At 31.8% G+C, this 57,671-nt stretch carries 60 protein-coding genes (2 of these 60 cut by a window edge); 15 read left to right on the plus strand and 45 right to left on the minus strand.

The window, feature by feature from the left end:
- The 7 genes from KQI68_RS08055 to KQI68_RS08085 all read right to left on the minus strand — a co-directional run.
- Positions 1-1,021, minus strand: the 5' portion of a protein-coding gene (locus tag KQI68_RS08055) for an aldehyde dehydrogenase family protein (protein WP_216549625.1). Its footprint begins 464 nt before the window's first position; the window shows 1,021 of its 1,485 coding nt (coding positions 1-1,021); the start codon lies at positions 1,019-1,021; its stop codon lies off the left edge, out of view.
- Between the two features lie 98 nt (positions 1,022-1,119).
- Positions 1,120-1,587, minus strand: a complete 468-nt coding sequence (locus KQI68_RS08060; protein ID WP_216549626.1) for a hypothetical protein — start codon at positions 1,585-1,587, stop codon at positions 1,120-1,122.
- The gene (locus KQI68_RS08065; RefSeq protein WP_216549627.1) at positions 1,580-1,795 is read right to left on the minus strand and encodes a helix-turn-helix domain-containing protein; all 216 of its coding nucleotides are present in this window, start codon (positions 1,793-1,795) and stop codon (positions 1,580-1,582) included. Before KQI68_RS08065 ends, KQI68_RS08060 begins: the two co-directional genes overlap by 8 nt.
- 7 nt (positions 1,796-1,802) lie before the next feature.
- Positions 1,803-2,273 carry a DUF2975 domain-containing protein gene (locus tag KQI68_RS08070; protein ID WP_216549628.1) on the minus strand — a complete coding sequence of 157 codons (471 nt, stop codon included), beginning with the start codon at positions 2,271-2,273 and terminating at the stop codon, positions 1,803-1,805.
- A gap of 109 nt (positions 2,274-2,382) precedes the next feature.
- Entirely contained in the window at positions 2,383-3,636 is a 1,254-nt protein-coding gene (locus KQI68_RS08075) for an ABC transporter permease (RefSeq protein WP_216549629.1), read from the minus strand.
- Positions 3,636-4,319, minus strand: a complete 684-nt coding sequence (locus KQI68_RS08080) for an ABC transporter ATP-binding protein (RefSeq protein WP_216549630.1) — start codon at positions 4,317-4,319, stop codon at positions 3,636-3,638. The genes KQI68_RS08075 and KQI68_RS08080 overlap by 1 nt, the downstream gene beginning before the upstream one ends.
- Entirely contained in the window at positions 4,309-6,486 is a 2,178-nt protein-coding gene (locus tag KQI68_RS08085) for an HlyD family efflux transporter periplasmic adaptor subunit (protein ID WP_216549631.1), read from the minus strand. The genes KQI68_RS08080 and KQI68_RS08085 overlap by 11 nt, the downstream gene beginning before the upstream one ends.
- A 158-nt stretch (positions 6,487-6,644) precedes the next feature.
- Between KQI68_RS08085 and KQI68_RS08090 the strand changes: the two genes are divergently transcribed.
- Both KQI68_RS08090 and KQI68_RS08095 read left to right on the plus strand, forming a co-directional pair.
- Entirely contained in the window at positions 6,645-7,958 is a 1,314-nt protein-coding gene (locus KQI68_RS08090; protein ID WP_216549632.1) for a Na+/H+ antiporter NhaC family protein, read from the plus strand.
- 135 nt (positions 7,959-8,093) lie between these two features.
- A complete protein-coding gene (locus tag KQI68_RS08095) occupies positions 8,094-8,234 on the plus strand; it encodes a hypothetical protein (protein ID WP_216549633.1) in 141 nt (46 codons plus the stop codon).
- A gap of 98 nt (positions 8,235-8,332) precedes the next feature.
- Here KQI68_RS08095 and KQI68_RS08100 read toward each other — a convergent pair whose 3' ends face one another.
- From KQI68_RS08100 to KQI68_RS08115, 4 genes are read right to left on the minus strand one after another with little or no spacing between them, the layout of a single operon-like run.
- Positions 8,333-8,977, minus strand: coding sequence for an ABC transporter permease (locus KQI68_RS08100; protein WP_216549634.1), 645 nt, complete (start codon positions 8,975-8,977; stop codon positions 8,333-8,335).
- The gene (locus tag KQI68_RS08105) at positions 8,977-9,948 is read right to left on the minus strand and encodes an osmoprotectant ABC transporter substrate-binding protein (protein ID WP_216549635.1); all 972 of its coding nucleotides are present in this window, start codon (positions 9,946-9,948) and stop codon (positions 8,977-8,979) included. The genes KQI68_RS08100 and KQI68_RS08105 overlap by 1 nt, the downstream gene beginning before the upstream one ends.
- On the minus strand, positions 9,945-10,583 hold the full coding sequence (locus KQI68_RS08110) for an ABC transporter permease (RefSeq protein WP_246541278.1): 639 nt from the start codon (positions 10,581-10,583) through the stop codon (positions 9,945-9,947). The genes KQI68_RS08105 and KQI68_RS08110 overlap by 4 nt, the downstream gene beginning before the upstream one ends.
- Positions 10,576-11,799: an ABC transporter ATP-binding protein gene (locus KQI68_RS08115; RefSeq protein ID WP_216549637.1), complete on the minus strand. Its 1,224-nt coding sequence runs from the start codon at positions 11,797-11,799 to the stop codon at positions 10,576-10,578. The genes KQI68_RS08110 and KQI68_RS08115 overlap by 8 nt, the downstream gene beginning before the upstream one ends.
- A gap of 206 nt (positions 11,800-12,005) precedes the next feature.
- On the opposite strand from KQI68_RS08115, the gene KQI68_RS08120 reads away from it, so the two are divergent.
- Positions 12,006-12,305 (plus strand): encapsulin-associated ferritin-like protein, encoded by a 300-nt coding sequence (locus KQI68_RS08120; protein ID WP_216549638.1) that lies wholly within the window; start codon positions 12,006-12,008, stop codon positions 12,303-12,305.
- 567 nt (positions 12,306-12,872) lie between these two features.
- Here KQI68_RS08120 and hslO read toward each other — a convergent pair.
- On the minus strand, positions 12,873-13,790 hold the full coding sequence (gene hslO, locus KQI68_RS08125; RefSeq protein ID WP_216549639.1) for an Hsp33 family molecular chaperone HslO: 918 nt from the start codon (positions 13,788-13,790) through the stop codon (positions 12,873-12,875).
- A gap of 158 nt (positions 13,791-13,948) precedes the next feature.
- Between hslO and KQI68_RS10505 the strand changes: the two genes are divergently transcribed.
- Both KQI68_RS10505 and KQI68_RS08135 read left to right on the plus strand, forming a co-directional pair.
- On the plus strand, positions 13,949-14,695 hold the full coding sequence (locus tag KQI68_RS10505; protein WP_343221704.1) for a hypothetical protein: 747 nt from the start codon (positions 13,949-13,951) through the stop codon (positions 14,693-14,695).
- On the plus strand, positions 14,685-15,494 hold the full coding sequence (locus tag KQI68_RS08135; RefSeq protein WP_216549640.1) for a stalk domain-containing protein: 810 nt from the start codon (positions 14,685-14,687) through the stop codon (positions 15,492-15,494). The genes KQI68_RS10505 and KQI68_RS08135 overlap by 11 nt, the downstream gene beginning before the upstream one ends.
- An 83-nt stretch (positions 15,495-15,577) precedes the next feature.
- On the opposite strand, the gene KQI68_RS08140 is transcribed toward KQI68_RS08135, so the two are convergent.
- Genes KQI68_RS08140 through hpt form a run of 4 tightly spaced genes read right to left on the minus strand, consistent with a single transcriptional unit; the run spans position 15,578 to position 18,478 of the window.
- Positions 15,578-16,303, minus strand: coding sequence for a class I SAM-dependent DNA methyltransferase (locus KQI68_RS08140; RefSeq protein ID WP_216549641.1), 726 nt, complete (start codon positions 16,301-16,303; stop codon positions 15,578-15,580).
- The gene (locus KQI68_RS08145; protein WP_216549642.1) at positions 16,300-17,037 is read right to left on the minus strand and encodes an SIR2 family NAD-dependent protein deacylase; all 738 of its coding nucleotides are present in this window, start codon (positions 17,035-17,037) and stop codon (positions 16,300-16,302) included. Before KQI68_RS08145 ends, KQI68_RS08140 begins: the two co-directional genes overlap by 4 nt.
- A 12-nt stretch (positions 17,038-17,049) precedes the next feature.
- Positions 17,050-17,958: a CPBP family intramembrane glutamic endopeptidase gene (locus tag KQI68_RS08150; RefSeq protein WP_216549643.1), complete on the minus strand. Its 909-nt coding sequence runs from the start codon at positions 17,956-17,958 to the stop codon at positions 17,050-17,052.
- A gap of 1 nt (position 17,959) precedes the next feature.
- The gene (hpt, locus tag KQI68_RS08155; RefSeq protein WP_216549644.1) at positions 17,960-18,478 is read right to left on the minus strand and encodes a hypoxanthine phosphoribosyltransferase; all 519 of its coding nucleotides are present in this window, start codon (positions 18,476-18,478) and stop codon (positions 17,960-17,962) included.
- Positions 18,479-18,586: 108 nt separating this feature from the next.
- On the opposite strand from hpt, the gene KQI68_RS08160 reads away from it, so the two are divergent.
- From KQI68_RS08160 to KQI68_RS08170, 3 genes are all read left to right on the plus strand, one after another.
- Positions 18,587-19,099 (plus strand): DUF4364 family protein, encoded by a 513-nt coding sequence (locus tag KQI68_RS08160; protein WP_216549645.1) that lies wholly within the window; start codon positions 18,587-18,589, stop codon positions 19,097-19,099.
- Positions 19,100-19,366: 267 nt separating this feature from the next.
- The gene (locus KQI68_RS08165) at positions 19,367-19,606 is read left to right on the plus strand and encodes a hypothetical protein (protein ID WP_216549646.1); all 240 of its coding nucleotides are present in this window, start codon (positions 19,367-19,369) and stop codon (positions 19,604-19,606) included.
- A gap of 10 nt (positions 19,607-19,616) precedes the next feature.
- Positions 19,617-20,111: a hypothetical protein gene (locus KQI68_RS08170; protein WP_216549647.1), complete on the plus strand. Its 495-nt coding sequence runs from the start codon at positions 19,617-19,619 to the stop codon at positions 20,109-20,111.
- An 11-nt stretch (positions 20,112-20,122) separates the two neighbouring features.
- On the opposite strand, the gene KQI68_RS08175 is transcribed toward KQI68_RS08170, so the two are convergent.
- The 6 genes from KQI68_RS08175 to KQI68_RS08200 form a co-directional block, all read right to left on the minus strand.
- The gene (locus tag KQI68_RS08175; RefSeq protein ID WP_216549648.1) at positions 20,123-20,608 is read right to left on the minus strand and encodes a staygreen family protein; all 486 of its coding nucleotides are present in this window, start codon (positions 20,606-20,608) and stop codon (positions 20,123-20,125) included.
- Positions 20,605-21,132 (minus strand): hypothetical protein, encoded by a 528-nt coding sequence (locus KQI68_RS08180; RefSeq protein WP_216549649.1) that lies wholly within the window; start codon positions 21,130-21,132, stop codon positions 20,605-20,607. The genes KQI68_RS08175 and KQI68_RS08180 overlap by 4 nt, the downstream gene beginning before the upstream one ends.
- Entirely contained in the window at positions 21,133-22,116 is a 984-nt protein-coding gene (locus KQI68_RS08185; protein ID WP_216549650.1) for a radical SAM/SPASM domain-containing protein, read from the minus strand. It abuts the gene before it with no gap.
- Between the two features lie 64 nt (positions 22,117-22,180).
- Positions 22,181-23,905 (minus strand): catalase, encoded by a 1,725-nt coding sequence (locus tag KQI68_RS08190; RefSeq protein WP_216549651.1) that lies wholly within the window; start codon positions 23,903-23,905, stop codon positions 22,181-22,183.
- Positions 23,906-24,370: 465 nt separating this feature from the next.
- Positions 24,371-24,997: a cytidylate kinase-like family protein gene (locus KQI68_RS08195; RefSeq protein ID WP_216549652.1), complete on the minus strand. Its 627-nt coding sequence runs from the start codon at positions 24,995-24,997 to the stop codon at positions 24,371-24,373.
- Positions 24,998-25,053: 56 nt separating this feature from the next.
- Positions 25,054-25,950 carry a DMT family transporter gene (locus KQI68_RS08200; RefSeq protein WP_216549653.1) on the minus strand — a complete coding sequence of 299 codons (897 nt, stop codon included), beginning with the start codon at positions 25,948-25,950 and terminating at the stop codon, positions 25,054-25,056.
- Positions 25,951-26,063: 113 nt separating this feature from the next.
- Between KQI68_RS08200 and KQI68_RS08205 the strand changes: the two genes are divergently transcribed.
- Positions 26,064-27,482, plus strand: a complete 1,419-nt coding sequence (locus tag KQI68_RS08205) for a leucyl aminopeptidase (RefSeq protein ID WP_216549654.1) — start codon at positions 26,064-26,066, stop codon at positions 27,480-27,482.
- A 1,198-nt stretch (positions 27,483-28,680) separates the two neighbouring features.
- Here the strand turns inward: KQI68_RS08205 and KQI68_RS08210 are convergent.
- From KQI68_RS08210 to KQI68_RS08220, 3 genes are all read right to left on the minus strand, one after another.
- The gene (locus KQI68_RS08210) at positions 28,681-30,684 is read right to left on the minus strand and encodes a sodium-translocating pyrophosphatase (RefSeq protein WP_216549655.1); all 2,004 of its coding nucleotides are present in this window, start codon (positions 30,682-30,684) and stop codon (positions 28,681-28,683) included.
- 31 nt (positions 30,685-30,715) lie between these two features.
- Positions 30,716-30,940, minus strand: coding sequence for a preprotein translocase subunit SecG (secG, locus tag KQI68_RS08215; protein WP_216549656.1), 225 nt, complete (start codon positions 30,938-30,940; stop codon positions 30,716-30,718).
- A 91-nt stretch (positions 30,941-31,031) separates the two neighbouring features.
- Complete coding sequence (locus KQI68_RS08220) at positions 31,032-31,619, minus strand: hydrolase (RefSeq protein WP_216549657.1); 588 nt, start codon at positions 31,617-31,619, stop codon at positions 31,032-31,034.
- Positions 31,620-31,758: 139 nt separating this feature from the next.
- Between KQI68_RS08220 and gap the strand changes: the two genes are divergently transcribed.
- Positions 31,759-32,778: a type I glyceraldehyde-3-phosphate dehydrogenase gene (gene gap / locus KQI68_RS08225; protein WP_216549658.1), complete on the plus strand. Its 1,020-nt coding sequence runs from the start codon at positions 31,759-31,761 to the stop codon at positions 32,776-32,778.
- A gap of 98 nt (positions 32,779-32,876) precedes the next feature.
- A complete protein-coding gene (locus KQI68_RS08230) occupies positions 32,877-33,737 on the plus strand; it encodes a PPK2 family polyphosphate kinase (protein ID WP_216549659.1) in 861 nt (286 codons plus the stop codon).
- 442 nt (positions 33,738-34,179) lie between these two features.
- Here KQI68_RS08230 and KQI68_RS08235 read toward each other — a convergent pair whose 3' ends face one another.
- The 9 genes from KQI68_RS08235 to KQI68_RS08275 form a co-directional block, all read right to left on the minus strand.
- Positions 34,180-34,932, minus strand: coding sequence for an iron ABC transporter ATP-binding protein (locus KQI68_RS08235; RefSeq protein ID WP_216549660.1), 753 nt, complete (start codon positions 34,930-34,932; stop codon positions 34,180-34,182).
- Positions 34,929-35,930, minus strand: coding sequence for an iron chelate uptake ABC transporter family permease subunit (locus KQI68_RS08240; protein ID WP_216549661.1), 1,002 nt, complete (start codon positions 35,928-35,930; stop codon positions 34,929-34,931). Before KQI68_RS08240 ends, KQI68_RS08235 begins: the two co-directional genes overlap by 4 nt.
- Positions 35,927-36,934, minus strand: coding sequence for an ABC transporter permease (locus KQI68_RS08245; protein ID WP_216549662.1), 1,008 nt, complete (start codon positions 36,932-36,934; stop codon positions 35,927-35,929). Before KQI68_RS08245 ends, KQI68_RS08240 begins: the two co-directional genes overlap by 4 nt.
- A 14-nt stretch (positions 36,935-36,948) precedes the next feature.
- A complete protein-coding gene (locus tag KQI68_RS08250; RefSeq protein WP_216549663.1) occupies positions 36,949-37,977 on the minus strand; it encodes a siderophore ABC transporter substrate-binding protein in 1,029 nt (342 codons plus the stop codon).
- Between the two features lie 287 nt (positions 37,978-38,264).
- Positions 38,265-39,809: a citrate lyase subunit alpha gene (gene citF / locus KQI68_RS08255; RefSeq protein WP_216549664.1), complete on the minus strand. Its 1,545-nt coding sequence runs from the start codon at positions 39,807-39,809 to the stop codon at positions 38,265-38,267.
- Complete coding sequence (gene citE / locus KQI68_RS08260; RefSeq protein ID WP_216549665.1) at positions 39,799-40,698, minus strand: citrate (pro-3S)-lyase subunit beta; 900 nt, start codon at positions 40,696-40,698, stop codon at positions 39,799-39,801. The genes citF and citE overlap by 11 nt, the downstream gene beginning before the upstream one ends.
- 4 nt (positions 40,699-40,702) lie before the next feature.
- Positions 40,703-40,984, minus strand: coding sequence for a citrate lyase acyl carrier protein (citD, locus tag KQI68_RS08265; protein ID WP_216549666.1), 282 nt, complete (start codon positions 40,982-40,984; stop codon positions 40,703-40,705).
- Between the two features lie 18 nt (positions 40,985-41,002).
- Positions 41,003-42,292, minus strand: coding sequence for a 2-hydroxycarboxylate transporter family protein (locus tag KQI68_RS08270; protein WP_216549667.1), 1,290 nt, complete (start codon positions 42,290-42,292; stop codon positions 41,003-41,005).
- A gap of 256 nt (positions 42,293-42,548) precedes the next feature.
- On the minus strand, positions 42,549-43,475 hold the full coding sequence (locus tag KQI68_RS08275; protein ID WP_216549668.1) for a LysR family transcriptional regulator: 927 nt from the start codon (positions 43,473-43,475) through the stop codon (positions 42,549-42,551).
- A 135-nt stretch (positions 43,476-43,610) separates the two neighbouring features.
- On the opposite strand from KQI68_RS08275, the gene KQI68_RS08280 reads away from it, so the two are divergent.
- Entirely contained in the window at positions 43,611-44,909 is a 1,299-nt protein-coding gene (locus KQI68_RS08280) for a CitMHS family transporter (protein WP_216549669.1), read from the plus strand.
- Between the two features lie 62 nt (positions 44,910-44,971).
- Here KQI68_RS08280 and KQI68_RS08285 read toward each other — a convergent pair whose 3' ends face one another.
- From KQI68_RS08285 to KQI68_RS08305, 5 genes are all read right to left on the minus strand, one after another.
- Entirely contained in the window at positions 44,972-46,162 is a 1,191-nt protein-coding gene (locus KQI68_RS08285; RefSeq protein ID WP_216549670.1) for an NADP-dependent isocitrate dehydrogenase, read from the minus strand.
- Between the two features lie 71 nt (positions 46,163-46,233).
- Positions 46,234-46,764, minus strand: a complete 531-nt coding sequence (citX, locus tag KQI68_RS08290) for a citrate lyase holo-[acyl-carrier protein] synthase (RefSeq protein WP_246541279.1) — start codon at positions 46,762-46,764, stop codon at positions 46,234-46,236.
- Positions 46,751-47,743: a [citrate (pro-3S)-lyase] ligase gene (gene citC, locus KQI68_RS08295; RefSeq protein WP_216549671.1), complete on the minus strand. Its 993-nt coding sequence runs from the start codon at positions 47,741-47,743 to the stop codon at positions 46,751-46,753. Before citC ends, citX begins: the two co-directional genes overlap by 14 nt.
- A complete protein-coding gene (locus KQI68_RS08300) occupies positions 47,730-48,560 on the minus strand; it encodes a triphosphoribosyl-dephospho-CoA synthase (RefSeq protein WP_216549672.1) in 831 nt (276 codons plus the stop codon). The genes citC and KQI68_RS08300 overlap by 14 nt, the downstream gene beginning before the upstream one ends.
- Before the next feature lie 121 nt (positions 48,561-48,681).
- Complete coding sequence (locus KQI68_RS08305) at positions 48,682-49,125, minus strand: Hsp20/alpha crystallin family protein (protein ID WP_216549673.1); 444 nt, start codon at positions 49,123-49,125, stop codon at positions 48,682-48,684.
- Between the two features lie 318 nt (positions 49,126-49,443).
- On the opposite strand from KQI68_RS08305, the gene KQI68_RS08310 reads away from it, so the two are divergent.
- Entirely contained in the window at positions 49,444-50,625 is a 1,182-nt protein-coding gene (locus KQI68_RS08310) for a sodium/glutamate symporter (protein ID WP_216549674.1), read from the plus strand.
- Between the two features lie 269 nt (positions 50,626-50,894).
- Here KQI68_RS08310 and KQI68_RS08315 read toward each other — a convergent pair whose 3' ends face one another.
- The 5 genes from KQI68_RS08315 to murB are packed head-to-tail and all read right to left on the minus strand — an operon-like array spanning position 50,895 to position 55,203.
- Positions 50,895-51,416: a HutD family protein gene (locus tag KQI68_RS08315; protein ID WP_216549675.1), complete on the minus strand. Its 522-nt coding sequence runs from the start codon at positions 51,414-51,416 to the stop codon at positions 50,895-50,897.
- Position 51,417: 1 nt separating this feature from the next.
- Positions 51,418-52,434, minus strand: a complete 1,017-nt coding sequence (gene fni, locus KQI68_RS08320; protein ID WP_216549676.1) for a type 2 isopentenyl-diphosphate Delta-isomerase — start codon at positions 52,432-52,434, stop codon at positions 51,418-51,420.
- 43 nt (positions 52,435-52,477) lie between these two features.
- Positions 52,478-53,458, minus strand: a complete 981-nt coding sequence (locus tag KQI68_RS08325) for a gluconeogenesis factor YvcK family protein (protein WP_216549677.1) — start codon at positions 53,456-53,458, stop codon at positions 52,478-52,480.
- Entirely contained in the window at positions 53,443-54,309 is an 867-nt protein-coding gene (rapZ, locus tag KQI68_RS08330) for an RNase adapter RapZ (protein WP_216549678.1), read from the minus strand. The genes KQI68_RS08325 and rapZ overlap by 16 nt, the downstream gene beginning before the upstream one ends.
- Entirely contained in the window at positions 54,310-55,203 is an 894-nt protein-coding gene (gene murB, locus KQI68_RS08335) for a UDP-N-acetylmuramate dehydrogenase (protein WP_216549679.1), read from the minus strand. It abuts the gene before it with no gap.
- A 145-nt stretch (positions 55,204-55,348) separates the two neighbouring features.
- Between murB and KQI68_RS08340 the strand changes: the two genes are divergently transcribed.
- Together KQI68_RS08340 and KQI68_RS08345 are read left to right on the plus strand one after the other, a co-directional pair.
- Positions 55,349-55,852 (plus strand): type 1 glutamine amidotransferase domain-containing protein, encoded by a 504-nt coding sequence (locus KQI68_RS08340; protein ID WP_216549680.1) that lies wholly within the window; start codon positions 55,349-55,351, stop codon positions 55,850-55,852.
- A 46-nt stretch (positions 55,853-55,898) separates the two neighbouring features.
- Complete coding sequence (locus KQI68_RS08345) at positions 55,899-57,296, plus strand: aldehyde dehydrogenase family protein (RefSeq protein WP_216549681.1); 1,398 nt, start codon at positions 55,899-55,901, stop codon at positions 57,294-57,296.
- Positions 57,297-57,647: 351 nt separating this feature from the next.
- Here the strand turns inward: KQI68_RS08345 and KQI68_RS08350 are convergent, their stop codons facing one another.
- Positions 57,648-57,671 carry the final stretch of a glutathione peroxidase gene (locus tag KQI68_RS08350; RefSeq protein WP_216549682.1) on the minus strand. 447 nt of this gene lie beyond the right edge of the window, so only the last 24 of its 471 coding nucleotides appear in the window; the start codon falls outside the window, past its right edge; the stop codon is at positions 57,648-57,650.

Raw genomic sequence — 57,671 nt, forward strand, 5'->3', positions numbered from 1 at the left:
AAACTTTTTCAGTTTGAGATTTATTTACCTGTGCACCAACTTGAGTATCTTCCTCCCAAGGTAATCCTACTTTAATTTCTTGGAATTTCTTTACAGCTTTTTCTACGAATTCATCATAAATATCTTCGTGAACAAATACTCTTGAACCTGCTGAACATACTTGTCCTTGATTAAATAAAATACCCATAGCAAGTCCATCTATTGCCAAATCCATATCGCAATCATCAAAGAAGATATTTGCTGACTTACCACCAAGTTCAAGTGTAGCTGGTATTAAACTTTGAGCTGCTGCTTCTGCAATTTTATATCCAACTTCAGTTGATCCTGTAAATGCAAGTTTTGATAATTTCTTGTGATGTTGTAAATATTCCCCGGCTTTTGAGCCTGATCCTGTAATTACATTTACAACTCCCTTAGGAATTACATCTTTAACTAACTTCATAAATTCAAGAAGTGAAAGTGAAGTTGAAGAAGATGGTTTAATGACAACTGCATCTCCTGCAGCAATAGCTGGAGATAATTTCCAAGCAGCCATTAAGAATGGAAAGTTCCAAGGAATAATTTGTCCAACAACTCCAAGAGGTTCACGTAACACAATGGAAAGTGTGTTTTCATCAATTGCATTTGCACTTCCCTCTTCTGCTAAAATCGCTCCTGCAAAATATCTGAAATGTTCTGATGCAAGTGGGATATCGACATTTAAAGTTTCTCTAATTGGTTTACCATTGTCAATTGTTTCAACCATTGCAAGATGCTTTGCATTTTCATCTATAATATCTGCAATTTTGTTTAAAATTTCAGCTCTTTCATATTTTGTAGTCTTTTTAAATTCTTTAAAGCCTTCCCATGCAGCCTCAACAGCTTTGTCTACGTCCTTTTCGCTGGCTTGAGCAATTTTTGCAATAAATTCACCATCTGCTGGGCAATATGTCTCTAAAGTTTCTCCATTTTCAGCTTCGACGAATTCTCCGCCTATAAATAATTTATATTCTTTATCTAGATTAATATCTGGTCTACTCATAGTTCTCCCCTTTCTAAAATTAGTACAATACTTTACCGTGCAATAGCACTCACTAATATATTACCCTAGGAGAATATTTTGAAACTTTCATGTTTAAATTATGAGTCCCGTTTAACAAATAAAATCTTCTCGTTTTTCTCATCAATTAAAAGACCAATGAAGTTTGCAAATCTATAATCAGTTGTTTGTTTAAAATAAACCGCATCATAATTTTCAATTTCTGTATCAAAACCTCTGTCTTTTAAAACATTTATGCAGGAATCAATAGCTTCGTATTCTTTAGATCCTTCTAATACTTCATAATCTTTTAAATCATTTTCAATTCTTTTTATCTCTTCTGCATCTGCTCCGAGTAAAATCGCAGCCTCGCCATCTCCATGAAAGCTTGGCTCTTTTTTAATTTCTTTTATTCTATAAACTTCTTTTGATAGAGTTACTCCAAATTCATTTTCCACTTCTTTGACAGCCTGCTCTCTATTATCAGACAGTAAAAATAAAATAGGAATTGAAATTACTGCTGCAAATATCATTATTAAAATAATTTTCTTATATTTTTTATCACTCATCTTCTGCCTCGTATCTTAAAATATCTCCAACATCACAATTTAAAACTCTGCAAATTTCTGAAAGAGTAGAAAACCTAATGGCTTTTGCTTTATTTGTCTTTAAAATAGAAAGATTAGAAATTGTGATACCTACTTTTTCCGAAAGCTCTGTAAGACTCATCTTATTCTTTGCAAGTTCAACATCTAAATCAACAATTATTTTTCCCATAGCGACCTCATATAGTTAGTTCGTTTTCTTCTTTTAGCACAATTCCTTCTTTGATTAAATCAGAGAGAAGTAAAAAAACTTGTGCAAAAAGCATTGCAATAATACAAACACCAAAGAAAAGAATATTTGTAATAGATCCATCGAGATTAAAACTTGTGTAAATTATTGCTAAAATTGAAAGAATAAAAATACCAATAAAAGCAAGAGAAATCAATTGAAGTTTCAAAAGCATTTTATTTACAAAAATCTCGCCTTTGCCATAATCAAATAGTGCAAAAATACCTATGACAATTGCTATGATTAAACTTAAAACCATTAACTCGCATAGCACAAGCATTGGATAGTACATATTTTCAAACATTGGATACATCTCTCTTGTCAAATTTGCAAACTTAAAAACACCAAAACCTGATGCAGCTAAAACAAAAACAGCAAGAATTAAAAGAGTACCAATAAACTTAACTCTAAAACTTTTCATAATAACCTCCAAGATTATTATATAATTATTTTATTAAAAATCAATATATTTTTATTGTTTTTCGATAAAAATATAAATTAAAAAAAGCAGGCCTTAACCTGCTAAATTATTATTCATATCTTAATGCTTCTATTGGATCCATCTTCGCTGCTTTATTTGCTGGATAGTATCCAAAGAAAATTCCAATTAACATAGAAAATCCTACTGCTATTACAATTGATACAATGGATGGAAATGTTGGTGTTTTTAAAAGTTTTGAACCAATATATCCTATTGTTGTTCCCAAAACTATTCCAAAAAATCCACCGATGATACATATTATAATGGATTCAATTATAAATTGCTTTCGTATATCTCCCTTTGTCGCTCCAAGTGCCTTTCTAATTCCTATTTCTCTAGTTCTTTCTGTTACTGAAACTAAAAGTATATTCATTACTCCAATTCCACCTACTAATAGTGAGATTGCAGCTATAGCAGCTATGGCTACTTGTATTGAACTCATTGCTGAATTCATTTGTGAGATTTGACTCTTTGCAGATTGAAATTTTACATCTGCTCTAGGATTATCTTTGTAATATTTTTCCTTTATATTGTCTACGATTTTTTTTGATTCTTCTTCTATTGTTTCTGAGTTTATAAGTGTCGCCATAATTCCTTGATAAGAAACTCTAGGTTCATTTAAAAATTCTCTATCACCAGTTGTTCTAGGTATATAAATTTGATACATTCCTCCTGTAAGTGATTGTCCACCTATTTGAACATCTTCATATTTATAAACTCCAACTATTGTAAAGACAACGAGTTTCCCATTTACCTCAAGTTTTGCTTCTTTTCCCAAAACTTCAGAAGCATTTGTCTTGTAAACTTTTTCTACAACTTTATCTGGAATAACTGCAACGGGTTTTGCTCTTTGAATATCTTCTTCTTTAAGAAATCTTCCCGCAAGCATTTTTACTTTATTTATATTTTTCAAGCCTTCTGATGTGGCAGTTACAGTTATGTTTTCTTTGTTTCTGCCTTCTTTAATTGTCCCTGCTCCTCCAGCACCTTCATAAACTAAATCATCTATTACAATTCCCTTTAAACTTTCGAAATAATTTACTATATTTTCTGTAAATAAATCGGAATCTCTGAGGTTTCCATCATCAAATTCACTGTCTTTATTTGTGACATAAAAGTAAACTGAAGTGTTCCCTATTGATTCAAAAGCAGAGTTTACAGATTTTGTTAGAGACCTACCTATTGTTGTAATTCCAATTACTGATCCAATACCTATAATTATTCCAAGCATAGTGAGAAAGGATCTTAATTTATTTGATTTAAGGCCTTCAAGAGAAAGCTTTATAGTTTCCATTAAATCCATTAAACTTCCTCCAATTTTCCATCAGCCATTTTATAAATTCTAGATGCTTCCTCTGCAAGCTCTAAGTTGTGAGTAATTATAATTATTGTCCTCTTTTCAACTTCATTTAATTTGTGAAATAAATCCATTACATTTCGACCAGTTCTTGAATCTAAGGCTCCCGTTGGCTCATCTGCAAGGATAATGTCTGGATTGTTTGCCATAGAACGAGCTATTGCAACTCTCTGCTTTTGTCCACCTGAAAGTTCATTTGGAAGATGGTCCATTCTCTCTTCCATCTCCACAATTTTTAAAAGTTCTTTAGCTCTTTCAGTTCTCTCTTTTTTTGGAACTCCAGCATATGTCATAGGAAGTTCAACATTCTTAATAGAGTTTGATCTTGCAATTAAGTTAAAGTTTTGAAAAACAAAACCAATCTTTTTAGATCTATAGTTAGAAAGTTCTGCATCTGAAAGTGTTGAGATGTCAGTCCCATTTAATTCGTAATACCCTTCAGTTTGTCTGTCAAGAAGTCCAATAATATTCATAAGAGTGGATTTTCCGGAACCAGACTGTCCAACAACTGCCACAAATTCTCCATCATTTACACTAAAATCAATTCCGTGCAATATTTCAAGTTCATTGGGCTTTCCTATATTGTAAGACTTTTTGATTCCCGTCATCTTTATTAAACTATTTTTCATTTGTAGCCTCTTGTGACTCTACAATTTTTAAAACAGTGCCTTCGCCGTATCCACCTGCTGATGTTAAGACTTTTAAGTCATCCTTTAAGCCTTTGCCTGAAATTGCTGTTTCAACATCATTGGAAATGCCTGAAGTTACTTCAATTTTTTTAGTTTCATATTTATTTTTTCCAATATCATCAAGAGCTAGGACATATTTTTTGCCATCTCTTTCAAAGATTGCATCTGTTGGCACTTTAAATGTGTCCTTAACTTGTGAAAGGATATATTTTACTCTCAAAGTCATTCCCGGAGAAAGTTTATCTAAATTTGTAGAATTGTCATCTAGTTCGACAACTGTCTTGTAATAAACTTCGCCGCTCTTATTGTCTGCACTTGCCTTTACAGGAACTGGGTCAATTGAAATTACTTTTCCCTTAAAAGTTTCTCCTAATACTGAATCTGAAGTGATTTCAACTTCTGTTCCAACTTTAATACTATTTCTATCGTATTCTTTGACTTGTGATTCAATTCTAAGAGTGTTTACTGTTTCAATTTTTGCAACAGGTCCTGTTGGAACTTCTCCTTCTTTTGCATTTAGTTCTGTAATTGTTCCATCAGCAGTTGCTCTAATTAATGTTTTGTCTAATTCTTCTGTTAGGTTTGCAATTTCAACATTGTCAACATTATTTGCATTTGCTCTAGTTGTATTTAAATTGTCAGATAAACTTGAAATTTCATTATCAACTTGCTTTTTAGTTGCTTCTAATGTAACAAGTGCCGCATCGTAATTATTCTTTGCAACTTCAACATTTTTTTCCAATGTTTTTAGTTGATCTTCTCTAGATTTTTGAGATTTTAAACTCTTGTCAGCATCAGCTTGCAAATCTTCTCTAGCTTTTTCAAGTTCTAACTTTGCTGTTTCTATATTTTTTGATTGATTTTCAAGTTCTTTTTCAAGAGATTCTGCTTCTTGTTCATATTTAGCTTGATCTGATTTTGCATTTCCAAGTTCTTCTGAAACCTTATTCATTCTGATTTCTATTTCGTTTTGCTCCATAGTAATTCTGTTAATATTCGCATTGGCAGAATTTTTAATTTTATCTAAATTTAGATTATTAATTTTATTTTGATTTTCAATTATTTTTACTGGAATTTCATTACTGCGATTTTCTATTTGAGTTTTAGTAATTTTCTTATTACTAATATCATCTTCTAATAATTTTCTTCTAATAGAATCTGATTCAGAATTTAATAGGACTTTTAATTTATCTATTTCCTTTTCTAACTGGAGCTTATCAGAGTCTATTTTTTCTTTTTCTGCAGTCAAGCTGTTTATATTAGTTTGTAACTCGCTAAGCTTTGATTGAGCATCGGCTAATCTTTCTTGTTCTTCTTTTAATTGAATTCCTTTCTCTGTTGAAAGTCTCTTTAAATTATCAACTTCATTTTGTAAGCTATTTTTTTGTCTACTCTTATCAATTGCCATCGCTCTTTTTTCTGCTGCTTCATTTACATTTTTGTCAATGTCTTCTTTTTGTTGTTTATATCTCAAGTTTTGAGCTTCTTCTTGATAAGCTGCGGCTTCTCTGGAGCTTCTTTCTGCAACAACCCCTTCATTGTATCTTTCATCTAAGCTTCTCTTATAGTCATCATAATTTTTTTGTGCAAGAAGATATTGATCAAGTGCACTAGTAACAGCATTTTGTGCAGAAACTAAGGCTTGATTATTACCTGAATCTCTTCCACTAATTGCTTCTGAAAGTCTTTTCTTAGCAGCAGAAATTTGTGAAGAAATGTTTTTGTCAGTTGCTGCTTTTTGAGCCTTTCTAGAATCAAGTTGTTGTCTAATACTTGATGAATCTAGTTCTCCAATTATATCTCCACGCTTTACCTCATCTCCGACTTTTACAGATAAATTCACAACTGGAAGAGATTTCTCTGCAAAAACATCAACAGAACTTGATGGCACTGCCTTTCCCTTTTCGCTTATTGCATTAGTTACATCTCCTTTTTTAAGAGATACAACTTGATTTGACGAAATTGTCGAAGCATCTCCTCTACCAAAGGCTGATGAAATTACATTAAAAATTCCAAACAAAAATATTATTGCAAGAATGGCAGCAATAACCATACTTATTTTATTTTTAAATATTAAATTTTTCGCATTCAAAAAAAATTTTTTCATTAAAACCCTCCAAACTACAATTATTATATAATATAAACTTAAAATTTTTATTACAAATAAATTACATTTAATCATATTTATGTCAAATTTCATTTATTGCACTTCCAAATTAATTGAATATATAAACTTTTCAATCTATAATTATAGAGAGGTGCCTTATGCTTGAATACATAATTTTAATTTTATTTATTTTGATTTTATTTGCCAGTGTAATCTTTAATCAGTCAATGATAATTGCACTTTTAATAAATTTAATTCTCTTAATCATTTATGCCTTAATTAAAAAGTACAAGCCAAGAGAAATTTTAAATATGATTTACATTGGACTTAAAGATACAAAAACCATTTTAATAGTATTTTCTCTTATTGGAATGATTACAGGAATTTGGAGACTTTCTGGAACAATTTCTTATATGATTTATTATGGAACTAGTTTTATTTCTCCAAAGTTTTTCTACGCAGGAGTTTTTATATTTAACTCAATTATTTCCTTTTTAACTGGCACGAGTTTTGGAACAGCTTCCACTGCAGGTATAATTTGTATGTCAATTTCAAATGCAATGAATTTTAATCCCTTTGTCACTGGTGGAGCAATTTTATCAGGCGCATTCTTTGGCGACAGATCATCCCCCATGTCTACATCAGCTCTTCTCGTTGCTACAATTACTGAAACTAATATTTATATCAATTTAAAAAACATGTTTAAAACTTGTGTGATTCCGCTAATTCTAACAATAATTACTTTTCAAATTTTTAATTTTGGAATTGATGTAAATCTAAATATCAAAAGCATTAGTGCTATTGCTGATATTTTTAATTTTAATATCATGCTAATTATTCCAACAGTTTCTATAATTATACTTTCGATTTTAAAGCTAGATTTAAAAATAAATATGATTATTTCAATTTTGATTTCAATAATATTTGCAAAAGTATTTCAAAGCTCAAGTTATGGCGAAATTTTTAAAGCACTTATCTTTGGATATCATATAGATTCTGCAGCTGGTGAGCTCATTAATGGTGGTGGACTAATTTCAATGATTAATATGCACTTAATCGTTGGAATTTCTTCAGGTTATTTTGGATTTTTTAAATACACAGATTTATTAAAAGATATTAAAAATAAGATTTCTAAAATCTTTGCAAAATCTCCTAATTTACTTGTAATGAGTATAATTTCTGTGATAATTTCAGTTTTTAGTTCCAATCAAACTCTTACAATTATGCTTAGCTATGAAATGGCTAGAGAAAGTTATAAGAGTCGAGAAGAACTGGCACTAGATATGGAAAACTCTGCTGTTATGACTCCGATTTATATTCCTTGGAATATTGCAGGCAGAACTCCTATTGAAATGGTGGGAGCACCAGTTGGAGCACTTTACTTTTCCTTCTATCATCACTATATAATTTTAGTAAACACGATTTTTTCAATAGTTGAATTTATGAAAAACAAAAGTCTTTCAGAAAAATAATCTGAAAGGCTTTTTTATTGACATAAAAATTAAATTTATTTATAATGAAATCAAATTCGACAGGCTGTCGAAAGGGAGATGTTATGGAAAATTTTAACAAGAGAAGAGAAATTTTAAAAGCTGCAGCTGAAATAATTGAAGAAAATTCTGAAAAGAACATTAAAGTCAGTTTTATTTATAAAAGATGGAAGAATTGAATCAAGTTTAAATTTAGAAAAAGAAGATTCAAATAAATTAAAAAAAGTCCTTCTAAGAATGGAAGAACTTGGAATTTAATATTAATCAAGCAAACGGACAGTCCTAAAGGACAGTCCGAGTAAAAATAATACATCAAAAAAGCCTTCAATCTTCTGAAGGCTTTTATTTTTACTCTTTTATACTTTTGTAAAAGTTCTAGGTGTAAGTTTGTTTTCAATTATTCCAAGGACAAAGTCAGCAACTACTGCCATAAGTGCCGTAGGAATTGCTCCTGCAATTATAATCGCTGAACCATCAGCCACAGTGATTCCTCTTGTGATTATATCACCAAGTCCACCTGCTCCGATGAAAGTTCCAACTGCTGTTACTCCAATGGCTAGGACAAGAGCATTTCTCACTCCACCCATAATTATGGAAATGGCAAGTGGAAGCTCAACCTTTGTCATAAGTTGAAATCTCGTCATTCCCATTCCTTTTGCCGCATCTACAAGTGCTGGCGTTACTGAATTAATTCCTGATACTGTATTTTTTAGTATTGGAAGTATTGCGTATAAGAATACTGCAAATACAACTGTGTTTGGACCAGTTCCTATTGCAAACATAAGAATTGCGAGCATTGCAAGCGAAGGAATTGTCTGCATTACATTTGCTATTCCTATTAAAATCTTTGAAAGGTTTCCCTTTCTAGCAATGAAAAATCCAAGTGGTATTGCAACAATTGCTGCAAAAATTACTCCATAGAGGGAAATTAAGAAATGTCTTACAAATTGTGCAAAGACATAACTTGCGTTTTCTGAATAATATAAAAATACGTCATTCATTATTTACCCTCCTTTACAAATTCTTTGTATTCTTTAACTTTTTCTTTATCTACCTTTACATCTTCAAAATAATTATTTTCTTCTAAGAAATTTTCTGCAACTTTTGAAGGTTCTTCTAAATCTTCATCAGCTTGTCTATTTAATTCTTGCATTGTTTCTGAAGAAATTTGTCCCACTAATTGGAAAATTGAAGTTTCAACTTCAGGATACTTTTCAATTATTTCCATTGATGCAACTGGCGAGCAGTCGTATGGTGGGAACAATCTCTTGTCGTCTTCAAGTACAACTAAATCATATGAAGAAATCTTACCATCAGTTGAATATCCAAGGACAACATCCATCTCATTACTAGCAAGTGCTGTATAGACAAGACCTATATCCATTGGATATATTGTATTGAAATCAAATCCGTAGATTTGTTTAAAGGCTTCGTAGCCATCTCCCTCTCTTGAAATCCAAGCAGTATCAACACCAACAGTTACATTGTCTTTTAATTTTTCTAAATCTGAAACTTTTGTAACTCCATTTTCTTTAGAAAATTCTTCTGTAACCATAAAAGCATAAGTATTGTCAAATCCAAAGGATGGATACCAATATCTATTCCATCTGTCGTAGTATTCTTTCATTACAACATCTTGAGCCTTGTCGGGATCTTTAATTGGATCTAGTCCAAGCTCTCCAGTAAGTGCAGTCCCCGTATACATTGCTCCAACTACATTGACATCGCCTTTAAGCATTGCAATGTGATTTAAAATTGAAGATGAAAGATTAGGAATAAGTGAAACGCTAAGCTCTGTGTCATGCTCAATTTTTTGTTTTACAATTTCTCCAAGTATTGCCCTCTCTGTGTTTTGACCAGTGGCAACAACTACTTCTTTTTTTGTATTTCCGCCTAATCCAGGAAGCGTACAACTTGTTAAGATAAGGGGTAAGATTAAAATCACAAAAATTATATTTTTTATTTTTCTCATGATTCCACCTCGCTTGTCTTATTAGGTGAAAGTTTGTCTTCTAATATTCCAAATAAAAAGTCCACGATAATTGCAAGGATTGTAACAGGAAGGGTTCCCCATACAACCATTGGCATAATAGCATTAGTAAGTCCATTGAAGATTAAATCTCCAAGACCACCTGCACCAACATAGGCAGCAAGAGTAGTCCATGCAAGCACATAAACTGCAGAAAGTCTAATGCCTCCCATGATAACTGGCATAGCCATAGGAATTTGAACTCTTAAAAGAGTCTGAGCCCTTGTCATTCCCATTCCCTTTGCAGCATCGATTAAACTATTGTCAACTCCAGCAATTCCAAGGTATGTGTTTCTTAAAATTGGAAGAAGCGAATATATAAAAAGTGAAACTATTGCAGGCTTCTTACCAACTCCAAAAAGTGGAATCATAAGTGCTAGAAGTGCAAATGATGGGACAGTTTGTAAAATTGAAGCAATTGCCATTACAATTTTTGCCGCAGGTTTTGATCTAGTTAGAGCAATACCTATTGGCACTGCTACAATTATTCCAAAAAATAGAGATATTGAAGAAATGTAAAGATGTTCTAAGGCTTTGGTGAGAATTTCACCGCCATTTTCCATTAGATAATCAATCATTTTCTTCACCTATCTTATTAGAAGTATCTCCAGATGCATCTTTCATAAGTTGTGATAAATTATCTGCTTCTTCTTCATCAGTTTCAAAAGTATCATCTTCAGTATTTTCCCAAAGATTTGTGTAAATTGTATCTACAACAGACGCCCTAGTTACAAGTCCAACAAGTTTATTTTCATCATCTACAACTGGAAGATTTTTAATATCGAGATTATAAATATCTCTTATAGCACTCATAATAACAGTGTCTTTATTAATGGCATAAACCTTGTCCATAACTTCCTGAAGTGATTTGATATTTTTACCAAATCTTCCTATGTCAAACATGCCAACTGCTCCAAGAAGATGAGACTCTTCATCAGTTACAAAAATTGTATCAACTCTTCTGTTTCTCATAAGAGCAAGGGCATCATATGTTGATCTCTCACTTGTAAGAGACACTGGATCTTTAAGCATAATTGTCTCAACAGTTCTGTAAGAAGTTTTTGCTTCATTTAGCTTTTCTTCTCCTAGAAGACCCTCTACGTATTTGCTTGCTGGATTTTTTAAAATATTTTCAGGAGAATCAAATTGAACAACATGACCTTTTTCCATAATTACAATTCTATCTGCAAGTGAAAGAGCTTCGTCCATATCATGGGATACAAAGACAATAGTTTTACCCATTTCCTTTTGAAGTCTTTTAACAAGCTTTTGAAGAGCATCTCTTGTGATTGGGTCAAGTGCCCCAAAAGGCTCGTCCATAAGTATTATATCTTGGTCTGCTGCAAGAGCTCTAATTACTCCAATTCTTTGTTGTTGCCCACCAGATAATTCTGATGGATATTTATCTAAATAAGAAAGTGGAAGATCTACCTTTTCAATTAAATTCTCTGCAATAGGTCTAAGTTTATCTTCTTCCCATTTTAAAAGTCTAGGAACAAGCACAATATTGTCATAGACTGACATATGTGGAAGAAGTCCAATTTGTTGAATTACATAACCTATTTTTCTTCTGAGATCAACAGCATCCATGTCGTTAATATTCTTGCCATTTATTAAAATCTCACCACTAGTTATTTCATTCATCCTATTAATCATTCTCATACAGGTAGTCTTACCTGATCCACTGGCTCCAATAAAACATATAAACTCGCCATCTTTAAACTTTAAGTTTACATCCTTAGCTGCAACCTGATTACCGGGATAGACTTTGCTGACATTTTTAAACTCAATCAATTTTATCTCTCCTTTTTTCAGTGTTAATTTTGCTAGATCGTTAAATCATACTAATATAATTATAACATACTTATATTTCCATTTAAAAAAATTTAATACTTTAATCTATAAAACTCAAATAATTTCTTCATATTTCTTTATTATGTTATAAAGATTAATTTTGGGATATATAATATATAGAATAAAATTTTAGGAGGTAATTAAAAATGGCTAACGATTATCATGAACCAGCAAAAGAAATGGACGAAAAGTGTAGAGATATTATAAGAGCGATTAATTCACTAAAAGAAGAAGTTGAAGCAGTGGATTGGTATACACAAAGATGTGCAGTAGCAACTGACAAAGAACTTAAAGACATTATGTGGCACAATGCAAAAGAAGAAATGGAACACGCAATGATGACACTAGAATGGCTAAGAAGAAATCAAGACGGTTGGGATGAACACATGAGAACATTCCTATTCGCTGAAGGCGATATAATGGAAGCTGAAGAAGAAGAACACTAAGAAAAAAAAGTGCTGGTTAATACCAACACTTTTTTTATGCGTAAAATTATTATATTTTTTTGGGACTGTCCCTGACAAAAGTTATCAAAGGGACAGTCCCTATATTTTTCTATGAAATTTTAAAAAATCATTTTTCTAATCTTACATTAATTATTTCTTGGGAAGGGGCGGCTAGGCCTTCAGAATTGGCCTCGCCCCTTCCCAAACTCATCCCCACGCACCTCAACTGCCTGGCAGGGGCCCGACCCGTTAATACGCAAAAAGGTCTGAGACTAAATTTTCAAAACTCGCTTTGCTCAAACAAGTTGAAAATTTTTAACGTCTCCGACCTTTTTGCTTACTAATAGAGAAGTCGGTTAATTATTGGCAAAATCTTTTTTGGATTTTAAAACTTCAAGAAATATAATGTGCTAAACAAGTTTATTATTTAAATAACTCAAATTATTTTGCATCATTAATATATTTAAAAATTAAAACTATAACTTTAATAATTATACATAAATCAGTTAATTTGAAAAATTTATAATTAAAAAGTGCTGGCTTTCACCAACACTTTTTCAAAATTTTTTAAAAATTATCTTCCACATTATATTTCTTAAGATTAATCTCTTTTGCTTCTTTTAATATTTCTTGAAGATCCTCTTCATCAAAATGATACTTCTCATCACAGAAATAACATTCTACATCTGCCTTCTTATCTTCTTCAAGCATTTCCTTGATTTCCTTAGGTCCAATTGAAACTATTGCATCTTTAACTTTTTCTCTTGAGCAGTCGCATTTATAAGTTATGTCTCTCTTTTCAAGTATTTTATAATTCATACCTTCCATTAGGATTTCAACTAATTTTTCTGCACTGTGATATTCATCAATTACATGAGTTACTGATTTTATTTTGGCAAGGTTTTTCTCAAGCTTTTCAATTTCTTCTTCAGTTGCATCTGGCATAAGTTGAATTATAAATCCACCTGCTGCCTTGATGCTTAAATCAGTATCAACTAATACTCCAAGACCAACTGCTGATGGAACTTGATCTGATTGTAAAAAGTACGCCGCTAGGTCATCTCCAATCTCTCCACTTACAAGTCCAACTGTACCAGTGTATGGCTTTTTCATTCCAATATCCATTACAAGAGTAAGGTTACCTTGTCCAACAACTCCTGACACATCAATCTTCCCATCGCTTTCTCGTATTGGAAGATCGGCTGAAGGGTTAGTCACATATCCCTTTACATAGCCATCATTTTTACAAGTTGCCACAATTTTTCCAGCAGGGCCATTCCCATCAAGTGAAACTGTTATTGAATCCCTTTCATTTTTTTGCCAGGACCCCATAATTGCAGTTGCAGTTAAAAGTCTTCCAAGTGCTGCAGAAGTTGTCTTAGATAAATTGTGCAGCCTTCTAGCTTCTTCAACAACATCTGTTGTAATTGCTGCAGAAATTTTTATAGTTTCTGTCTCATCTATTCCTCTTAAAATATATCCCATATCATCACCATTTTTCTTTAAATATATTTATTCTTTAATGATAACTTTAGTTTATCCTCTTTATGATATATTTATTTAGTATTCTTGTCAATTAAGCTTTATTGTGCTAATGTTAAAGTAATAGATTGTGTTTTAGTAAATTAAAGGGGTTTAATGTTATGAAGTTTGGAATAAGAAAACCTAGTTTAAAAAAATCTTTTAAAGCTAGAACAACAGGAAAAATGAAAAGAGCATTTAGAAGATCTTTTGATCCAACTTACGGAAAAAAAGGCGTGGGATTTATAAAAAATCCTAAAAAATCAATTTATAACAAAGTTTATCACAAAACTACTTTTGGAATTAATGATTTATTTAAAAACTCTTCAAATCAAAAAAATTCATCTTATAGGAAGACCAAATATGCTTCAAATAAGTCAAGTACTTCTAAATTTAAAAATGATAATTTTATTTATAACTCCGATGGAAGTTATTTGATTTTTGATAAAACTCATATAAAAAATGGTTATGATTTAAATAAGGTTATTAGTTTAGAAAATATTAACAAAATTATTATCGAAGATTTTATAATCTACATATATATAAATGGAGACCTATATTTTTATGGAAATTTAACAAAACTAAATCGTGATAAAGTTTATAAACTTTATAAGAGCGTTAATAAAGCCAATAAAGTTCCGTATAAATCTTATTTTGAAGTTATAAAAAATCTTCCAAAAGGAAGCTCTTTAAAGAATTTAAAACTTTATAAGTTTGTTCTTTTACCTATTTCATTATTTTTATTTCTTATTTCAATACTATTAGATGATACTTTTTTTGGGTTCATTGGAATCTTATTTATATTTATTTCTATAGCGGGAATTAATATGAACACTTCAAGCAAACAAGGAGGTAATTATGAAAAATAATTTTAAAAAAGTTTTTGTAAGTTTAATTTTTCTAGCAATTTTAATACCAATTCATGCCTTTGCAAATGGTGAAATTAAAATTTGGATCAATGGAGATTATGTAAAATCAGATGTTGCACCGTTTATTGAAAATGACAGGACTCTTGTACCTGTAAGAGTTATTTCAGAAAATTTAGGATACCAAGTTGATTGGAATGGTGAAACAAAAGAGGTAAATATTATTAGACCTGATAGTGAAAATCCTGAAGTTCTACATTTTTTGGGGATGACTATTGGTGATTCTAATATTTATACTTTTGATATGAAAGTTCTTGCAGAAAATGATATAGACACATATTTTCAAGTTTTGACTAATTCAGTTAAAACTCCAATTGATGCTGCTCCAAAAATTGTTAATGAAAGGACTTTCGTACCAATTAGAGTTATAGCTGAAAACTTTGGTCAAAAAGTTGATTGGGATGCTGAAAATAAAACTGTAATTATTGGCGATGGATATAATTTTAATGCATCCAAAACAGCTATTAACACTAATTTAAATAATGCTGGAGATTATCAGGTTACAAATAATGTCACACCTGTTACAACTAATCTTGTTTCAAATCCAAAGGGAACTAATAATTTAAACACATACGACATTCCTGCTACTGGTAGTTATGTTGGAAATGCAAATAGCAAAAAGTTTCACAGATCAAATTGTAAATCTGCTTCAAAGACATCTCCTAAAAATAGAGTAAACTTTGGCAGTCGAAATGAAGCCGTAAATGCAGGTTATGTACCATGTAAAATTTGTAATCCTTAAATATTGGTATTCTGTAATCCTTAAATATTGGTATTCTGCTATCAATAAAATTTACACTATAAAATAAGACCTGATTACAGGTCTTATTTTCTTGCAATAATAGTATATCTATTAGTTTCTTCACTTATTTCATTTTTTTCATAATCATCGTAAACTTCTATATCCTTATACCCAATTTCTTCTAAAAATGAAAGTACATAATCGATACTGTAGGCTCTTTCTACATGTTCTTCGTAAAATCTTTCGTATAAATCTCTTTCTGTGTTTACAAAGAAATTAATTCCATAGGTGTTTAGCTTTTTTTCTTCATCGTATATATTTTCCCAAACATAAAATACTTCATCTACTTCATCAACTGTTACTGGCGAGATATTTTTAAATTTATATTCTGTGTTTAGGTCAAATATTAATATTCCATCTTCATTTAGATGTTCATAGGCTGATTTTAAAGCTGACTCAAATCCTACTTTTTCAATCACATAGTTGAGGCTATCTCCCACAGAAAATATTGCATCATAATTTGTTGGTGCTTTAAAATTTGTCATATCTTGTCGGAAAAGTTTTAATCTCTTATTTTTTATTTTATTTTCACAAACACTTAGCATGTCATAAGACAAATCAAAAGCATGCACTTCAAATTTATCCACTAAATGTTCTGTGAGCTCACCCGTACCACAAGCCATCTCTAAAATTATTTTAGGTTCTAAATTTTTATCATTTAGAACCTCTAGTATAAATTTATAAATTTTTTTGTAGTCGAGATCATACATTAATTTGTCATAAATATATGCAAAATCTCCATACATCATATTCTTTTTTCTACCTCTTCAAGTATTTCTGTTAAAACTTTAGATGAATTTTCGTGGAATACTACATCTGCCCTGTTGTCAAATGGAGTCGGGTCATTATTTATTATTATTAAATGATCAACATAATTTGGTAGAAAGTTTACTGGTGAAACTGAAAGTGATGAGCCAACAACTATTAATGTATCTGTGTTATCGAGCTCTCTTGCTCCCCTTTCGAAATCATCTGGCATCATATCGCCAAACATTACTACATTTGGTCTAAGTGTGCCGCCACAATCGTCGCATTTAGGTGGAATTTCTCCAGCTTCTACCTTTTTCTTCATCACATCAAATTTAAATTCATGTCCACAGCTCATACAGTGGATTCCTCTAGTTTCTCCGTGAACTTCGTAGATATTTTTAGAGCCAGCCTTTGCGTGTAAGTTATCAATGTTTTGAGTGATAATGCCCTGAAGTTTTCCAAGTTCTTCAAGTTTAGCAAGGGCAATATGACCTTTATTTGGTTTTTGGTCGTTTAAATCTTCTAAGATTACATATCCCTCTTTGTAAAATATTTCAGGATGGTTTAAAAGTCTATCCTTTGAAAGTGCAAGAGTTGGATCCATCTTTGTGTAATATCCAGTGTTACTTCTAAAGTCTGGAATTCCCGAATCAGTTGATATCCCTGCTCCTGTAAGTGCAAACACCTTCTTAGAATTAACAATTAAATCTACGGCCTTTTGTAAATTGTCCATAAAATCCTCCTCTTAAAAAACAATATAGTGATAAATAAAATATAGAATTACAAGTGCTATAATTGGCACAAAATTAAATAAATCAATGCCTTCCACATCTCTATATCTTATTTTTACTTCCTCTGTTATATTATTTTTCATACTGTTAAAAATCATTCTTATTAGAATAATTGAAACAATAGAAATTACAAATAAAATAATTATTATAAAAAGTTGTAGCGATCCAATCTCACGAGAAAGTCTTGTCTGCCACAAAAAGTCAAATACTCTTTGGTTTACATATCTTGCCGATAATACTGCAATCACATTGTTTATGAAATGTGCAATAATTGCGGGATAAATTGATCCTGTAAGTTCTATTAATGTAGAAAACAAAAGTCCCAAGAAAAATGGTGCCACAAAATTTTGAATGTCAAAGTGAAAAAGTGCAAAGACAACTGCTGAACAAACTATGGAAAACTTAACTCCATAAACATTGTATGCATTTGTAAGAGTTGCTCTAAAGAAAACTTCTTCGCAAATTGCAGGCACAAAACACATAAATATCAAATAATTTACAAGGGATACATTTTGAAGCATTACTTCCATGGGAAAGTTTTTATATTCGATAAAATTTCTAAGTAGTGACAAAAATATTCCATTTAGAAGAAGTATCACTGGATATGCAAGTATTGTAACGATTACTGTTTTTAAAACATTTATTGCCGGTGTCTTTTTAATTTTTAAAATTTCTTTTATATTTCCCGTTGATGAAATAACAAGAGCCGGTATTAATACAATAAAAATTTCTGTAATAAAAGTACCCCAAAAGCTGTACTTCTCTTGAATATTAAATCCAATAGTAAGAAAAATTATTGCAAGAATTAATGTAAGTGTGTTGACACTCATTACATTTAAGTTTTTCTTTTTATAACTTCTCATCCTAGTCCTCTACATAATTATAAATATAAGGCACATTTCTGTAGTAGTCACCGTAATTTAAGCCATATCCAACTATAAATAAATCGTCAATTTCAAAACCTACATAATCTGCTTCTATATCTGCTTTTCTTCTGCTAGGCTTGTCAAGTAAAACACAAGTCTTAATACTTTTTGGAGAATAAGTCTCGAGTTTATCAACTACTGCTTTTAAAGTGTTTCCAGTATCAAGTATGTCGTCTACAACAAGTACATTTCTGTCTTTTATATTAGTTCTAAGCTCTGTCAGAAACTTAACATTTCCACTAGATCTCTCATCGTGACCATAGCTTGATGTTGTCAAAAAATCTATTTCAATTAATTTGTCTATCTCTCTAACTAAATCTGCAGCAAAAATAAAACTTCCCCTCAAAAGAGAAATGATAACAAAATCATCTTCAAAGTCATTTTCTATTTTTTCTGCCAATATTTTAACTTTATTTTTAATCTCATCTTGAGAAAATAATAATTCTTTTCTTTTCATAATTTCAAGTATTCCTCCAATTCTATTATATCAAAAACTCTTTAAAATTCATCTTTTATTGATATTGGAAGATTTCTAATATATAATTCAAATAAAGAAGGTGATTTTATGAAAAACAGTTCTTTTGAACTTGCTCTAAATAAGCTATTAATACTTTATATAGTGAAAAATTTTCAGCATAAGTTAGAAGAAAATGATTTAAGCTATTTTGTATTAAATATAGAATTATTTAATTACTTTTATTTCAAACAATATTTACAAGAACTTGAATCAGCCGGTCTGATATTATTTGATAAAGATAAAAAATACTATCTTTCTGAAGACGGCGAAAAAACTTTAGAAGTTTTATACAAAAAGATTCCAGAAGAAAATATTAATTTTCTAGACAAGGAAATGGAAAATTATATCCACGAATTAAATGTAAAAAATTCAGTAACTGCAAATATTTTAAAAGAAGATGATGGAATTTACAATCACTTTAAGATTAAAGATGGTGACATCAATGTATTAGACTTAAAAATAGAAGTTTCAGATGAAAATATGGCTAAGAAATTTTCTAGAAATTTTAAGAAAAATGCCGATAGAATTTATTCCGAAATTTTAAGGTTACTTTCTGAGTAAGGTGGTTTTTTGTATAATTTCATTTATATTTTTTTATTAATTATTTCAATTTTAATTTTATTTTTAGATTTATCTAGTATTAAAAAGAATTATATTTCCGATAGCATTGAATTTATTATAAGCAGCACAAACCTATTAGCTATTATATTTTTATGTTTTATAGGCAAAAATATTAGCCTAATATTTTTTGTTATCTTTAATTCTATTTTTTCATTAATCTATAAATCGAAGAAAAGTTTTAATATCATCCTATTAAATTTAATTATTTTGATTTTTGTAATACCAATTATAAGTTTATATGGATCTACTTTCATAGAAAATGGAGTAAAGATTTACGCTTCTAATATTTATTTTGTATTATTTGCTTTAATTTCAATTGTTTATTATATATTAAATACCTATACAGCAATTAAAATAGCAAAAGTTTCAAGAAATGAATTTTTAATTTTTATGATTCTTCAAACTTTTTTATATTTAGAATTTTTATTTATATTTTTTTACATCTAAGGGGAATTTTATGTACGACATTTATTATATATTCTTAATTTTAGTTTTGCTTTTCTGCTTTTGCATGGATTTATACTTTTTAAAAAAGAATAAGTTTAAAGAAGAGCTTGGATTTTTAGCCATCAATGTAAACATACTCGCTCTGGTTTATTTGTGCTTTACTGAAATTAAACTAAGTTTTGTTTCAATTATTTTAGTTAACACTATCTTTCAACCTATTTATGATAAGAAGAAAAATTTTAATATTATACTTTTGGATTTAATTTCATTAATCATTTTAATTCCAATTACTATTTTAAATTCTAAATCTTTTCAATATGCAGAAAGTGTAGGAAAAGCTTCAAGTATTTATTTTATACTTTTAATTGTATTTGCAATATTATTTTTATTAATGAATATTTACAACATGAAAAAATTTGCAAAAATTTCTAGAAGTCAATTTATTTTAACAATTTTATTTCACATAATTATTTATGCTGAATTAATTTATTTTTATTTTCACTAAAAAAGAAGTTGCTATTTGTGCAACTTCTTATATTTTTTTAGGGATTTATAATCAAATCCTCCCTTGTACTGGACGAATTCATATCCATCAAGTACATATTCTTTTAATTGTTTTTCGATTATCTCTCTATTATGATTTTCATCTTCAGAATAATATATTTCTTTCACTGGTATATCTAAATCTTTAAGGTTTAGTTTTCTCTCGTACTTAGTCATCATAAGAAGTGAATTTATAATATGTCCTTTAAATATTATGAATCTTCCTTCAGTTGTATATTTTGAATTTTCATTGTCAAGATAGCATTTAAATACAAAATATCCATCTTCCCAATATCCAAAGACTTCATCTTTATCTTCTGAGAATTCAAAATTATCAAAATCCTTAACTATACTTAAAAATAATTCTCCCGTGTCGTCGCTGTGAGCTAAAATATATTTTCTATCTTTTAAGTCTAAATCTCTCGCGTCTTTGTCTTCATATACATTTATCTTACTCATGCGTTAACAATCCTCTTTGAAAAAATAGAAACTGTGTACCTAGAAGCAAGTAAACCTATTAAATAAATCACAATTGTAATAACTACAGTTGGAATTATGCCAGCTTGCACAAATCTTGATTGTGGAACGAAAATATTAACTATAAAAAATGATGTCCAAACTGAAAGTGAAGACCTAATTGGCACAGAGTAAATAATATTTCTAACTTCATTATAATTTCTAAAAATTAATAGAGTTATAATATCGGCAATTATTCCACTCAGTACGCCTGCCAAGGCTCCAAACAAAGTCATCCTCATCATATAAATTCCGTAGCACAATGAAATCAGTGTGACTGTTCCTATTTTTCTAGTTTTTAAAATAGTAGCTGTATAAATAAAGGCAAAAACTGGTGCAGTTATTAAAACTCTTGAAGATGGTATGGGAAGAGTAAGCGATAAAGAATACAAGACCTTCCCTATTACAATCATCATAGCTAGAGATAGTCCCATAAGAACCCAATCTTTCACTCTAAATTTCTTCATTTAACCACCTAAGCTACAATAATTATCAAATTCCAAATAGTCTCCAGTGTTTGCAAAAGCTCTCGCCCTGCATCCGCCGCAAACTTCATTAAAATTACAAGTTCTGCATCTTCCCTTGTAATTTTCAAAATTTCTTAGATTATTAAAAACTTCACTATCTTTCCAAATATTATAAAAAGATTCTTCCCTTAAATTGCCTGCTTCAACTTCTGCATAGGGACAAATATTTACCCTTCCATCGTATACAACAGAGCAGTAATTTGTTCCTGCAATACATGCCTTTCTAACTCTTGGATCAAGACCCATCTCTCTTGCAATTACAGTGGACTGTGGTGCACAAGTTGGTTTTATGAACAAATCAGACTCATATTCTAAAACTTCTTTAATTGCTCTTGTGTACTCCTCTTTAGTTAGATAAACTCTATCTAAGTTTTTACCGCGACCAGTCATTACAAGAAATAGCACATGAACAGATGATGCACCGAGCTCCTCTGCAAAGTCTAAAAGTTCGTGGATTTCACCAAGATTAATCTTAGAGATAGTAGTGTTTATTTGAAATTTAATGCCATTATCTCTTAAAAGTTTTATTCCCCTCAAGGTTTCATCAAAAGCGCCATTATATCCTCTAAAGGCATCGTGTCTATTTTTGTCAGTGGAGTCAATTGATATTGCAACAGAATTAATATATTTTTTAATTTCATCAATATTATTTTCTGTTATAAGAGTTCCATTACTTCCAAGAGCTGTAAAAAGTCCAAGGTCTTTAGCATATTTTGCAAGTTCGAAAATATCACTTCTCATAAGTGGCTCTCCACCACTTAGCTTAAGCATATTAAAACCTGATTTTTTAATATCTCTAAAAAGTTCCTTTGCTTCTTCAGTAGTAAGCTCATCTGAAATATCTACATCTTCTTTAGAATTTCTATAACAATGTTCACAATAGAGGTTGCATTTTTTTGTAACATTAAATGATACAATATTCATTTTTACCTCCTATAAAATAATTGCCTCAGTTAAGAGGCAATCATTATTTATTAAATTATCTAAATTATAGTAGATAAGGGTCATTTTCCCAATCTGTAAGAGTTGTAGGATCTTCTACATTTGTATCTCTTCCTTCTGGTGGAAGGTCTTTTGCTGATTCTGGTTCAGCAGGATCTGTAGGGTAGTTTAGATCTTGATCTCTACTATTGTATTTTTCCCATTCATCACGAGAAGCAATGTCACTTGGTTCTAAGTCAACTGTATCAATATCAATTCCTAGAGCCTTAGCAACTCCCTTACCATATTCTGGGTCAGCAAAGTAGCAGTTTCTAATATATCTGTGTTTAATTTGCATAGTTGAGTCGCCCATGTTTCTTGCAGTATTTTCAAATAATACAAGTTTTTGCTCATCAGTCATTCTGTTAAATAACATTCCTGGTTGAGTAAAGTAGTCATGGTCATCTTCTCTAAAGTCATATCTCTTAACTTCTCCACCTTCATCATGTGGAATTTCAAGAGATGGTTCGTCTTTCCATGCACCATATGAGTTAGGTCCATAGTGAAGCTCAGCACCCTTATTTCCATCAACTCTCATTTGTCCATCTCTGTGGAAGTCGTGAGGGTGTTCTACACCTTGAGGTGAGTTTACTGGGATTTGGTGATGGTTTACACCAAGTCTATATCTTTGAGCATCTGAGTAGAAGAAAGCTCTTGCTTGAAGCATTCTATCTGGTGAAAGTGCAATACCTGGCACTATGTTTGCTGGTGAGAATGCAACTTGTTCAACATCTTGGAAGAAGTTGTCAGGATATTTATTAAGCACATACTCTCCAACTGGAATAAGCGGATAATCTTCCTTTAACCACATTTTAGTTAAGTCAAATGGATTTTGTGGATGATTTTCGGCTTGTTCTTCAGTCATGACTTGGATGTACATTTTCCATTTAGGGAAATTACCATTTTCAATAGCTTCATAAAGATCTCTACCTGCAGATTCTCTATCTTTACCATTTACCATTTCAGCTTCTTGGTCAGTTAAGTTTAAGATACCTTGCTGACTTCTAAAGTGAAACTTAACCCAGAATCTTTCGCCCTTGTCATTATACATAGAATAAGTATGTGACCCAAATCCATGCATATATCTTAATGATGATGGAATACCTCTATCACTATTAATAATAGTAGTTTGAAGAAGTGATTCAGGAAGACTTGACCAAAAGTCAAAGTTTGTATTGGCACTTCTTAAATGAGATTTCGGATCTCTCTTAACAGCGTGGTTAAGGTCTATAAATTTCATTGGATCTCTAAAGAAGAAAACAGGTGTATTATTTCCTACAACGTCCCAGTTTCCATCTTCTGTGTAAAATCTAACTGCAAATCCACGAATATCTCTTTCAGCATCAGCTGCACCACGTTCACCTGCTACAGTTGACATTCTAGAGAAAACTTTACATTTATTGCCAACCTTGCTAAAGATTGCTGCCTTTGTATATTTTGTGATATCATGAGTTACTGTAAATTCGCCCCATGCACCCCATCCTTTAGCATGCATTCTTCTTTCAGGTATTACTTCTCTATTAAAATGAGCTTGTTTTTCAAAAAGCCATAAATCTTGAATTGATATATGTCCACGCTTTCCAGCTGTCATTGAATCTTCGTTATTATCTACAACTTGACCGCCAGCACGCCTTAAAGTAGGATCTTCATTAACATTTTGATTTCTACTTGGGACTGGATCTCCGGCCTTATTCTTAGCCATTGGGTCCATTTTTTTCTTATCGTCTGCCATAATTACCTCCTAATTTTAATTTTAAAATATATATATTTATATGAATATACATTTATATTATACCCTTTGATTTTTTTAATACTCAAAATAAGAAAACTTTGTTTATAAATTGTACAATTTTAAAATTAAGTAAATAAAAAAACTGCTAATCTAGCAGTTCAGATTATTGACAATTAAAACCCACTATACATTTGAAAAAAGCCTAACAAATAGAGTTGTCTTCACAAAAGAAAAGAACCATACTAAACTTCGATATGAGATCCACTTTTGTTTCGGGATTATATTGGGAAGAGGGCTGCCCTTTAGGGCTGTCCTCGCAAAAAAAGCATCAAAAGAAAAAAGGCAACTCTAAAGAACAGCCTACAAAGTTTAAAGCTGTATTTGTACATATCTTTACGTAAAAAATAGGTGTGATTTTGTTTTCACACCTACTTTGTCAACGTTATGAAACTGCTAATCTAGCAGTTATTTTTTAATCTTTGAAACTTCAATTATTAAATTTACAATTTCATCTAAATCAAATTCCGATGAATTTAAACATATGTCATAGTTAACTCTGTCGCCCCAAGTCTTTCCAGTGTTTCTACTGTAATGATTTGAGCGTCTATTGTTTTCACGAGTTAGTTTAAGCTCAAGCTTTTCTTCTTTTATATTATATACATTTAAAATTCTCTTTTCCTTAAATTCTTCCGATGCATATATAAAAACTTTAAGTTTTTCATCAGTCTCTAAGACAAAGTCTGCACACTTTCCAAAGATTACAGCCCTTCCCTCTTTTTCGATTTCTCTTATAGTTCTAGAATCTAAAAGAAATGCAGCATCATTTGCAGCCATGTCCTCTTGAGAATAGGAATAATTTTGTCTGTATAAATCATAAATTGTACCTTGCAAGAAAGAGTCGTCCTTAGTTATATCCTCAGGTTTTACTTTCTTTTCAAGACTCATTAACTCGATTAATTTTTCATCATAGAATTTATAATTTAATTTTTCAGCGACTTTTTTTGCAATTTCGTTGGCGCCACTTCCATATTCGCCATCAAAAGTAATTATATTTTTAGATTGTTTGTTAAATATTTTATCAAAAAGTGACATCTTACCACCTCTTCTAATTTATATTATATATCATAATAAATCATTGTGAAATATATCTAAAATTTTTCTGAATGTATTGTAAAATATTTCTCAATGGGAATTTGTGCAAGTAAAGTAGCAATAAATATTAAACTTGCTCCAGCTATTTCTCTTAAGTCCATGGCTTGGCCAAGGATAATCCAACCAAAAAGTGCACCAAAAACTGATTCAAGTGAAGAAATCATTGATGCGATAACTGTGTCTAAATCTTTTAAAGCAATTAGCTGAATTGTAAAACCAACTCCTGATGACAAAATCCCAACATATAAAATTGTCACATAGGATTTTAAAATATTTATTAATTCAAAATCTTCTATTAAAAGTGCAATTACATTTGAAATCACCGCGCACATTAAGAACTGAATTAACGAAACTAAAATTGCATTTGTGCCAGTTGAATACTTTGAAAGAAGCATCATGTGCACTGCAAAAGCTATTGCAGATAAAATTACTGTAATATCTCCTAAATTTATGTCAAAACTTTCCTTCACAGATAATAAATAAGTTCCAATAATTGCAATTACTATACAAATTATAATTTTGGGTGGAATTTTCTTTCCTAAGAATAAACTGATTATAGGGATTACAACTATATAAAGAGCAGTTAAAAAACTAGCCTTACCTGCAGTGGTATGTAAAAGTCCAATTTGTTGTAAATTGATAGAAATTGTGAATACAATTCCACAAATCATTCCACCCCTTATAGTTTTTTCTTTGCTATAATCCTCAATTATCATCTTTTTATTAAAAAATAAAAATGTAAGAATTAAAAACACAACTGCAACATAAGACCTTGCTGCTGTAAAGGTAAAGGGTCCTATTAATTCCATTCCTTCAGTTTGTGCTACAAAGGCAAGTCCCCAAATTATTGATGTTATAAATAGCATTATTACAGCTTTAAATTCTCTAGTCATAATCTCACCACCTGATAATTATCATATCACAAACTTTTCTTTTAAAAAATATTTATAAAGGGCTAAACTAGAAGTTTTTTTAATCTAATGTATAATATGAATAGAGGTGAATTATGATTAAATTTAATTTGTATAAAGAGGGTGGACTAAAAGTTCACTTTTTAAAAAAAGATGAAACAATAGAAGAATTTAAAAGTTTTCTTGATAAAAAAGAATTTTCAGGAAAATTAAAAGAAATTTTATATCTTCCAAGTGCTAATGAAGACTCTCATGTATTCCTTGGACTTGGTGAAGATGAAATTAAACTTGAAGATATAAGAAATATTTTCTTTGATCTTGGAAATTTATTTAGAAAAAATAAAGAGCATGAAGTAGAAATTAAAATGCCAGAGCTTGGAATTTGCAACAAAAAGACAATTATGGCAGCATATGAAGGACTTCGTCACAGTGAATATAATTTCACTAAGAAATCTGATGCAAAAGATGAAGATTTTGAACTTACAGTGAATTATTCAGCTTTTAAGGGACCTGAAGAAAAGTTAAGACAAGGTCTTGATACTATGGAAAATATTATGGATGGAGTTTTCCTTGCAAGAAATCTTGTAAATGAAACTGCAAATATAATTTATCCAGAAACTCTTGCTAACATTGCAAAGGAAAAGCTTGAATCTGTTGGAGTAAAAGTTACAGTTTATGAAGAAGATGAAATCGAAAAAATTGGCATGAAGGCCTTTTTAAATGTTGCAAGAGGTGCAACTAATAGACCAAGGCTTATTGTCATGGAAATTAATAATTCCGATGATGAAAAAATGGCCCTTGTTGGTAAGGGACTAACTTATGACTCAGGTGGATACAATATTAAATCCCCATCAGGAATGAATTTCATGCACTGCGACATGGGTGGAGCTGGAACAGTAATTGGAACAATGTATGCCCTTGGAAAATCAAAGGCAAAAGTAAATGTAGTTGCAGTTGTGGCAGCTTGTGAAAATATGATTTCAGGAACATCTTACAAATCTGGTGACATAATTGATTCTATGAAAGGACTAACTATTGAAGTTCTTAACACTGATGCAGAGGGAAGAATCACACTTGCAGATGCAGTTCACTATGCTACAAATGATTTAGGTGCAAAGAAAATAATTGATTTAGCAACACTTACTGGAGCAGTAACAATTGCTCTTGGAGAAGAATACACTGGAGCTGTTACTAATGATGAAGAGTTTTATAAAGAAGTATTAGAAGCAGCAAAAGTTTCTGGAGAAAAAATCTGGGCATTCCCATATGATGATGCTTATAAAAATCTGAACAAATCTGAAGTCGCAGATTTAAGAAATACAACTGGAAGAGATGCAGGATCAATCACTGCGGGACTTTTTGTGGGAGAATTTGTAAAAGAAAACACACCTTGGGTTCACTTAGACATTGCAGGTACAGCTTATAAAAATAAAGCTGAAGGGTATCTACCTAAGAGAGCAACTGGTGTGCATGTAAAGACTTTATTTAATTTATTAAATCCAACAGATTGCTAAAATAATTTAATTAGAAAATTTAAAAATAATATTAGAAATGGGTTGTTTTAACAAACAGCCCGTTTTTATTTTAATAGGGACAGTCCCCTTTTAAACTTGGTCAGGGACAGTCCCTGAATTACTATTGACACCCACGTTTTTTTTGATAACATTTTCATATAATATAAGGAGGTTTTATTTATGAATAATACTAGAGTTCCTGATTACCATTGTCATCCTGCTTGGGGCGATACTTGCCAAGACTAATATGAAATTTAATATTAAAATTGTAATTATAGCTATTTTCATAGGAGCTATATTATCACTCATTATTAATGGAATATTTGAAGGAATAGTTGGTAAAGACATAAAGAGTTTTACATCCAATAAAGTAAAAACCTATATAACAAATACAAAATAAAATTTATAAAAAAATGAAAATGGGCTGTCCTAAAGGACAGCCCATTATTTTTTAAACTTGGTAAGGGACAGTCCCTGAAATTTTTAAAATCTTATTAGAGTGCAACTACTTCTTGAAGTGTAAAAATCAAAATAATTTTTGACAATAATTAACCGACTTATCAAGTAGTAAGCAAAAAGGTCGAAGACGTTTCGCGACTCATGAAAAAAAGCTCCTTATTCAGTCACTTTTTTTCATTCGCATGCATAAGGTTATTCATCAACTCAGACTCTTAGCAGTCTTCGTTGTGAATATCGTTAATCTCGTGACTTGTCACTCGATTAACTACCATTAAAATTTTCAATTGTTTGAGCGAACGCAGTGAGTGAGTTTGCTTGACCTAACTCAATTTGTGAAACAAATTGTAAGTAGGTCAGCGGCAACCACTTGCCAACGAGAGGAGTGAAGCGAACTCGAGTTGGTGCAAGTGTCTGACTAAGAAAATTTAGTCGGAGACCTTTTTGCGTATTAATGGGACGGGCCCCTACCAGGCCGTTTAGGTGTAAAAGGGATGCTCGAAGGGGAAAAGGAAGATTCGGATGAAGCCCTAGCCAAAATCTTTGATTTTGTTGCAGGTCTCATGCCACTATTTGTCCAAATCTTTGATTTGGGTACAAATATCGGCTACGTCCTAATTCCCCTTCGAAAATGAATATAGAGCTATAAGTTTTAAAATATTTAATCAAAATAATGAATTATAAAACATATGTATGTAATTAAAAAATCTGTTAGAGTTTAACCCCTAACAGATTATTTTAATTATAGTAATATTCCACCATATGCTACGAATAATGGTGCGAATACAAGAGATACAACAGTTATAAGTTTTACTAAAATATTAAGTGAAGGTCCTGATGTATCTTTAAATGGATCTCCTACAGTATCTCCAGTTACAGCAGCTTTATGAGCTTCTGAACCTTTACCACCGTGAGCTCCACCTTCTATATATTTCTTAGCATTATCCCATGCACCACCGGCATTTGACATAAAGATTGCCATTAATACACCTGTGATTAGAGAGCCTGCTTGAAGTCCACCTAGTGCTTCTGTTCCAAGAAGAAGTCCAACTAATACTGGAACAACTACTGCGATAAGTCCTGGTACAACCATTTCTTTAAGTGCAGCACCTGTAGAAATATCAACACAAGTTGCGTATTCTGGAGTTGCTTTTCCTTCCATAATTCCTGGAATTTCTCTAAATTGTCTTCTTACTTCATCAATCATTTCTGAAGCTGCTTTACCTACAGCTGACATAGTCATTGCTGAGAAAGCAAATGGAAGCATACCACCAATAAATGTTGCTGCTATAACTTCTGGCTTAGAAACGTCGATTCCTTGAAGTCCTGTTGCATTGATATAAGATACGAATAATGCAAGAGCTGTAAGTGCTGCAGAACCAATTGCAAATCCCTTACCAATTGCTGCTGTTGTGTTACCTACAGCATCAAGTGAGTCAGTTATATCACGAACATCTTCTGGAAGTTCACACATTTCTGCGATACCACCAGCATTATCTGCGATAGGTCCGTAAGCATCTACTGCAATTGTCATACCTGTTGTTGAAAGCATACCAACTGCTGCAAGTGCAATTCCGTAAAGTCCATAAATAGCTTCTGTAGCTCCGCCTGCTCCGATGTAAGCTGCAATTATTCCTGCTGCTATTACAACGATTGGCCAAACTGTTGACATCATACCAACGGAAAGTCCAGCGATAATATTTGTAGAAGCTCCTGTTTCAGATTCTGCTCCAATTCTCTTAACTGGTGCATAATCTTCTGATGTATAGTATTCTGTAAATTTAGAAATAATAAGTCCAACTACAATACCAATGATAACTGGTGCAAATGGTGTAAATGAACCAAAAATGTAATTAGATAAAAGTGCTGAAGCAATCATTGTTACAATTGCTGATACATATTCTCCAGTGTTAAGAGCTTTTTGTGGATTTTTGTCTCCTTTTACAAAGAATGCTGCTACAATTGATGCTAAAATACCAACTGTTGCAACAAGAAGTCCAAAAGTAACTCCATTTGTTCCATAAGCTACAACTCCAAGAGTGATAACTGATAGAAGTGCTCCAACATAAGATTCGAATAAGTCAGCTCCCATTCCTGCAACGTCCCCAACATTGTCTCCAACGTTATCTGCAATAACTGCAGGGTTTCTTGGGTCATCTTCAGGAATTCCTGCTTCAACTTTACCTACAAGGTCAGCCCCAACGTCTGCTGCCTTAGTGTAGATTCCTCCACCAACTCTTGCAAAAAGTGCAATTGATGAAGCTCCTAATGAGAATCCTGTGATGATTTCTGTTTGACCATCTGTTAAGAAGTAAGCTACTGATATACCAATGATGCCAAGACCTACTACACACATCCCCATTACTACACCACCTGAAAAAGCTACATCAAGTGCTTTTCCAAGTCCTGATTTCCAAGCTGCGTTTGCAGTTCTGACATTTGCCTTAGTGGCAACTCTCATTCCTACATAACCAGCTGCAACTGAGAATATTGCTCCTGCAACAAAACAAATTGCAGTTGGAACTGATTTTAATCCCACTGCTAAGATAATTGCAAGTACGATTACAAATACTACAAGAGCTCTGTATTCTCTAGTTAAAAATGCCATTGCTCCTTCGGAAATGTAAGAAGAAATTTCTTTCATTCTTTCATTACCTGGGTCTTGCTTAGATACAAAGCTTGCCTTATAAGCTGCGAATAATAAAGCTAAAACCCCAACAATAGGAGCTAGATATAAAATATCCATTGCCGTAAATCCTCCTTAAATTTTTTTGAAATTAAATTGCTGCAAGTACAATAAGCGCAATTGCAAAAACAATACTAGTTGTAATAACAATTCTGTTTTGAATGTCTTTTTTACTTGAACCTTTATAATTACCCCAAGAGCTAGTTTCTTCACCTTGAAGAGTTCCTAGACCTGCTTGTTCAGATTCCATTTGTGCAACTATAGCTATTACGATAATGCTAGCAATTATAATTATAATAGATAATAAAGTTTGCAAACTTAAACCTCCCTTAAATTTCTATAACATATAGATTCTATCACAGTAAACCTCTAGATTCAACGAAATAATCTTAATTTATGGCAATTTTTTAACAAATCTCTTTAGAAATTTCTGCTTCTATTTCATCTTCTTTCTCTTGCATTGCAATAAGAGTTTTTGTAATTAGTTCATCTAGTTCCCAGCCAAGCATTTCTGCTCCATTTTTTATGACATCTCTTGAGCAACCTGCTGCAAATTTCTTGTCTTTAAACTTTTTCTTAACACTTTTTAAATTCATATCCTTTGTGCTTTTTGATGGTCTCATAAGAGATGTAGCATAGATAAGTCCTGTAAGCTCATCAGTTGCATAAAGCACCTTTTCCATAAATAACTCAGGCTCAACATCAGTACAAATTTCATATCCGTGAGAAACAATGGAATGAATTAGCTCATCAGTTCCCCCATTTTCTCTAAGAATTTGTGGCGTATTGTCTAGATGAGTTTCTGGATATTTTTCAAAATCCACATCGTGTAGTAGTCCTACAATTTTCCAGTAGTCTTCATTTTCTGCATCGTATTCTTTTGCAAAATGACCCATGACATTTTCAAGTGTAACTGCATGTCTAATGTGAAACTCATCCTTGTTGTATTCTTTTAAAAGACTCATCGCTTTTTCTCTTGTAAATCCTGATTGCATATTATCATCTCCAAACTATTTTAAAATATTTTAACACATTTGGACTTTGTATCACAAATTTAGAAATAATCATACTATGGTTTCACTTTTTGTCGGCTGTGAGATATAATAAAAGTGACGAATATAAGAGGAGGTTTATATGAAAAATAATGTTGGCATAATGGGTTTTGGTAGAATTGGAAGAGATGCTCTAAGAATATGGGCTCTTCGCGAAAATAAAGAATTCAACATAACTCATGTTGCTGTTAGAAATGTAGAAAAAACTTTAAAGGAAAGAACTCATCTATTTAAATTCGACTCAATTTATAGAACTTATCCTGGCGAAATTGAATTTACAGAAGATGGAATGGTTGTAGATGGCCATAAAATTACCTTTGTTGAATCAAAGACTCCAGAAGAAATGAACTGGAGAGAACTTGGCGTTGATGTAGTTATTGACTCATCAGGTGCTTTTAAAGACGAAGAACAAGCTAAGGGTCACATCAAGGCTGGAGCAAAAAAAGTTGTCCTAACTTCTCCAGGAAAGGGCGACATTCTTACAGTAGTTATGGGTGTTAATGATGATAAATACGACGCAGAAAAACACGACATCATTTCAAATGCAAGTTGTACTACAAACTGTCTTGCTCCTATTACAAAAGTTGTCCTTGATAACTTTGGAATTAAAAAGGGACTTATGTCTACAGTTCATGCATATACTAATGACCAAAACATTCACGATGCTGTCCACAAAAAGGATATGAGAAGAGCAAGAATGGGTGCTGAAAATATAATTCCAACTTCAACTGGAGCTGCAAAGGCAGTTGGAAAAGTTATTCCAGAAGTTGATGGAATCTTAACAGGATTTGCTCTTAGAGTTCCAGTTCCAACAGGATCACTTGTTGATGTAACTTTCGAACTTGAAAAAGAAGCTACAAAAGAAGAAATCAATGCTGCAATTAAAAAAGCATCAGAAAATGAATTAAAGGGAATTCTAGAATATTCAGAAGATGAACTTGTATCTTCAGATATTATTGGAAACAAACACTCGTCAATATTTGATTCTCTTCTTACAACAGTTAACGGAAATATGGTTAAACTAATCTCTTGGTATGACAACGAATGGGGTTATACTGAAAGAGTTATAGACTTAACAGAAAAAATTGTAAAATCACTTTAATCATAAGCTGCCTAGTGCAGCTTTTTTATTTTGTTAAATTATAATAATTGGGATATATATTATAGTAGAAACGAAATGAAAAAAAGAAAGGAAGTATTATGAATAAAGATTATTTTAAATTAACAGGCGAGAAAATAAATATCGAAGATTTAAGCAGAGAAATTGTGAGTGATTCTAAAGATGAAGAAATTAAAAAAGAATTATATGATGAACTTGTCCCTAAACTAAGAGAACTCCATGCGAAATTATTTGCAGAAGCAAAGTACGGAATCTTAGTTGTGCTTCAAGCAATAGATGCCGCAGGAAAAGATGAAATTATTAAATATATTTTTTCAAACCTAACACCACAAGGACTAAAAAATACTTCCTTTGGTAAGCCAACGGAAGAAGAAGAGAGCCACGATTATTTGTGGAGAATAAATAAGGGACTTCCTAAACGTGGAGAAATTGCGATACTAAATCGTTCTTATTACGAAGACATTATCTCTCCAAAAATTTATGACACACTTGATAGTCTTCCAGATGAAATAAAAAATGATCCAGAACTTTGGAACAAGAGATACAAGCAATTAAATAATTTTGAAGAGTATTTAGATGAAAATGGATTTAAAGTTGTTAAATTTTATTTCCACGTTTCTAAAGATGAACAAAGAAAAAGACTTCTTGAAAGAATTGAAGACAGTACAAAAAATCACGAATTTTCATTTTCTGATTTAGAAGATAGAGATAATTGGGATAAATATCAAAAAGCTTTTGAAGAAATGCTTAACAATACATCAACTGAAATTGCTCCATGGTATGTGCTTCCAGCGGATAACCCTTGGTATTCAAGAAAAGTTGCAACACTTGCACTAATTGATGTGATTAAGAAGATTAATCCTAAGTTTCCTGAGTTTTCTGCCGAGGATAAAGAAAAAGCAGAAAAAATTGCCGAGCAACTAAAAAATAAGGAGATTTAATTTTTTAAAAAAATTAAGATAAAGATTTTGTTTTAATATTTTTTTAATTTTAAAACATAGTTAAAAATAAACTTAATATTTATAGTAGGGTATGTAACTGTGCCTAATAAGCAAAAAAATTGGTCATGCGTTAAAAATTTTCAACTGTTTGAGCGAGCGTAGCGAAGCGAGTTTGCTTGACCTAACTCAATTTGTGCAACAAATTGTAAGTAGGTCAGCGGCAACCACTTGCCAACGAGAGAAACGAAGTGAACTCGAGTTGTTGCAAGTGTCTGACTAAGAAAATTTAGCATGGCCGATTTTTTTGGACATTCAGCAGCGTTTGGGTGTTAAGGGGTGGCTTGGAAGGGAAAAGGACGATCGCAACGTCCTAATTCCCCTCCAAAGTAAAAGAAAAAGTTTTATCTGTTCATAAATCCTTAATTTTAAAATTCATTATAAATTAATATATAGCTACAGGGCCATGTGGACCATTAATTATTTCTATATCTGTATCAAATATTTCTGAAAGCACTTCTTTTCTCATCACTTCTTCAGGCTTTCCAAATTTTATCACTTGTCCTTCTTTCATGCAAAGTATATAATCTGAATATTTTGCGGCAAAGTTAATGTCGTGAAGCACTGTAACTATTGTCTTTTTAAATTCTCTTGTTATTTTGTAAAGGTGATTTAACATTTCTTGTGATCTTCTAATGTCTAAATTATTTAGAGGCTCATCTAAAAGCACATAATCTGTCTCCTGCGCAAGAACCATTGCTACATAGACTCTCTGTCTCTGTCCTCCAGAAAGCTCATCTAGATATCTATTCTCAAGTTCTTTTAGCCCAAGAAAATCAATATACTTTGAAATTATCTCTTCATCTTCTGTATTTATTCTTCCCTTAGAGTACGGAAATCTTCCAAATCCAACGAGTTGTCTTACAGTTAATTTTGTAACGAAGTGATTCTCCTGTCTTAGAATTGCAATTTTCTTTGCAAGTAAATCTGTCTTTGTCGTATCAATGTTATTTTCTTCAATAAATATATTTCCGCCATCTTTATCTAAAAGCCTTCCTACCATTAGAAGTGTCGTGGACTTTCCGGCTCCATTTGGTCCAATAATTGATGTAAATCCTCCCTTTGGAATTTCTAAATCAATTGGTCCAATTTTAACTTCCTTTGAATAATTTTTCTCTAGATTTTCTATTTTTATCATAGACTTTCCTTCCTCATAATTACAAATAAGAATAATATTCCGCCAAATAATTCAATAATTATTGTAACAACTCCCATTGCACTAAACACATGATACATTAGAAAATATGCACCAAGTAGCACAACATATCCTAAAAATAAAGACATGGGAAATATAAATTTGTGATCAAAACTTGGACAAAATTCATAAGTTAATGTTGCAACTAAAAATCCAAAAAATGTCAATGGACCAACAAGCGCCGTGGAAACTGAAATTAAAATCGCAACTAAAATAAGTACATAGATTGCAGATTTATTGTGCTTTAAACCTAGATTTATACTAGTATCTCTTCCAAGCGTCAAGACATTTAGTCTATTGGAGAATAAAACTACAAGAATACCTGCGATAATTACAATTGGAATTGCCACTGCAAAGTATCTTGAATCCGAATTATTTACTGATGCAAAAAGTCTTGCTTGTAAAAGGTCAAACTCCGATGGAGATAAAAGTCTTCTTAAAAATGCCGAAAAACTTTTAAGCCCTGTTCCAATTACAACACCTATTAAAAGCATAAAGTGAAGATTTCCATATTTTCCTGATATCATAAATCCATAAAGAAGTAAACTCACTAAGACCATAATTCCAATTTGAATTACAAAGGAATCCACTCCATTAAATTCTAAAAACACATTCACTCCAAAGATATACATAATTATTGTGTGAATCGCAGAATAAACTGCTTCAAATCCAAGAAGCGATGGGGTGATTATTCTATTTGATGTAATAGATTGAAAGCTAACTGTGGCTAAACTTTGACAAGTTGCTGCAATTAGCATGGCAATTACAGCATCGATTCTTCTTCTCACAACTGGAAGAAATGATGGCGAATCTATTGGCACTGGATTTTTATATTTTATTAAAAGAAAAATAAGCATAAAAGTTAATATAGCTAAAGAGCTCATAATCAAAATATATTTTTGTAAATCTTTTGGATTTCTAAAGGATTTTGCACTTCTCATACTCTTCTCCTCTTATATAAAATAAGCCCAATAAAAACTGCTGCTCCAACTGTTCCAAGGATAAGTGAAACAGGAACTTCAAAGGGCATAATTATAGTTCTTGAAATAATATCTGCCGAAGTCGTAGCTATCATCCCCATGAGACAAACCCATGGCAAATTGCTTCTAAGGTCATCTCCGCGAAAAATACTCACAAGATTAGGAATAATAAGTCCCAAAAACGGAAGATTCCCAATAACTGCCGCAACAACTCCTACGGCAAGGCTCACAAGTGATGTGCCAAGTAAAATAATTCTATTATAATCAAGGCCTAAATTTGTCGCTACATCTTCGCCAAGCCCTGCAATTGTAAGTCTGTCTGCGATTAAAAATATAACTATTGTAATAATAATTATAAAAAACAAATACTCGTATCTTCCCCTTTGCACTGAAGAAAAAGATCCTGCAAACCAAACTTCAAGAGACTGAGTCATATTAAATACAAGTCCCACAAAAGTTGAAATACTTGATACGACTGCACCAATCATTATTCCAATTATGGGAACTATTAAAGAAGATTTAAGTTTTATTTTTCTCATAAATAAAAAGAAAATCATAGTTCCGCAAAAAGAAAATAAAATTGCAAATCCCATTCTAAACATTAGACTTGCATCTGATTTAAATATATAGGCACACACTATCCCAAGTCCTGCCCATTCAATTGTACCCGTAGTAGTTGGCTCGACAAATTTATTTTGTGTCAAAAGTTGCATTACAACGCCTGATATTGCCATGGCTGAGCCTGTTAGCATTAGTGAAGCTGTCCTTGGAATTCTAGTTATAAAAAACATTTCCTTTCCAAATTCTCCGCTAATGTCATAAACTCCAGTTAAAAGAGAAATAATTGCAAGTGAAATAGTAATAATAATTGCCACTATAAAAGGAATTGTAAATAATTTCTTTTCTTGATAAGAATGAGGCCCAATATTTTGAGCCTCTTTCTTTTTAAATATTTTATTAGTCAAAGTTTTCCTCACTTTTATTTAGAAAAAGCGTCCTTTAATTCGTTAAATAATTCTGTGAAAGTTTGAATTGATTCATTCGTGTAAGTGTCGTTAGGTGCATAAACTACCTTGCCATTTTTAATAGCATTTGTGTTTTGTAGAGCCTGTGCATTTTCAATTACATCTTTTGCAGGCTTGCTTGTAGCTGCATCTGATGTAGCTGCATCTCTATCAAGAACTAATAGATAATCAGGATTTGAATCTGCAATTGCTTCAACAGACACATCATCACCCTTGTGGTCTGATGATGAATCAGCAATTTCTAAAGCTGGTGTCCAATCAAACACATCATAAAGTGGTCCCCAAACTCTACCTGAATGAGGTGCTGAGAATCCAATTTCTCCACCTGAAACAACAACTGACATTATCTTTTCACCATTGTAGTTTTCCTTTGCTCCAGCTAATGCATCTTGGAAATCAGAAACAATTTTTTCAGCTTCATTTTGCTTGTCAAAAATTTCTCCTAGAGCAAGAGTTGAATCAGTAAATCCTGCTAATAAACTTTCTCCAGCATTTCCTTCTTTTCCAGAAACATCAAACCCTAAATCAATAACTGTTGCATTTGGTACAAGTTTTTTAATATCATCATAATATTTTACAAATCTTTGTCCAACAATTACAAGATCTGGATCAGCTGCTGCAAGAACTTCTAGATTTGGTTCTCTGTGGTTTCCAATATTTTCTACAGATTCATCTTTAACATAAGAACTTTCTGATGGCATTACATCCTTTGGTGCTGCAAGAAGTTTTACGCCAAAAGCTTCTAGAGTATCATAAGTTCTGTTGTCAAGAGAAATAACCTTCTCAGGATTTTTCTTAACTTCAACTTCTCCATGAACATCAGTAATAGTTACAGTATCTGTAGAAGAAGCCTTAGCTTCATTAGTTTCTGTCTGAGCATTCGCCTTAGCATTTGCATTTGCCGGTGCTTCATTTTTTGCACAAGCAGTAAGTAATAAAAGTGCCGACGCCATTATAGTTATGGCTTTAAAATTTTTTTTCATTATGTATTCCTCCTATTTATTTATAAATGATAAAAATTATTAACTTCTGAGAAGAGTTTAACATAAATGATATTTATATTCAATAGATTTATAGTAATTTATTTATAAATATTTTTTCAAAATTTTTAATATATGTATTTTTAATGCTTTTATAAAACAGTAAAATTTTTATATAAATAACTTTTTATACAATACTTTTTAAATAAATTAACACGTAAAAAAAGAGAAGCTCTGAGGCTTCTCTTTTAGTATGGTTATTATCTTCTTATTTTGTTAAGCTTTTTTTATTAAGCTTCTTTTTTAATTACATCAATTATAGAACCATCTCTGTATTCTACAACTGCTACAATTTCATCAGAGAATTTAATTTCATCAGGTTTTCCTGTTAATTTTTCTGCCATTTTTTGTAATTCTTTGATGTCAATTGTTTCAAGTCCTGCTTCTTTAAATTTTTCAACAAGATCTTGTCTTCTTGGGTTAACAGCAATTCCGTAGTCAGTACAAATTACATCTACTGATTCTCCTGGTGTACAAACTGTTGTTACTTTATCCATGATAATTGGATTTCTAGATCTTACAAGTGGTGCAAGTACAAGTGATACTTCTGCTCCAGGTGCTGTATCTTGGTGTCCACCAACTGCTTGGTTGATAACTCCATCTGATCTAGTCATTACGTTTACGTTAAAGTCTGTATCAATTTCAAGTGCTCCAAGTAATACGAAATCAAGTGTATTTACTGCTGGAGTTGGATTGTTAGGATTTGCATATGATGATGCTGTTTGTTCAAAGTGTTTTGGATTTTCTCCAATTGATTTTGCTGCATCAAGGTCGAAGGATTGTGTGTCATAAATTCCATCAACTAAGCCTTCTTCAAGCATTTTTACCATATATCCTGTGATACCACCAAGTGCCATAGATGCTTTGATTCCATCTTTCTTCATGTCTTCACGAAGAAGTTTTGCCACTGCAAGTGTTGATCCTGCTGCTCCAGTTTGGAATCTAAATCCATCTTTGTAAAGTCCTGCTGCTTTGATGGCTTTAATTGCGTTATTTGCAATTAGTAAATCTCTTGGGTTGTCGTTAAATCTAATTGATCCAGATACAATTCCCTTTGGATCTCCAATTGCTTCAACTTCAACTACATAATCTACATACATCATTCCAATTGATGCTGGAATATTTGGGAATGGTACAAGGTTGTCAGTAATTGCTACTACACAGTCTGCATATTGTGCATCTACTATTGCATATCCAAGTGATCCACAAGCTGATTTTCCATATCTACCATTCATATTTCCGTATTCATCACAACAAGGTGCTGCTAAGAAAGCAACGTCAATGTGAAGTTCTCCATCTTCAATTGCTCTTGCACGTCCACCGTGAGAACGAATGATACAAGGTTTTTTAAGAACTCCTTGAGAGATTTTTTCTCCAAGTTCTCCTCTAAGTCCAGAAGATTGAATTCCTGTGATTACCCCTTGTTCTATAAGTGGAATTAATTTGTCGTGACATGGTGAAAGTGATGATGGTGCTAAAGTAATGTCTTTAATTCCCATATCTGCAATAACTTGCATTACCATATTTACAACATAGTCACCATTTCTTAGGTGGTGGTGGAAAGATACAGTCATTCCATCTTTAAGTCCACTCTTTTTAACAGCTTCTTCTATTGAGCCTAAAAGTTTCTTTTCTTTATTTCCATATCTAATTTTAGGAGATGCTTTTCTATCAGTTCTAAGATACTTACCTTCCCCTTCAAAAGGATGTAGCTCTCCAATACCTTCAAGGTATTCTGGGATATCTCTTCCTACAGCATTTTTATTATAGTTCATCAATATCCTCCTTTCTTAAAACTCCACTAGCAACTGCTAAGTCTAAAGTTCTTTGTGCTCCTACAACGATAGGACCATCAACCATTTTTCCATCAACAGAGATAACTCCAGAACCACGTCTTTCAGCCTCTTTAGCTCCTGCAATAATTCTAAGAGCTTTGTTGATGTCTTTTTGAGTTGGTGTGTAAACTTCATTTACTGCAGTGATTTGTTTAGGGTGGATTACACTCTTTCCGTCAAATCCAAGATCTTTGATAAATTGTACCTCTTCTTTAAAAGCTTCCATATCATCAAGATTTGTATTAACTGTATCGAAACATGCAATGCCTGCGTTTCTAGCAGCTAAAACAATTTGGCTTCTTGCGGCAAAAAGTTCCCATCCATGAGCTGATCTAGTAGTTTTAAGATTAGTTACATAGTCAGCAGCTCCAAGAGCGATACCCATCATTCTAGGAGAAGCTTTTGCGATTTCAACTGCATTTAGTACACCAGTAGGTGATTCAATAGCTGCCATCATAAGTGTTCTTCCTTGGCATCCTATTTCTTCTTCTACTTCTGTAATAATTGCATCTACATCTTTTACATCTTGAGCAGTTTCTGATTTTGGAAGTCTAATAACATCTACTCCAGCTTTAACAACTGCTTCAATGTCTTTTCTACCAAATGGAGTATCAAGTGCGTTAATTCTTACAACAACTTCTGTATTTCCGTAATCAATTGTTTTTAACGCATTGTAAACTAAAAATCTAGCTGCATCCTTTTGATTAATACTAGTTGCATCTTCAAGGTCAATCATTATTGAGTCTGCACCGTAAATATGTGCATCTGTAATATTTGCTGGATTGTTTCCTGGAAGAAACATCATAGTTCTTCTAAGTCTTTCTTTCACACTATCACCCCCAAGTGTATTCTTCAATTTCAGCTGCTCTATAGCAAGCTGCTTGAACTCTTGCTTTAATAGTATAGTCAAGTGCTCCTTTGTCTACTGCGACAACTTTTGCACCTTTAACGCCTAGTTCTTCTAAAGTTTCCTTGATTACATTTTCAATTTGTCTTCCAAATTGTTTTTTAACTGAACTGTCAAGTTCAATGCTAATACCATCTGCATCACTAACTGTTATTAGGATGTCATTAGATTCTAAGGTACCAGCCATAGCTTCTTTTTTAAGTTTCAAGATATCCCTCCTAATGCTCTACATGAGCGAACCAAATAATATTGATCCTATTACTAAAATTATTCCTCCACCAAGTCTTGATGAAAGTTGAGCATAACTCATAAGGTCCATTCTGTCAGCAGCTCCTAGAACTGCAATGTCTCCTGAACCACCTCTGTTAGCCATACATAGACCTGCTGTTACAGCAGAGTCAACAAAGTAAAATCCAACTAATTGTCCAACTAGGCCTGATCCTATTACAGCACCTACTACAATTAAAAATGCCATAACTGTATTTGCTAAAGTGATTGCTTCTTTAAGTTCAAGTAAGTCAGTTTCAACACCAACACCAACCATTACAAGAATAACGATGTTTTTAGTGAAGAATGATTGAACTTCTTTAGCTGCTTGTCTTAAATATCCTGGGATAATTCCCAAAGCATTTGCAAGTGCAACTAAAACTATCATAAATGCAAATGGGTGAATTGGAACTGCTGGAACTAGTGGATCCCAAATCTTATCTGCAATAAGTCTACCTAATTGATAAAAAGTTAGGGCCATTAAAATTGCTCCAACATAATCTTTTAATTGAGTTGTGAATTTTTCTTCAGTAGTTGAAATTTCTGGAGCATTTCTCATAAGAGTTTTTCCATCGCCTGTAAGTTTTGAATTCTTTTGTCCAACCTTATTAAGAATACCACCAGCTATAATAGCAAATATGTTTGCAATAGTTAAAATTGAAATTGCAAAACCATAGTAATTAGCAGCTGCATCTCCAGTTACCTTTTCATAAATTTGTGAAAGAGGAACTGCTCCTGCTCCATTACCTCCACCCATTACTGGAAGAACGTATTTAAGAACAGTATCTGCAGGTGATACTCCAAAAATAAGTCCACCAGCAATTCCAAGAATAGCTGCTCCAAGAACCCCACCTAAGATTGCAGGGATATAACCAGCAAAGGATTTAACCATTAAGTCTCTATTAAGACCTAGTAATGATCCTGTGATAAGCATAATTATAAAAAAGTTTAAAACTCCCATTGGTTTAGAGTTTACACTTGAGATTAGTTCTGCATATTCAGTAGGTATAACACCAAAATAATTTAAAGCTGCAGTACCTAAAAATGCAAGAACAAGTCCACCGCCTACATATGTGTTCCAGATTGGAATTCTTTCTCCAATTTCATAGAGAATAATACCGATAGAGAACATTAAAGCTACCCCACCAGCTAAGTCTGTTGACAAAACTCCCAAATATGTCGCTATAAATACTAAAATTGCGAATGCTAATAACATTGGAAGATTAAGTCCAAAATATTTGTTTTTCATAAAACAACCCCCTTATAATTAATAATACACTACAAGTAGTTTATTATTCAAGGAATTTGAAATATATTTTATCTCTTTATCATAAGAAAAAATTGTTATGCTTACAAAATTTTTTATGTTTAAATTTTATTAAATTATTTTATATTTTGTGTAAAGTAAATATAAATTTCCAATAAAATATTTTGATACTTAAAATTATATGACAAAAGACTGCCCCCGAACCAATTCCATTGTAGAATAGTCTCATAACTAATCATTATTCTTTATTTTTATAAATTTCTTTTATGCTTTCAATTAATACAGAGCTTGCTTGAGATTGATAGACATGAGGAATTGTCATAATACACTTAAGCCATGTGTTTTCTTCTGTTCCTATTAAATCATAAACTTCGTGGTTATCTGAATCCTCAAAAACATCTATATAATCATTTGCGATGAGAGTAAAACCAAGTCCCTTTTCCACAATTCTTTTTGCAGTTTCAAAAAGTTTTGTGGTCATTATTACAGTGGGCTCAAAATCATAATCTTTGAAAATTCTGTCTTGAACTTTTCTCATTCCCCTGTTTTTTTCAAGGAGAATAAACTTTTCATCTTTTAAGTCTCTAAGATCCACAAATTTTTTGCCATCTTTTTCAAAAAAATTATCAAAGTTCTTAGAAAAATCTTTAGGAGTTATAAGCACAAATCTATCTTCTTTTAGAATATCGTAATTTATTTTGCCGTTTATATTTTTCTTGTGAACATGAGTAAAGGCAAAGTCAACTCCACCATTAAGAGTTAACTCTTCAAGTTGTGGGGTGTTTTCTTCTCTAATTTCTATTTCAACATTGGGATATTTTCTATTAAAATCTGGAATTATTACTGGCAATACATTTGCTCCAAGATGTCTTGTTATACCAATTACAACTCTACCTGATTTTAATTCATTAATATGAGTTATTTCAGATTTAAAGTCGTTGTAAATATCAAGAATTTCCTTTGCCATTAAATAATATTTTTCTCCAGCAAAGGTAAGCTTCATTCCCCTAGGTTGCCTTATAAAAAGTTCAACTCCAAGTTCATTTTCAATTTTTTGAAGAGATTGACTAAGACTTGGCTGCGCAATAAATAATTCCTTTGCAGCAGCTGAAATTGATTTAGTATCTGCTATTGTCTTTATGTATAGAAGCTCTTTGTCGTTCATTTTCCCCTCCTATAGGTTTATCCTATATCCCATAATTTAAATAAATATTAGATTAATTTAATTTATAATTATATTCTATATAATAAGATAACTTAATGTCAAATGGGCATTATTTTTAATTTTAGGAGGTATTATATGTTATCATTGGTAGGCTTTTTGCTAGTATTTGCAATTATAGTTTTACTACTTAAGGGCAAGATGAGTCCTATTGTTGTACTTATTTTAATCCCAAGTATTGCTGCTGTACTAGTAGGAACAGATTTAGAGGGATTAAAGGAAATGATTGGCGCAGGTATGAAGACCGTGTCCAATAACTCTATACTATTCATATTCTCAATTATATTTTTCTGTGTAATGAGTGATGTTGGTGTATTTGATGTAATCGTTGATAAACTTGTTGCAATGGCTGGAAATAATGTTATTTTAATTACTGTTGCTACAGGTATTATTGGAATTATCGCTCACCTTGACGGTGCTACTGCTACAACAGTACTTATTACAATTCCAACAATGTATCCAATTTACAAGAGAATGGGAATTAGACCACAAGTGCTACTTTGCTTGACAGCATGTGCAATGGGAGTTATGAACTTACTTCCATGGGGTGGTCCAGTTGCAAGAGCTGCAACAGTTCTTGGAATTGATGCAACAGGACTTTGGTTAAAACTTATCCCAATTCAAGTTTTTGGTATTGTTTGTACTGTAACACTTGCAGTTATTCTTGGAACAATTGAAAAGAAAAGAGGAGCAGGAACAACTCTTAAAACTTCTTCTGAAGAAGTAGAAAAGACTAAAGAAGAACTTGATCCAAGATTTCAAAAACTTCTTCCAGTTAACGTAATTTTAACAGTACTTGTAATTGCTGCACTTATGGTTGATGTTCTTCCATCATACTATATCTTTATGATTGGACTTTCACTTGCACTTTGCATCAACTATCCAACTCTTAAATCACAAAACGAAAAGATTAAAGAGCATGCTGCTTCTGCACTTACAATTTCTGCTACAATTCTAGCTGCTGGTATCATGGTTGGTATCATGGACGGAACTGGAATGATTGAAGCTATGGCTATTACGCTTACAAATATTATTCCTGATTTCTTAGGAAGATTTACTCACTTAATCTTTGGATTCCTTGCACTTCCTATGGGAATGCTTGTAGGAACAGACGCATATTTCTTCGGACTTATGCCACCAATTATTGAAGTTGGTAAAGCCTTTGGTGTTGAAGGAATTAACACTGCAATGGCAATGTTAATTGGAAAGAACGTATCACTTATGATTTCACCACTTGTGCCTGCAACTTACCTTGCACTTGGTCTTGTAGACAACTTAGAACTTAAGGATCACATTAAATTCTCATTTAAATATCTATATCCTGTGAGTATTCTAATGGTAATTGCTGGACTAGTATTTGGAATTATACATCTATAAAAAATTATCTGCTGATTAAGTCAGCAGATTTTTTTATGAAAAAATCGAGGCAATTGCCCCGATTAATTTAATCTTTTCTTCAAATATTCATTTACCTTTTCTATAAATTCAAGATAATTAACTTTCGTATAATTTTCTTTATTATAACTTTTTATAAGATCTCCTGTTATAAATCCATTCTCTATTGTCTCTCTAACAGCTTGTTTTAATTTCACTCCAAAATCATGTAGCTCTTTATTGCTGTCTAGTTCTCCTCTTTTTTCAAGTCCTGATGCCCATGTAAATATTAGTGCAACTGAATTTGTAGATGTGATTTCTCCCTTTTGATATCTTCTATAATGTGCAGTTACTGTTCCGTGTGCAGCTTCATAAAGATAAGTGCCATTCCCAATTATTGCAGATTCCATCAGTGAAAGTGATCCATATACCGCTGATATTAAGTCACTCATTATGTCGCCTTCATAATTTTTAAGTGCCCAAAGTATATTTCCTTCGGATTTCATAATTTGTGCAATGGCATTGTCTACTAAGTAATAATTGTATTCTATTCCAAGTTTTTCAAATTCATCTTTGTAATTTTCGTAAGTTTTGTTAAAAATTTCTTTAAATACTGAATCATATCCTGGAACAACTGTATCTTTTGTTGAGAAAATTAAGTTCATTTTCTTTGAAATTGCATATTCAAAAGATTCCTTTGCAAAATATTTTATTGACTCTACCTTATTATATTGTGTCAAAAATATTGCATCATAATCTGGAGAGTATTCATATTTCTCTTTTCCATCTATAGAAACTTTAAGTGTCTCTCCCTTTTTTACATCAAAGGATTTTGAAACATAAATATCTCCAAAAGAGTGTCTTGCTATTGCAATTGGTTTTTTCCAAGTTGGCACCAAAATGTCTAAACAGCTGAATACAACTGGTTCTCTAAACATCACTCCGTCAAGATATGCTCTAATTGTAGCATTTGGAGATGGATAAATTCTCTTTAAATTAAATTCTTCTACTCTATCTTCATTTGCCGTAATTGTGGCACATTTTACTCCAACCTTGTGTTTTTCAACTGCCTTTGCAGATTCTAATGTTACTTCATCATCAGTTTCGTTTCTGTTTTCTATGGAAAGGTCGTAATAATCTATATTTAAATCAATATAAGGTTCTAATAATTTTTCCTTAATGTCCTTCCAAATGACTCTTGTCATTTCATCTCCATCCATCTCAACGATGGGAGTGTTCATTTTTATTTTTTCCACATTATCACCTCTTTATAATCATAACAAAGATTTTAAGTAATAATGTATATCAATTTTGTATAAAGATATAATTATTTCCTATGGCAATTTAATTGATTTCTCACAAATTCTTCAAGTTCTTCTGGACTATGGGTTTCATCTTTTATGCAGGCTCTTGCTTTTTTATCACAGATAAAACACTTTCTCTCGCCTAGCCCTAGATTAGATCTTGAAATTTGTTTGAAATCTTCATTGTATATATCGATATCAAGTATTCTATTTATCTTTTCAGATTCTTCGTATTTTACCATTAATTTTTTCACAAAATTTGCATCGCAATTAAATTGACAAATGTATTCCATTCCAGTTTCTATATTTTTATAACTTTCTTCTATTATTTGTATTTTATTTTCTTCTAAAATTTTTTTAATCTTTTCTATATTATATAGATGAAAATCCACTGCATCATTGAAGTTTTTTTCCTCACCAGGAATATTTAGCATAAATGAAAGAACTGGAAGATGATTTTTCTCGATTAGTTTTTTAATCTTATAAAATCTTCTTTCCTTTGCATCTAGCATTTTCATCATGCGTTTTTCTTGCTCTTTACTAAAATCTCTCATTTATAATCTTTTTTCCTTCTTCAGATTTAAGTGCCTTTATTGTAGCTTCAGGCAGGTATTTAAAAGCTTCTTCAACTTTACCTTCTGCAATTAATGCTCTAACTCTTGATGCTGATATAACTTCTCCGTCGCTTTCAATTCTTGGAATTTCAATCAATTCTACTCCATATTGAGGTAAAATTTTCTTCATAGTTTCGTTGTAATTTTTTGTGACAACATCTTTTATTTCAGTTCCAACAAATCTCTTTTTAATATTTAAAGCCTTAGCAAAATATCTTCCAAAGATTTTTGTGTCAAGTTCAGAATATGCCTTAAGGATAGTTTTTTCATCTTTATAAAAATATGTTGGGAAAGTATTTTTAGAAATTATATAGTCATTTCCTCTGTGAAATACAACATCATCAAATCTTGAAAGTTCCTCTTTTACAATTTTGTATCTAAATTCAAAGGGAAACTTAGAGCCATCCTCTTCAACCATAAATACATGAAGAAGTTTTGAATTTTCACGAGCCTTTTCAATTAAATATAAATGACCCTTAGTCATTGGATTAGCATTTAGAACTATTGCACCCGATTCTCTATCATCTTTAATTTCTTCTAAGATTTTATAAAGCTCTTCAATTCTATTGTCAAGAAGTGCCACATCTTCAGTTTGTTCAACAAGTGAAAATCCAAAATCAGAGAAAATTTTTATATTTCCAGGCTTTGTAAAGATAAATAGATGATTGTTTCCTCTATTGTATTGGTATTCAAGAAGCATTGTGATAATTGTATTTGTAATTCCCATGCCTTGGTAAGTTCCATCAATGGCAAAGCACTTCAGTACTCTTCCTGCTGCAGATCCAGTTCCTATTATCTTATCTCCATCTCTTGCAACAATTGTATATTCAATGTCTTTTTCGTAATTAATATCGAAGTCTTTTAAGAATTTTTGAACTTCCTTTTTTTCAAAATTCATAAGTTCGCTATAATTTATCATAATTTTCCCCCAATAAATAAAAATACAAAGTCAAAATCAAAAAGTCAGCACATCCGCCTGGGCTTAGATTTCTCCTAATAAATTCATTGTTAATCTCGTTTATTTTAATCATGCCCTCACTTGTTTTATAAAGCTCATTATGAAGAACATAATCTGCACTCCTTTTTAAAAACTCAAGACCTTCAAGTCCACCTCTTTTTATAATATTTGAATCTTCAATAAAACTCATAAAATAAAAAAGAGTTCCTGTAAGAGCATAGTCAAATTTTATTTCTCTATTCTTTTCTCTTAAAAATCGAAGACCTAGTAAAGCTTTTGAAAATCCATCTTCAGCTTCTTCACGAATTCCCTTAACTCCGTATTTTTTGTAATTTTTCTCGCCATGAGTAATTGCCTTAGAAGTGTCGAGTTCTGAAGTTATTCCTTTATTTAAATAAGCTACCCTTTTAATTACCTTTTCAAAAGAGAAATTTTCTCCTCTAAGTTCAATTGCCGTTGCATAAACCATTAGTCCAAGTGAGAAAATTATTCCCTTGTGAGTGTTTACTTCTCCAGTTGCCTCAAGCATTTTATCTTCATAAATTATTCCAAACTTTCTAAGTTCTATAAAATCTTCGCCATCTGAAACTTCACCAAGTTCAAAGGCAATTTTAAAATAATCATGTAGTGCAATTGAAGACTTTATAAAATCTATGTAGTCCATGTCATCATGTGAGCCTGGATTTAATAAATTCACAAGACCAGGTTTTGGACTAAGTGAAACTTCATATAAAAGAGCAAAGGTCGCAATCCTTGCAATATTTTTCGAATCTATCATAATCCCTCCAACTTCATTATAATAAATAAAAAAAAATCTATCCATAAATTTAGATAGATTTGCCATTCTTTTATGTAATAAGATAATAGAAAAGCCGGGAATGACCCGGCATCTATATCAATTATTCTATTTCTATTTTTTTGTTTTTCTTTTCATCAACTTTCTTAGGAACAGTGATTTCAAGAATGCCGCCATCAAGTTTAGCAGACATATTATCTTCGTCAATATCCTTAAAGAACATCCTTCTTACCATCTTAGAAGATTTTCTTTCTCTGTGAATATAATTTTTTTCTTTGTCATCTTCGTTTACTTCTTCATTTTTTTCAGCTGAAATTGTAAGTCTTCCATCTTCGAAGTCTACATCAATTTCATCTTTTGAATAACCAGGAAGCTCTGCTTCGATTTTATAAGCATTTTCATCATCAATAACATCAACTTTAAAAGAAGCTGATCTCATTGCCCTTTGTGGTGTGAATCCATCATTAAAGAAAGAATCAATCATGTCATAGAAATCGTCAAATCTTCCATCTCTTAATAAATTACTTTCATATGGTCTGATACTCATTATAAAACTCCCCTTTTTCTTAAAATATCTATATTAAAATTAGCAGCCATTAGTTCTCTCTGCTAACTGTAATTATATTATAGGTCATAGGTCAAAGAATGTCAAGGATATTTTTGACCTTTTTTGACTTTTTTTGAATAATTTATAAAAATAATATCGGCAATATCAAATTAATTTCTAAGATTTTACTAATTTTTGTAAATTATTTTGTTGACCAGCTAAATTTAAAATGTTAAAATCACCTCATTACAATAATATATTTAAATATTGGATAAATTTAATACAATTATTGTTTTAATTACTTAATGGAGGACTAATATGGTTTTTGAATTTGATTTACTCGCAACTACAGCCATTGGATGTGCAGTTGCATTATTTGGTCAAAAAATAGTAAAAAGTAGCAAAAAGCTACAGGAATGGGCAATCCCTGCACCAGTTGTGGGAGGTTTAATTGTTGCAATTTTATTTTCAATTCTCCGTGGTGCAGAAATTGTAGATGTTAAATGGGACAAAACTTTATCATCATTTTTGATGAATGTATTCTTCACTTGTGTTGGATTTGGATTTTCACTTAAAATTTTAAAAATGGGTTCTCACTATGTTTGGCCAATCTTTTGGACTATTACACTTGGTGTAATATTACAAGGTAGCGTTGGAATTATAATCGCAAAAATTTTCGGACTTCACGAACTTATTGGTGTCAATGCAACAACTGGTGCCAATGCAGGTGGTCCGGGAACAGCCGCAGCCTTTGGTGAAATGTATGAAGCTCTTGGTGCCACAGGCTCTCTTGAAGCAGGAGTTGCCGCAGCTACAATTGGACTTGCACTGGGTTCACTTTCAGGTGGTCCTGTTTCTGCAATGCTTATAAAAAGATTTAATCTTAAATCTGATCCAAAAGACTTAGAGCTTAAAAGCACTGAACATGATGATGCTAAACTAGACATTCCAAGATTATTTAGAATGGTGAGTATGATTTTAATTATTGGGGCACTTGGTATTCCAATTCAATGGGTATTAAATAAGATTTCAGTAATTGAAATGCCTTACTTTATAGGAATGTTATTTGCAGGAGCAATTTGTAGAAACATTGTTGAAGCAGCAAATATAGATTATTACGAACCTGAAATTCACACTATTGAATCAATTAGTTTAAGCATCTTCCTTGCAATTACAGTAATGACAATGGACTTAACACAAATACTTCACATGCTTGGACCTATTGCTGTAATGGTTGTATGTAGCTTTGGTATTACAATTCTATTTGCTTACTTTGTAGTATTTAGAGCTTATGGAAAAGACTATGCAGCAGCAGTAATGACAACTGGTTTTATTGGAACAATGATGGGTTCCGGTACAAATGCCATAGCCAATGAACAATCACTAATGGACACTTACGGATACTCTCACCTAGCTTGGGTGCTATTCCCTGCAATCTCAGTACTTGCAGTAGATATATCAAATCCACTTTATATGTCTTTAGTGTCAGGATTATTTTAATAAATTTTGTAAATTTTTATTTGGAATTTTAGAGAATATTAAATTTGTTTTTCATTAAACCCTATATATAAGAGCAAATATTGTTTTAAAATTCCATTATCATAATAAAAATTTGATCACCCTCCTTGGTAAACCAAGGAAGGTGATTTTTTTCTTATTACTTTTCATTGGAATAAGTTTTTATTTGGTGTTTTTACTAAGCCAGCAGAAAACCAGTTAGATCAATTTTGCAAAATAAAAAAGTAGATGCAAAACACCTACTTTTAAAATTAAAATTCAGCTATAATTATTTTTCCATTCCCAATAATTTCAACTTCTTCATTTTCTAAATAAACTGCAGAAAATTCTTCAAATTTTTCTCCATTTGCTTTAAGTCTATTATCGTAGTTAAAAATTATTGCCTTGTCATGGACTTTATATTTAAAATCATTTATATTTAGAGAGTACATCTTTGCATGGACTCCTTTTTTTATTATTAGATTAAAATCTCTCACATCTCCAGAGGATTTTGTCTGTGCATCTCCATCGAAAAATAGTACTTCATAAGGGTTTAGTTCATACTCTTCTCCCCTTGTCTTTATATTCATCACATTGTCAATTGGTGTGATGTATCTATAAAATCCATTGTATGGAGTGTATGTTGATTCTTCTAATTCACAAGTTGCCGTTGAAATTCTAAGGTCAAAGTTTTTCTCTGAAACACTTGCTTCTTCCGGATAGATGAAAACTTCTGTTGTCACTCCGCCAGACCATTTTGAGTCTTTAAATTCATCTCTTTTTATAAATTTCATTTCAGTCCTCCAAGAGATCTTTTAATTTTCCTGTTACTTTGTAATCTACTTTTTGAAGCTCTTCTATATTTGTAGCTCCATTAAGCATCATAAGCATCTTAGTCTTATAGATTAAGCCTTCAATGTATTTTAAAGTGTATTCATATCCACCTCTAACAAGGAAAGACAAGATTTCTCCACTTATGCCAACCATTGAAGCTCCTATTACTAAACTTTTTACAATATCAAGAGAAGTCTTAACTCCGCCTGATGATATTATATTTAAATCAGCAAGGTCTAATTTTTTTGCTTCGATAACTGCAAGAGCTGTTGGAATTCCCCATGAGAATATATCTGAAAAATCATTATTTGCATCTCTTAGGTTTTCAATTTCTAAAAAGTTTGTGCCGCCATGCCCTGATACGTCAATATTTCTAACTCCAAGGTCATAAAGCCTTTTTACATTTTTCTTAGAAATTCCATGTCCAACTTCTTTTATTATCACTGGCACTTCTGATGCCCTTACAATTTCTTCTATATTATTCAAAATCCCCTTAAAATTTCTTTCCCCTTCAGCTTGAGCAAGTTCATGCCCTGGATTTAAGTGAATTTGAATTGCATCTGCTGATATTAAATCCACTGCTTTTTTTGCATCTTCTGCGTTTGAAAATCCGCTTAAGTTTGAAATTACAATTCCATCTTTTATGACTTTTCTAACAATTTCAAAGGAAGTTTTTGAATCTTCGTCTTCAAGGGCAATTGTTTGAGATCCAACTGCCATAGGAATGTTAAAATGATTGGCAATTTCTGCCAAGCCTTTATTTATATCTTCGGAAAGACTACTTCCCCCTGTCATTGCGTTAATCATAAGTGGAAATTCCACTTTTTTATTTAAAAATTCAACACTTGTGTCAATTTCCGAAAAATCAATTTCTGGAAGAGAATCATTATATAAAAAGATATTTGAAAATAGAGCATTGCCTTCATATGTGCTTTTTAGAAAATTTTCTATATGCTCTGTCTTTCTATACTTTCTCATTTAATCCGCTCCTAACTTTCTAAAATCAAATAAATAATATCATCTAAAGTGAATTATTGCAACAAAAGAGCTCATTTATAGCTCTGCCTATTTTGTGTCCATCGTGACGAACAAGTCTATCTTCAATGTCGATAAAATCGCCTTCAATTAATTTAATATTTCTATCGTTAAAATATTTTCTGTCATCATCTGTTACAAAAATTGGCTTGGAATCCTCTTTATTAAAATAATATTCGTAATAATTTTCTGGCGCCTTTTTATTATTTGCAATTACAATGTCTATTAAATCTTTTTTCATATGCTTACTAATTGCCTTTACATGATCGCTAAGAGAGTAGCCTATTGTCTCTCCCCTTTGTGTCATAACATTTCCAATATATATTCTTTTTGCCTTTGTCTTTTCTAGTGCTTCATTAATTCCTGCAACTAAAAAGTTTGGAATTATCGAAGTGTAAAGTGAGCCCGGTCCAATTATTACTATATCAGCTTCATCTATTGCCTTTAGTGCTTCTTTATTTGCCTTTGGATAGTGTGGAATCATGCTCATTTTTTCGATAGAAGTGTCAAGTCTATAACACATCTTTGGAATATAGGATTCCCCCACAACTTTATCCTTTGAAGAAAACTCTGCAACTAAGTGAGTTTCATCAAAGGTAACTGGAAGTACCCTTCCCGTAATATTAAATACACTTGACATCTCCATTAGTGCCTTGTCAAAAGATCCGTTGATATCAGCAAGTGCTGCTATTAAAATATTTCCAACATTTTGATTTTTAAGTGTGCCTGAATTAAATCTGTACTCAATTAATTCTTTTAAAACTTCATCTGTGTTTGACAGTGCAACAAGACATCTTCTCACATCTCCTGGAGGAAGGATTTTTAATTCTTCTCTTAGAATTCCACTTCCTCCGCCGTCATCAGACATAGAAACTATGGCAGAAATGTCTTTTGTGTAGTCCTTAAGTCCCTTTAAAACTGTAGAAATTCCCGTTCCACCGCCCAGGACTGCTATCTTTTTTTCCATAAATTTTTCTCCATATCTCTATGCGTTACATAGGTTGATGAATAATCTTTTTTTAGAATGCGTCCAATTTCTTCGGCAATTACAACGGAGCGATGGAAGCCACCAGTACATCCTATTCCAATTTTTAGGACTCTTTTTTGTTCAGTCATGTAATTTGGAATTAAAAATTTAAAAAAGTCTATTGCTCTTTCTAAAAATTCTTGTGTTACATCGAAGTTCAACACGAAATTTTTTACTTCTTCATCAAGTCCGTTGACATCTCTAAACTTTTCAATATAATATGGATTTGGAAGAAATCGCACATCCAAGACAATGTCTGCATCTTTTAAGATTCCGTCCTTGTAACCAAAGCTTGAAATTTCAATTGGAAAACTTTCCTTCTCATCGTAGGACATAAATGCCATAATTTGATTTCTAAAATTTTTGGTAGAAAGTCCCGTTGTGTCAATTACAAAATCTGAATCCTGTTTTATCTTTTCTAATGCTGTTTCTTCGAACTTGTATCCTTCAACAATTGACTTATTCATTGGATGAGGGCGTCTTTGTTCCTTGTATCTTGCAATAATTGTCTCCATATCTGCATACAAAAATATAATTTTTAAATCAATATGCATGGATTTGATTTCATTGAGTGCATTATAAAGTGAGTCGAAAAATTCTCCCGACCTTAAATCCATTACAACTGCAACTTTTTCAAAGTTTTTGCTCTTTGCATCAAGTGCCATTTCACAAAATTTAGGTATTAGAGCAGGTGCGAGATTATCCATTGCATAATAGCCCATGTCTTCAAAGACATCTAGCGCAAAACTTTTGCCTGATCCGCTCATTCCCGTAATTATAATTAATTGCATTTAATCACCAATTATCTTTACTTCTCTTTCGAGATTTACTCCAAATCTATCTCTTACAATTTTTTGAACTGTCTCTATTGTCTCTATTACATCCATTGCCGTTGCATTATTTTTATTTACAACAAAACCGCAGTGCTTTTCGCTAACTCCTGCTCCCCTGTGAGTAAAGCCACGAAGTCCCGAATCATCTATTAATTTTCCTGCAAAATATCCTTCTGGTCTTTTAAAAGTTGAGCCTGCAGAAGGAAGATTTAGCGGCTGCTTATCTCTTCTTCTCTCATCAAATTCTTCGTACTTAGCTCTTATTTCATCTTTATTTCCATGTTCAAGTAAAAAACTTGCACCAAGCACAATTAAGTCTCTCTCTTGAACTACGGAATGTCTGTAAGAAAATTTCATCTCGTGAAGGGGAAGCTCAATTACATTTAAATCTTCGTCAAGAAGTCTCACAGATTTTATTACATTTTTAAGCTCTCCATCATAGGCACCTGCATTCATTACAACTCCCCCGCCAAGAGAACCTGGTATGCCGTGGGCAAATTCAAGGCCTTTAAGAGAGTTTTCCATTGCAAATTCTGAAAGTCTCTTCATAGAAATTCCTGCTCCAGCATAAATCTCGTTATCCGAAACTTTTTCTATTTCATTTAGCCTTCCCTTTAGCTTAATTATTATTCCGTCAAATCCATTGTCTTTGACAATAATATTAGTACAATTCCCTAAAATATAATATTTATAATTATTCTCCTTAATCACTTTTAATATTTCAATTAGAGATTCTTCGTCCTTAGGTTTTATTAAAAGTTCAGCTGGACCACCTACATTAAATGAAGTGTGGTTTTTCATAGGTTCATCGTAGTAAAATTCCCCAAGATTTTCATTTATATTAAATTTCATAAAACACCTCAATTTATTATTACTTTAATTATATCATTAAAGGCAATTAATATTTAGACTTAAAAGATTAAAAAACGCTTTGTTTTATCTCATTATCTTAGGGTATAAAAAAATTAAGACCATGTATATGATAAAGGAGGAATTTATGAAGAAAGTTGCAATATTACTAGAAAATTTATTCAATGCACAAGAATTTATATACCCTTACCATAGATTACGTGAAGATTTTGAGGTGCATGTAATTAGTCCAGAAAAGGGCAAAGAATACAAATCAGAAAATGGCGAAAAATTTACAAGCACTCACGAAATTTCAGAAGTTTCTGCGTCTGATTATGAAGGAGTATACATCCCTGGTGGATATTCTCCTGATAAAATGCGTGTCAACGAAGATTTGTTAAAATTTGTTTCAGCACTGAATGATGCTAAAAAACCAATTGCCACAGTATGTCACGGACCTTGGGTTCTTGCTTCTGCAATTGATTTAAAGGGCAAAAAAGTTACAAGCACTAAAAATATTAAAGATGATTTAGTACACGCAGGTGCTGATTGGGTGGACGAAGAAGTTGTTGTTTGCGAAAACATTGTTACAAGTCGTACACCAGTAGATTTACCAGCTCATGTTAAGGCATTTGTAAATCTATTAAAATAATTTGGCTTTTAGGGTGCTTCGGCACTCTTTTTTTATTGGAGGATTTATGAAGCATACAGATTTTAACGAAATTGAAGAAAAATTTAATAAAATTAGTAACTTTTATAATTCTAAGAAAACTAAAGATATACTCTTTCGCAAAAATCAATTGAAATCTCTTTTAAAAACTATTCAAAATCACAAGGAAGATATTTATGCTGCTTTAAAAAAAGATTTAAACAAGAGCAGTCGTGAAGCATTTTTGACAGAATATCTATTAGTAGTAGAAGAAATAAATCACATGACTAATCATTTATCTTCTTATGCCAAGACTAAAAAGAAATTCCCTGGAATGACACAAGTTCCTGGCATTTTAGAAATTAGAAAAGAATCTTTTGGAAAAGTTTTAATAATAAGTCCTTGGAATTATCCTTTCCAACTTGCAATGGTGCCATTAATAGGTGCAATCGCTGCAGGAAATACTGTGATTTTAAAACCTTCTGAATTTTCTCAAAGCACTAGCGATGTTCTGGAATTGATATTAAAAGAAGCCTTATATGAAGGTCTATGTGAAGTTGTATTTGGAGAAGCAGAAGAGGCCGAGTATCTTTTAAATCTCAATTTTGATAAAATATTTTTCACTGGAAATCCTAGAGTTGGAAAAATTGTAATGGAGAATGCAGCAAAAAATTTAATTCCCGTAACACTTGAACTTGGTGGCAAGTCCCCTGCAATTATTCATGCTTCAGCTGATATAAAAGATGCAGCTAAAAAAATTGCCTTTGGTAAAACTATGAATTCAGGACAAACTTGTGTTGCACCAGACTTTGTATTAGTTCCTAAGTATTTGAAAGAAGAATTTATTTCTGAAATTTTAAGAGTATTTGATGAGTCCTTTCCCACTGAAAAATATTTTAGAAGGTACTATCCATGGATGAATAAGGAAACTAGATTTAATAGGATGATTGAGCTTTTAGAAGGATTGGAAGTTCTAACAAATAAAGATAGTATTTTCTTTAGAGACACACTTCAAATTTTTCCATGCGTAGTTGATGAACCTTCATGGGAATATAGAATTATGCAGGAAGAAATATTTGGGCCACTTCTTCCAGTTTTAACTTATGAAAGTGAAGATGAACTTTTTAAATTATTTAAAAATAAAGAAAAACCACTTGCACTCTATGTGTTTTCAGAGGATAAAAAATTTGTAGAAAATACTGTACAAGAAATTGACAGTGGAGGAGTTTGTGTAAATGATACACTCCTTCATATATCATCAAGTAAAGCACCCTTTGGAGGAGTTGGAAACTCAGGAATGGGAGAGTATCATGGGAAATATAGCTTTGATACTTTTTCTAGAGAAAGGACAGTTTTGAAAAAATTTAAGTTTTTTGACTTTGGGTTTAGGTATCATCCTTTTAAAGAAAGTTTTATGTATGAGGTTTTAAGGAGGATTTATAAATAAGTTTTGGGATAATTTTGATTATGTTTTTTGTAAAGCTGAAGCTTTGAATTAATTTGTAGGGGCATTAGGACGTTGCGATGAAGCCCTAGCACAAAATCTATGATTTTGTAGCAGGTCTCATGCCACTATTTGTCCAAATCTTTGATTTGGCAACAAATATCGGCTGCTCCTAATCCCCTCCAAAAATAAAAATAAAAACTTATTTTAAGAAAATATTAAATTAATTTTTAAAATTATAGTACTTATACTATTAATACATAATTATAAAAAGGGCAGTCCTAAAGGACAGCCCTAAAATTCTAAAAAATATTTTTATAAACTTTTTCAAGTTTATATTTTTCTAAAATATTATTATAAATATTTCTTAATATCTTC

Source organism: Peptoniphilus ovalis (assembly GCF_018919265.1).
GTDB lineage: Bacteria > Bacillota > Clostridia > Tissierellales > Peptoniphilaceae > Peptoniphilus_A > Peptoniphilus_A ovalis.

What these genes read in the sequence shown, in the direction of transcription:
- KQI68_RS08150 (WP_216549643.1), bottom strand. Translation starts at nt 17,958, where the DNA reads ATGAGAAGTTATAAAAAGAAAAACTTAAATGTAATGAGTGTCAACACA.
- KQI68_RS08280 (WP_216549669.1), top strand. Translation starts at nt 43,611, where the DNA reads ATGTTATCATTGGTAGGCTTTTTGCTAGTATTTGCAATTATAGTTTTA.
- KQI68_RS08235 (WP_216549660.1), bottom strand. Translation starts at nt 34,932, where the DNA reads ATGATAAAAATAGAAAATCTAGAGAAAAATTATTCAAAGGAAGTTAAA.
- KQI68_RS08270 (WP_216549667.1), bottom strand. Translation starts at nt 42,292, where the DNA reads ATGAAAAACAAATATTTTGGACTTAATCTTCCAATGTTATTAGCATTC.
- KQI68_RS08340 (WP_216549680.1), top strand. Translation starts at nt 55,349, where the DNA reads ATGAAGAAAGTTGCAATATTACTAGAAAATTTATTCAATGCACAAGAA.
- citC (WP_216549671.1), bottom strand. Translation starts at nt 47,743, where the DNA reads ATGATAAATTATAGCGAACTTATGAATTTTGAAAAAAAGGAAGTTCAA.
- KQI68_RS08070 (WP_216549628.1), bottom strand. Translation starts at nt 2,273, where the DNA reads ATGAAAAGTTTTAGAGTTAAGTTTATTGGTACTCTTTTAATTCTTGCT.
- KQI68_RS08195 (WP_216549652.1), bottom strand. Translation starts at nt 24,997, where the DNA reads ATGTCACTTTTTGATAAAATATTTAACAAACAATCTAAAAATATAATT.
- KQI68_RS08250 (WP_216549663.1), bottom strand. Translation starts at nt 37,977, where the DNA reads ATGAAAAAAAATTTTAAAGCCATAACTATAATGGCGTCGGCACTTTTA.
- hpt (WP_216549644.1), bottom strand. Translation starts at nt 18,478, where the DNA reads ATGAAAAGAAAAGAATTATTATTTTCTCAAGATGAGATTAAAAATAAA.
- rapZ (WP_216549678.1), bottom strand. Translation starts at nt 54,309, where the DNA reads ATGCAATTAATTATAATTACGGGAATGAGCGGATCAGGCAAAAGTTTT.
- KQI68_RS08110 (WP_246541278.1), bottom strand. Translation starts at nt 10,583, where the DNA reads ATGATTGATTATCTAATGGAAAATGGCGGTGAAATTCTCACCAAAGCC.
- KQI68_RS08205 (WP_216549654.1), top strand. Translation starts at nt 26,064, where the DNA reads ATGATTAAATTTAATTTGTATAAAGAGGGTGGACTAAAAGTTCACTTT.
- KQI68_RS08230 (WP_216549659.1), top strand. Translation starts at nt 32,877, where the DNA reads ATGAATAAAGATTATTTTAAATTAACAGGCGAGAAAATAAATATCGAA.
- KQI68_RS08240 (WP_216549661.1), bottom strand. Translation starts at nt 35,930, where the DNA reads ATGAGAAGTGCAAAATCCTTTAGAAATCCAAAAGATTTACAAAAATAT.
- KQI68_RS08145 (WP_216549642.1), bottom strand. Translation starts at nt 17,037, where the DNA reads ATGGACAATTTACAAAAGGCCGTAGATTTAATTGTTAATTCTAAGAAG.
- KQI68_RS08210 (WP_216549655.1), bottom strand. Translation starts at nt 30,684, where the DNA reads ATGGATATTTTATATCTAGCTCCTATTGTTGGGGTTTTAGCTTTATTA.
- KQI68_RS08200 (WP_216549653.1), bottom strand. Translation starts at nt 25,950, where the DNA reads ATGACTAGAGAATTTAAAGCTGTAATAATGCTATTTATAACATCAATA.
- KQI68_RS08065 (WP_216549627.1), bottom strand. Translation starts at nt 1,795, where the DNA reads ATGGGAAAAATAATTGTTGATTTAGATGTTGAACTTGCAAAGAATAAG.
- KQI68_RS08345 (WP_216549681.1), top strand. Translation starts at nt 55,899, where the DNA reads ATGAAGCATACAGATTTTAACGAAATTGAAGAAAAATTTAATAAAATT.
- KQI68_RS08060 (WP_216549626.1), bottom strand. Translation starts at nt 1,587, where the DNA reads ATGAGTGATAAAAAATATAAGAAAATTATTTTAATAATGATATTTGCA.
- KQI68_RS08160 (WP_216549645.1), top strand. Translation starts at nt 18,587, where the DNA reads ATGAAAAACAGTTCTTTTGAACTTGCTCTAAATAAGCTATTAATACTT.
- KQI68_RS08140 (WP_216549641.1), bottom strand. Translation starts at nt 16,303, where the DNA reads ATGATGTATGGAGATTTTGCATATATTTATGACAAATTAATGTATGAT.
- KQI68_RS08180 (WP_216549649.1), bottom strand. Translation starts at nt 21,132, where the DNA reads ATGAAGAAATTTAGAGTGAAAGATTGGGTTCTTATGGGACTATCTCTA.
- KQI68_RS08135 (WP_216549640.1), top strand. Translation starts at nt 14,685, where the DNA reads ATGAAAAATAATTTTAAAAAAGTTTTTGTAAGTTTAATTTTTCTAGCA.
- KQI68_RS08175 (WP_216549648.1), bottom strand. Translation starts at nt 20,608, where the DNA reads ATGAGTAAGATAAATGTATATGAAGACAAAGACGCGAGAGATTTAGAC.
- citX (WP_246541279.1), bottom strand. Translation starts at nt 46,764, where the DNA reads ATGAGAGATTTTAGTAAAGAGCAAGAAAAACGCATGATGAAAATGCTA.
- KQI68_RS08100 (WP_216549634.1), bottom strand. Translation starts at nt 8,977, where the DNA reads ATGAATGACGTATTTTTATATTATTCAGAAAACGCAAGTTATGTCTTT.
- citF (WP_216549664.1), bottom strand. Translation starts at nt 39,809, where the DNA reads ATGAACTATAATAAAAATGCTGTAGGAAGAGATATCCCAGAATACCTT.
- KQI68_RS08080 (WP_216549630.1), bottom strand. Translation starts at nt 4,319, where the DNA reads ATGAAAAATAGTTTAATAAAGATGACGGGAATCAAAAAGTCTTACAAT.
- fni (WP_216549676.1), bottom strand. Translation starts at nt 52,434, where the DNA reads ATGAGAAAGTATAGAAAGACAGAGCATATAGAAAATTTTCTAAAAAGC.
- KQI68_RS08085 (WP_216549631.1), bottom strand. Translation starts at nt 6,486, where the DNA reads ATGAAAAAATTTTTTTTGAATGCGAAAAATTTAATATTTAAAAATAAA.
- KQI68_RS08315 (WP_216549675.1), bottom strand. Translation starts at nt 51,416, where the DNA reads ATGAAATTTATAAAAAGAGATGAATTTAAAGACTCAAAATGGTCTGGC.
- KQI68_RS08120 (WP_216549638.1), top strand. Translation starts at nt 12,006, where the DNA reads ATGGCTAACGATTATCATGAACCAGCAAAAGAAATGGACGAAAAGTGT.
- KQI68_RS08090 (WP_216549632.1), top strand. Translation starts at nt 6,645, where the DNA reads ATGCTTGAATACATAATTTTAATTTTATTTATTTTGATTTTATTTGCC.
- KQI68_RS10505 (WP_343221704.1), top strand. Translation starts at nt 13,949, where the DNA reads ATGAAGTTTGGAATAAGAAAACCTAGTTTAAAAAAATCTTTTAAAGCT.
- KQI68_RS08185 (WP_216549650.1), bottom strand. Translation starts at nt 22,116, where the DNA reads ATGAATATTGTATCATTTAATGTTACAAAAAAATGCAACCTCTATTGT.
- KQI68_RS08075 (WP_216549629.1), bottom strand. Translation starts at nt 3,636, where the DNA reads ATGGATTTAATGGAAACTATAAAGCTTTCTCTTGAAGGCCTTAAATCA.
- KQI68_RS08305 (WP_216549673.1), bottom strand. Translation starts at nt 49,125, where the DNA reads ATGAGTATCAGACCATATGAAAGTAATTTATTAAGAGATGGAAGATTT.
- KQI68_RS08220 (WP_216549657.1), bottom strand. Translation starts at nt 31,619, where the DNA reads ATGCAATCAGGATTTACAAGAGAAAAAGCGATGAGTCTTTTAAAAGAA.
- KQI68_RS08170 (WP_216549647.1), top strand. Translation starts at nt 19,617, where the DNA reads ATGTACGACATTTATTATATATTCTTAATTTTAGTTTTGCTTTTCTGC.
- gap (WP_216549658.1), top strand. Translation starts at nt 31,759, where the DNA reads ATGAAAAATAATGTTGGCATAATGGGTTTTGGTAGAATTGGAAGAGAT.
- KQI68_RS08325 (WP_216549677.1), bottom strand. Translation starts at nt 53,458, where the DNA reads ATGGAAAAAAAGATAGCAGTCCTGGGCGGTGGAACGGGAATTTCTACA.
- hslO (WP_216549639.1), bottom strand. Translation starts at nt 13,790, where the DNA reads ATGGGATATATTTTAAGAGGAATAGATGAGACAGAAACTATAAAAATT.
- murB (WP_216549679.1), bottom strand. Translation starts at nt 55,203, where the DNA reads ATGAAATTTAATATAAATGAAAATCTTGGGGAATTTTACTACGATGAA.
- KQI68_RS08105 (WP_216549635.1), bottom strand. Translation starts at nt 9,948, where the DNA reads ATGAGAAAAATAAAAAATATAATTTTTGTGATTTTAATCTTACCCCTT.
- KQI68_RS08190 (WP_216549651.1), bottom strand. Translation starts at nt 23,905, where the DNA reads ATGGCAGACGATAAGAAAAAAATGGACCCAATGGCTAAGAATAAGGCC.
- KQI68_RS08310 (WP_216549674.1), top strand. Translation starts at nt 49,444, where the DNA reads ATGGTTTTTGAATTTGATTTACTCGCAACTACAGCCATTGGATGTGCA.
- KQI68_RS08275 (WP_216549668.1), bottom strand. Translation starts at nt 43,475, where the DNA reads ATGAACGACAAAGAGCTTCTATACATAAAGACAATAGCAGATACTAAA.
- KQI68_RS08300 (WP_216549672.1), bottom strand. Translation starts at nt 48,560, where the DNA reads ATGATAGATTCGAAAAATATTGCAAGGATTGCGACCTTTGCTCTTTTA.